This window comes from Chryseobacterium sp. BIGb0232 (assembly GCF_024810195.1).
Taxonomy (GTDB): Bacteria; Bacteroidota; Bacteroidia; order Flavobacteriales; family Weeksellaceae; genus Chryseobacterium; species Chryseobacterium pennae.
The window spans coordinates 1-57,671 of sequence record NZ_JANUEH010000018.1 but is presented as its reverse complement, the minus strand read 5'-3'; the positions used below and the strand labels follow the sequence as shown (position 1 = coordinate 57,671).

Annotated in this window: 53 protein-coding genes (1 of these 53 running past the window's edge); 33 read left to right on the top strand and 20 right to left on the bottom strand. The window is 35.1% G+C overall.

The window, feature by feature from the left end; all coding sequences use genetic code 11:
• From M2372_RS25260 to M2372_RS25215, 10 genes are all read left to right on the top strand, one after another.
• Positions 1-951, top strand: the 3' portion of a protein-coding gene (locus tag M2372_RS25260) for a phospho-sugar mutase (protein ID WP_115971424.1). It extends 765 nt beyond the left edge of the window; only the last 951 of its 1,716 coding nucleotides appear in the window; its start codon lies beyond the left edge, outside the window; the stop codon is at positions 949-951.
• A 15-nt stretch (positions 952-966) separates the two neighbouring features.
• Positions 967-1,863 carry a hypothetical protein gene (locus M2372_RS25255; protein WP_123319021.1) on the top strand — a complete coding sequence of 299 codons (897 nt, stop codon included), beginning with the start codon at positions 967-969 and terminating at the stop codon, positions 1,861-1,863.
• Positions 1,864-1,890: 27 nt separating this feature from the next.
• Positions 1,891-3,144: a pyridoxal phosphate-dependent aminotransferase gene (locus tag M2372_RS25250; RefSeq protein ID WP_123319022.1), complete on the top strand. Its 1,254-nt coding sequence runs from the start codon at positions 1,891-1,893 to the stop codon at positions 3,142-3,144.
• Positions 3,145-3,257: 113 nt separating this feature from the next.
• Positions 3,258-3,848, top strand: a complete 591-nt coding sequence (locus tag M2372_RS25245; protein WP_123319023.1) for a hypothetical protein — start codon at positions 3,258-3,260, stop codon at positions 3,846-3,848.
• Between the two features lie 126 nt (positions 3,849-3,974).
• Positions 3,975-4,964: a phosphatase PAP2 family protein gene (locus M2372_RS25240; protein WP_310473132.1), complete on the top strand. Its 990-nt coding sequence runs from the start codon at positions 3,975-3,977 to the stop codon at positions 4,962-4,964.
• 235 nt (positions 4,965-5,199) lie between these two features.
• A complete protein-coding gene (gene kdsB / locus M2372_RS25235) occupies positions 5,200-5,922 on the top strand; it encodes a 3-deoxy-manno-octulosonate cytidylyltransferase (RefSeq protein ID WP_123319025.1) in 723 nt (240 codons plus the stop codon).
• 114 nt (positions 5,923-6,036) lie between these two features.
• On the top strand, positions 6,037-6,435 hold the full coding sequence (locus M2372_RS25230; RefSeq protein WP_123319026.1) for a hypothetical protein: 399 nt from the start codon (positions 6,037-6,039) through the stop codon (positions 6,433-6,435).
• Entirely contained in the window at positions 6,432-7,097 is a 666-nt protein-coding gene (locus tag M2372_RS25225; protein WP_115971431.1) for a histidine kinase, read from the top strand. The genes M2372_RS25230 and M2372_RS25225 overlap by 4 nt, the downstream gene beginning before the upstream one ends.
• A 36-nt stretch (positions 7,098-7,133) precedes the next feature.
• On the top strand, positions 7,134-7,709 hold the full coding sequence (locus M2372_RS25220; protein ID WP_115971432.1) for a glutathione peroxidase: 576 nt from the start codon (positions 7,134-7,136) through the stop codon (positions 7,707-7,709).
• A 73-nt stretch (positions 7,710-7,782) separates the two neighbouring features.
• Positions 7,783-8,298 carry a VOC family protein gene (locus tag M2372_RS25215; RefSeq protein ID WP_310473131.1) on the top strand — a complete coding sequence of 172 codons (516 nt, stop codon included), beginning with the start codon at positions 7,783-7,785 and terminating at the stop codon, positions 8,296-8,298.
• 128 nt (positions 8,299-8,426) lie between these two features.
• Here M2372_RS25215 and M2372_RS25210 read toward each other — a convergent pair whose 3' ends face one another.
• Positions 8,427-9,086: an NAD(P)H-binding protein gene (locus M2372_RS25210; RefSeq protein WP_115971433.1), complete on the bottom strand. Its 660-nt coding sequence runs from the start codon at positions 9,084-9,086 to the stop codon at positions 8,427-8,429.
• Between the two features lie 176 nt (positions 9,087-9,262).
• On the opposite strand from M2372_RS25210, the gene M2372_RS25205 reads away from it, so the two are divergent.
• Positions 9,263-9,616, top strand: a complete 354-nt coding sequence (locus tag M2372_RS25205; protein ID WP_123319027.1) for an MmcQ/YjbR family DNA-binding protein — start codon at positions 9,263-9,265, stop codon at positions 9,614-9,616.
• A gap of 44 nt (positions 9,617-9,660) precedes the next feature.
• Here M2372_RS25205 and M2372_RS25200 read toward each other — a convergent pair whose 3' ends face one another.
• Complete coding sequence (locus M2372_RS25200; RefSeq protein WP_123319028.1) at positions 9,661-11,190, bottom strand: DUF2931 family protein; 1,530 nt, start codon at positions 11,188-11,190, stop codon at positions 9,661-9,663.
• 361 nt (positions 11,191-11,551) lie between these two features.
• On the opposite strand from M2372_RS25200, the gene M2372_RS25195 reads away from it, so the two are divergent.
• Positions 11,552-12,040 (top strand): YbaY family lipoprotein, encoded by a 489-nt coding sequence (locus M2372_RS25195; protein WP_228455674.1) that lies wholly within the window; start codon positions 11,552-11,554, stop codon positions 12,038-12,040.
• Positions 12,041-12,086: 46 nt separating this feature from the next.
• Here the strand turns inward: M2372_RS25195 and M2372_RS25190 are convergent, their stop codons facing one another.
• Positions 12,087-13,007, bottom strand: coding sequence for a bifunctional riboflavin kinase/FAD synthetase (locus M2372_RS25190; protein ID WP_115971437.1), 921 nt, complete (start codon positions 13,005-13,007; stop codon positions 12,087-12,089).
• A gap of 207 nt (positions 13,008-13,214) precedes the next feature.
• On the opposite strand from M2372_RS25190, the gene atpD reads away from it, so the two are divergent.
• The 4 genes from atpD (at position 13,215) to M2372_RS25170 (ending at position 16,954) form a co-directional block, all read left to right on the top strand.
• Complete coding sequence (gene atpD / locus M2372_RS25185; protein WP_115971438.1) at positions 13,215-14,723, top strand: F0F1 ATP synthase subunit beta; 1,509 nt, start codon at positions 13,215-13,217, stop codon at positions 14,721-14,723.
• Positions 14,724-14,810: 87 nt separating this feature from the next.
• Entirely contained in the window at positions 14,811-15,092 is a 282-nt protein-coding gene (locus tag M2372_RS25180; RefSeq protein WP_115971439.1) for a F0F1 ATP synthase subunit epsilon, read from the top strand.
• A gap of 85 nt (positions 15,093-15,177) precedes the next feature.
• Complete coding sequence (locus M2372_RS25175; RefSeq protein ID WP_115971440.1) at positions 15,178-15,996, top strand: hypothetical protein; 819 nt, start codon at positions 15,178-15,180, stop codon at positions 15,994-15,996.
• A gap of 355 nt (positions 15,997-16,351) precedes the next feature.
• Complete coding sequence (locus tag M2372_RS25170) at positions 16,352-16,954, top strand: WG repeat-containing protein (RefSeq protein WP_123319029.1); 603 nt, start codon at positions 16,352-16,354, stop codon at positions 16,952-16,954.
• A 103-nt stretch (positions 16,955-17,057) separates the two neighbouring features.
• Here the strand turns inward: M2372_RS25170 and M2372_RS25165 are convergent, their stop codons facing one another.
• Together M2372_RS25165 and M2372_RS25160 are read right to left on the bottom strand one after the other, a co-directional pair.
• Complete coding sequence (locus M2372_RS25165) at positions 17,058-19,253, bottom strand: radical SAM protein (protein ID WP_123319030.1); 2,196 nt, start codon at positions 19,251-19,253, stop codon at positions 17,058-17,060.
• A gap of 112 nt (positions 19,254-19,365) precedes the next feature.
• Entirely contained in the window at positions 19,366-19,857 is a 492-nt protein-coding gene (locus M2372_RS25160; protein WP_148060745.1) for a hypothetical protein, read from the bottom strand.
• Positions 19,858-20,459: 602 nt separating this feature from the next.
• On the opposite strand from M2372_RS25160, the gene M2372_RS25155 reads away from it, so the two are divergent.
• A complete protein-coding gene (locus M2372_RS25155) occupies positions 20,460-21,047 on the top strand; it encodes a Crp/Fnr family transcriptional regulator (protein WP_123319032.1) in 588 nt (195 codons plus the stop codon).
• Between the two features lie 54 nt (positions 21,048-21,101).
• Entirely contained in the window at positions 21,102-21,782 is a 681-nt protein-coding gene (locus M2372_RS25150) for an MBL fold metallo-hydrolase (RefSeq protein WP_123319033.1), read from the top strand.
• Between the two features lie 50 nt (positions 21,783-21,832).
• Here M2372_RS25150 and M2372_RS25145 read toward each other — a convergent pair whose 3' ends face one another.
• The 4 genes from M2372_RS25145 to M2372_RS25130 all read right to left on the bottom strand — a co-directional run bounded on the left by M2372_RS25145 (position 21,833) and on the right by M2372_RS25130 (position 25,875).
• Complete coding sequence (locus M2372_RS25145) at positions 21,833-22,573, bottom strand: hypothetical protein (protein ID WP_123319034.1); 741 nt, start codon at positions 22,571-22,573, stop codon at positions 21,833-21,835.
• A 71-nt stretch (positions 22,574-22,644) separates the two neighbouring features.
• On the bottom strand, positions 22,645-22,974 hold the full coding sequence (locus M2372_RS25140) for a DUF4870 domain-containing protein (RefSeq protein WP_123319035.1): 330 nt from the start codon (positions 22,972-22,974) through the stop codon (positions 22,645-22,647).
• Positions 22,975-23,094: 120 nt separating this feature from the next.
• Complete coding sequence (locus M2372_RS25135) at positions 23,095-23,832, bottom strand: LytTR family DNA-binding domain-containing protein (protein ID WP_123319036.1); 738 nt, start codon at positions 23,830-23,832, stop codon at positions 23,095-23,097.
• A gap of 3 nt (positions 23,833-23,835) precedes the next feature.
• Complete coding sequence (locus M2372_RS25130; RefSeq protein ID WP_123319037.1) at positions 23,836-25,875, bottom strand: sensor histidine kinase; 2,040 nt, start codon at positions 25,873-25,875, stop codon at positions 23,836-23,838.
• Positions 25,876-26,059: 184 nt separating this feature from the next.
• Between M2372_RS25130 and M2372_RS25125 the strand changes: the two genes are divergently transcribed.
• The 6 genes from M2372_RS25125 (at position 26,060) to M2372_RS25100 (ending at position 31,863) form a co-directional block, all read left to right on the top strand.
• Positions 26,060-26,521, top strand: a complete 462-nt coding sequence (locus M2372_RS25125; RefSeq protein ID WP_123319038.1) for a hypothetical protein — start codon at positions 26,060-26,062, stop codon at positions 26,519-26,521.
• A gap of 54 nt (positions 26,522-26,575) precedes the next feature.
• Positions 26,576-28,135, top strand: coding sequence for a hypothetical protein (locus M2372_RS25120; RefSeq protein ID WP_228455675.1), 1,560 nt, complete (start codon positions 26,576-26,578; stop codon positions 28,133-28,135).
• Positions 28,136-28,152: 17 nt separating this feature from the next.
• Positions 28,153-29,841 (top strand): tetratricopeptide repeat protein, encoded by a 1,689-nt coding sequence (locus M2372_RS25115; protein ID WP_123319040.1) that lies wholly within the window; start codon positions 28,153-28,155, stop codon positions 29,839-29,841.
• 149 nt (positions 29,842-29,990) lie between these two features.
• The gene (locus tag M2372_RS25110; protein WP_123319041.1) at positions 29,991-30,578 is read left to right on the top strand and encodes a Crp/Fnr family transcriptional regulator; all 588 of its coding nucleotides are present in this window, start codon (positions 29,991-29,993) and stop codon (positions 30,576-30,578) included.
• Between the two features lie 138 nt (positions 30,579-30,716).
• The gene (locus M2372_RS25105) at positions 30,717-31,367 is read left to right on the top strand and encodes an NADPH-dependent F420 reductase (RefSeq protein WP_123319042.1); all 651 of its coding nucleotides are present in this window, start codon (positions 30,717-30,719) and stop codon (positions 31,365-31,367) included.
• Between the two features lie 10 nt (positions 31,368-31,377).
• Positions 31,378-31,863 carry an SgcJ/EcaC family oxidoreductase gene (locus tag M2372_RS25100; RefSeq protein WP_185018761.1) on the top strand — a complete coding sequence of 162 codons (486 nt, stop codon included), beginning with the start codon at positions 31,378-31,380 and terminating at the stop codon, positions 31,861-31,863.
• An 84-nt stretch (positions 31,864-31,947) separates the two neighbouring features.
• On the opposite strand, the gene M2372_RS25095 is transcribed toward M2372_RS25100, so the two are convergent.
• The 3 genes from M2372_RS25095 to M2372_RS25085 all read right to left on the bottom strand — a co-directional run bounded on the left by M2372_RS25095 (position 31,948) and on the right by M2372_RS25085 (position 35,301).
• Positions 31,948-32,832 (bottom strand): DMT family transporter, encoded by an 885-nt coding sequence (locus tag M2372_RS25095; protein WP_228455676.1) that lies wholly within the window; start codon positions 32,830-32,832, stop codon positions 31,948-31,950.
• 76 nt (positions 32,833-32,908) lie between these two features.
• Positions 32,909-34,180 carry a pyridoxal phosphate-dependent aminotransferase family protein gene (locus tag M2372_RS25090; protein ID WP_185018773.1) on the bottom strand — a complete coding sequence of 424 codons (1,272 nt, stop codon included), beginning with the start codon at positions 34,178-34,180 and terminating at the stop codon, positions 32,909-32,911.
• An 83-nt stretch (positions 34,181-34,263) separates the two neighbouring features.
• The gene (locus M2372_RS25085; RefSeq protein WP_115971454.1) at positions 34,264-35,301 is read right to left on the bottom strand and encodes a PLP-dependent cysteine synthase family protein; all 1,038 of its coding nucleotides are present in this window, start codon (positions 35,299-35,301) and stop codon (positions 34,264-34,266) included.
• A gap of 222 nt (positions 35,302-35,523) precedes the next feature.
• Between M2372_RS25085 and M2372_RS25080 the strand changes: the two genes are divergently transcribed.
• The 9 genes from M2372_RS25080 to M2372_RS25040 all read left to right on the top strand — a co-directional run bounded on the left by M2372_RS25080 (position 35,524) and on the right by M2372_RS25040 (position 48,689).
• Positions 35,524-39,009, top strand: coding sequence for a DUF2723 domain-containing protein (locus M2372_RS25080; RefSeq protein WP_123319044.1), 3,486 nt, complete (start codon positions 35,524-35,526; stop codon positions 39,007-39,009).
• Positions 39,010-39,099: 90 nt separating this feature from the next.
• Entirely contained in the window at positions 39,100-40,587 is a 1,488-nt protein-coding gene (locus M2372_RS25075; RefSeq protein ID WP_123319045.1) for a hypothetical protein, read from the top strand.
• Positions 40,588-40,641: 54 nt separating this feature from the next.
• A complete protein-coding gene (locus M2372_RS25070) occupies positions 40,642-41,166 on the top strand; it encodes a DUF1697 domain-containing protein (RefSeq protein ID WP_123319046.1) in 525 nt (174 codons plus the stop codon).
• Between the two features lie 31 nt (positions 41,167-41,197).
• Positions 41,198-41,509, top strand: a complete 312-nt coding sequence (locus tag M2372_RS25065) for a hypothetical protein (protein WP_148060746.1) — start codon at positions 41,198-41,200, stop codon at positions 41,507-41,509.
• Positions 41,510-41,575: 66 nt separating this feature from the next.
• Positions 41,576-42,385, top strand: coding sequence for a 3-deoxy-8-phosphooctulonate synthase (kdsA, locus tag M2372_RS25060; RefSeq protein WP_123319048.1), 810 nt, complete (start codon positions 41,576-41,578; stop codon positions 42,383-42,385).
• Positions 42,386-42,428: 43 nt separating this feature from the next.
• Positions 42,429-44,666 carry a TonB-dependent siderophore receptor gene (locus tag M2372_RS25055; protein WP_115971459.1) on the top strand — a complete coding sequence of 746 codons (2,238 nt, stop codon included), beginning with the start codon at positions 42,429-42,431 and terminating at the stop codon, positions 44,664-44,666.
• Between the two features lie 154 nt (positions 44,667-44,820).
• Positions 44,821-45,201, top strand: a complete 381-nt coding sequence (locus M2372_RS25050; RefSeq protein WP_228455677.1) for an HYC_CC_PP family protein — start codon at positions 44,821-44,823, stop codon at positions 45,199-45,201.
• 118 nt (positions 45,202-45,319) lie between these two features.
• Complete coding sequence (locus tag M2372_RS25045) at positions 45,320-45,793, top strand: DUF3347 domain-containing protein (protein ID WP_115971460.1); 474 nt, start codon at positions 45,320-45,322, stop codon at positions 45,791-45,793.
• 103 nt (positions 45,794-45,896) lie between these two features.
• A complete protein-coding gene (locus M2372_RS25040; RefSeq protein ID WP_123319115.1) occupies positions 45,897-48,689 on the top strand; it encodes a multicopper oxidase domain-containing protein in 2,793 nt (930 codons plus the stop codon).
• A 483-nt stretch (positions 48,690-49,172) separates the two neighbouring features.
• On the opposite strand, the gene M2372_RS25035 is transcribed toward M2372_RS25040, so the two are convergent.
• The 8 genes from M2372_RS25035 to M2372_RS25000 form a co-directional block, all read right to left on the bottom strand.
• On the bottom strand, positions 49,173-51,206 hold the full coding sequence (locus tag M2372_RS25035) for a S9 family peptidase (RefSeq protein WP_123319049.1): 2,034 nt from the start codon (positions 51,204-51,206) through the stop codon (positions 49,173-49,175).
• Between the two features lie 95 nt (positions 51,207-51,301).
• A complete protein-coding gene (locus M2372_RS25030; RefSeq protein WP_123319050.1) occupies positions 51,302-52,420 on the bottom strand; it encodes an FAD-dependent monooxygenase in 1,119 nt (372 codons plus the stop codon).
• A gap of 330 nt (positions 52,421-52,750) precedes the next feature.
• Positions 52,751-53,251 (bottom strand): GNAT family N-acetyltransferase, encoded by a 501-nt coding sequence (locus M2372_RS25025; RefSeq protein WP_115971463.1) that lies wholly within the window; start codon positions 53,249-53,251, stop codon positions 52,751-52,753.
• Positions 53,252-53,260: 9 nt separating this feature from the next.
• Positions 53,261-53,854, bottom strand: coding sequence for a hypothetical protein (locus tag M2372_RS25020; RefSeq protein ID WP_123319116.1), 594 nt, complete (start codon positions 53,852-53,854; stop codon positions 53,261-53,263).
• A gap of 16 nt (positions 53,855-53,870) precedes the next feature.
• On the bottom strand, positions 53,871-54,662 hold the full coding sequence (locus M2372_RS25015) for a hypothetical protein (RefSeq protein ID WP_123319117.1): 792 nt from the start codon (positions 54,660-54,662) through the stop codon (positions 53,871-53,873).
• Positions 54,663-54,678: 16 nt separating this feature from the next.
• A complete protein-coding gene (locus tag M2372_RS25010; RefSeq protein ID WP_123319051.1) occupies positions 54,679-55,911 on the bottom strand; it encodes a hypothetical protein in 1,233 nt (410 codons plus the stop codon).
• A 61-nt stretch (positions 55,912-55,972) separates the two neighbouring features.
• Positions 55,973-56,398 carry a hypothetical protein gene (locus M2372_RS25005; protein WP_123319052.1) on the bottom strand — a complete coding sequence of 142 codons (426 nt, stop codon included), beginning with the start codon at positions 56,396-56,398 and terminating at the stop codon, positions 55,973-55,975.
• Between the two features lie 64 nt (positions 56,399-56,462).
• Positions 56,463-57,329 carry an RNA polymerase sigma factor RpoD/SigA gene (locus tag M2372_RS25000; protein WP_002979276.1) on the bottom strand — a complete coding sequence of 289 codons (867 nt, stop codon included), beginning with the start codon at positions 57,327-57,329 and terminating at the stop codon, positions 56,463-56,465.
• Positions 57,330-57,671: the final 342 nt, after the last annotated feature.

Genomic DNA, 57,671 nt, shown 5'->3' with positions numbered 1-57,671 from the left:
ATGATTCCAAGTGGAAACTTCCCAACCGTAGATTCTCCAAACCCAGAAGAGCCTGCAGCATTGGAAATGGCTATGGATCTAGCAAAGATTACCAATGCGGATATTGTGATCGGAACAGATCCGGATGGTGACAGATTAGGAATTGCGGTAAGAAACCTTGATGGTGAAATGCAGTTATTGAACGGTAACCAAACTAACACTATCCTTACATATTACATCCTGAACGAATGGAGAAAACAGGGAAGAATTACAGGAAAAGAATTCATCGGGTCCACCATTGTTACCTCAGATATTTTCTATGATATTGCACAGAAATTCGGTGTTGAGTGCAAAGTAGGTCTTACAGGATTCAAGTGGATCGGAAAAATGATCCGTGAAGCAGAAGGAACACAGAAATTTGTGTGTGGTGGAGAAGAAAGCTTCGGATTCATGACCGGAGATTTTGTTCGTGATAAAGACTCTTGTGGAAGTATCCTTCTGGCTTGCGAAATTGCAGCCTGGTGTAAAGCCAACGGGAAAACAATGTACCAATACATGATCGAAATCTATGAAGATTTGGGGATGTACTTTGAAGGATTAATCAATATTGTTAGAAAGGGAAGACAAGGTGCTGAAGAAATTCAGGATATGATGAAAAACTTCCGTGAAAACCCTCCAAAAGAATTGGCAGGTTCATTAGTGGAAGAAGTGAAAGACTTTAAAGAGCAGACAAGCCTTACCATTTCATCAGGAGAGAAAAAAGTAATGAACGACATTCCGCAGTCTAACGTATTGATTTATTATACACAAGACGGTACTAAAGTTTGTGTAAGACCTTCAGGAACAGAACCAAAAATTAAATTCTATGTTTCAGTAAAAGACTCTATCTCTTCTGAAGCAGATTTTAAAGATAAACTGAAATCATTGGAAGCTAAAATTCAGGCCGTTAAAACAGATTTAAAACTGGATTAATCTCTGAAAGCAGATATGATAAAAAAAATAATAACAGTTTGCATACTGTCTGCAGCTGTAGTTTCCTGTAAAAAGGAGACTGCAGTTCCGGACGGAAAACCTGCAAACGACTCAATCGCTAAAAACGAAACCAAAGAGGATCAGTACAAACCCATTGATACAGCCTGTTCTGCAAATAATAAAACGGAAGACTATATTAAAGCTTTGCAATGGTATCGTACTAAGATTGATAAAGAGATTGCAGGAAACAGTCCGGAGCAGAACAACAAAGTGTATGAAGATTATGTGAAAATCAGAGAGAAATACACCGAGTGTTTTAACGATTCTCAAACTGAAATCCTTGACAAATATATTGATTATCATACAGGACCGGATACTTATAATCTGCCGGATAATATAAAGAAAATGGCTGCTGAGCTGAATAAAGCAGGTCTTGAATTCCGCGAAATGGGAGAAGGTCTTACTGAAATTCACTCGCTGCCGGGATATTATGCATCTGTTTTCAAGAATAAAGTAACTCCTGATTACGATGCTTACATCTCACAGATGGCAAAAGATAATAAGGAAAACTATGCTGTAAACGGCGGACTTTTGATTACCTGGGAAGAATTAGGGGACCGATTGATCGAATGGGAAAATTTTATCAATAAATATCCCAAAAGCCCATTACTTAAGGCCGCAAAAGATAATTATTACAATTATTTGTTAGATTATCTTCTGGGAATGGACAGTGATCGGATTTATGACAGTGAGGAAGGAAAAATTTATGATGATAAAAGAGAAGCTTACAATAAACTCATCAAAAAATATCCGAATTCCAATACCGTAAAAAAAACTAAAGAACTAATAGCCGCTTATGATGCCCACACACCTGTGGATCAGATAGAAGACAAAATTAATCTGAGAAGATAATATTAGTAAATTTTAAATAAGAATAAAGTGAAAGTTTCAAAATTAGCAGCGAACCTGATCGGTTCTGAAATTGTAAAAATTGGTAACGAAGTAAATGATCTAAAAGCAAAAGGTGCAGAAATTGCCAATCTTACTATTGGTGACCTGAATTCTAATATCTATCCTATTCCGGCATTGCTGAAGGAAGAGGTTCAGAAAGCCTATCAGAATAACCTGACAAACTATCCACCTGCCAACGGACTTTTATCTTTAAGAAAAGAAGTTTCCAAAGACTTAAAAAACAGATGGAACCTGGATTATTCTCCAAATGATATTTTGATTACAGCAGGATCAAGACCTTTGATCTATGCAGTATATAAAACCATCGTAGATGAAGGAGATAAAATAGTATATCCTACACCATCATGGAACAATAATCACTACGCTTACCTTACTTCAGCGAATGCAGTAGAAGTAAAGACAAAGCCTGAAACCAATTTTCTTCCAACAGCAGATGATTTAAGACCTCATTTGGATGGAGCAGTTTTATTAGCACTTTGTTCACCATTGAACCCAACAGGAACAATGTTCACAAGAGAACAGCTTTCAGAAATCTGTGAGTTGGTAATTGCTGAAAACAAGAAGAGAGGAGCAGACGAAAAGCCGTTATACTTAATGTATGACCAGATCTATTCTAACCTTACTTTTGGTGCAGAACATGTAGATCCGGTTTCTCTTTTCCCTGAAATGAAAGAATATACCGTATATATTGATGGAATTTCAAAATGTCTGGCTGCTACAGGAGTACGTGTAGGATGGGGATTCGGTCCTGCGCATATCATTGATAAAATGAAAGCACTTCTTACGCACGTTGGAGCGTGGGCACCAAAACCGGAGCAGGAAGCAACAGCAAAATTCTATGAAAACCCTGAAAATGTAAACGTATTCGTAGAAGATTTTAAAGGAAAGCTTGAAGAAAGTTTAAAAGTTCTTCACAGCGGAGTTCAGGATCTGAAAGCAAAAGGTTTAGCAGTAGACAGTATTGAACCGATGGGAGCACTTTATCTTACCATCAAATTGGATTATATCGGAAAAACAAAACCGGATGGAGCTGTTATTGAGAACTCTTCAGACCTTGTATTTTACCTTATCAATGACGCAGGAGTGGCTTTAGTACCATTCTCAGCATTCGGGGAAGATAAATCTGAACCTTGGTTCCGTGCTTCTGTTGGAGGATTAGCTGTAGATGAGATCAAAGTAATGCTTCCAAAATTGGAAACAGCTTTGAATAATCTGAAATAATTTCAAACAAACATATACTTCGACTCCGTTCAGCAAGACATTGTTAAATATACAAATAGTATTAGCATTGTCACGCTGAGCGGAGTTGAAGCGTTTTTATAACCTAATAACTCATGAAACCTCCCAAAAAAGCCTTTATTGAAACAAAATATTTGTTTTATTCCAAACTGGCTATAATTCCAATAGTGATCATCAGTGTTTGGCTTTCCGGGAAAGGAGGTCATAGGTCCCTATTTCAAAACTCTATAGTATCAACCTCTATTCTTGCAGGTGTATTTTTCCTGTTCATTACTTTAGGATTGTATTATGGTCTGAAGCTAAAAGATAATGTAGGAAATATTTTAAACAGAGAAAGAATAAAAAAATATACTGATAAAGCACCGGAGATTGGCAGTTTTGACTTTGATCCTCCTGTAGTAGGAGACGGAATAGGAAGTGCTATACTTTCAGTGGTTGTGTGGATTATATTTTCCATTGTGCTTATATTTCTTTCTTATTTCTTAGGACTTTTCTTTTGGTCAGCTTTATTATTTCTGACCGCCATGCTATATTGGATTTTTTTCAGAGCATTGAGATTAGTTTTTAAAAACTCAGGCAAATGCAAAGGAGATATTATAAAAAGTCTTGGATTTGGGGCTTTCTATTCATTTTTATATGTTTCCTGGATTTATGGAATCATTTTCCTTGTCAATTATATAAATTAAGGTCCGGTTTTTATTCCATAAAAATTAAATAAACATTAAAAATTAAGCAAACGCTTTGTACAAAGTCAGCTAGGAATTATCTTTGAGCCCTTTATAAGCTAAGAATAAACAGGGTTGAAAACAACAATGATGAAAAAAATGAGATTTTTGCTATTGCCAATGTCTGTATTGGTTTATTCACAGGAGGTGGATACATTGCAGGTTAAAGAATTATCACAAGAGCTTGAATCTCCAAAAGTACAAACTTATACTTTAAAAGACGGTTCTGTGCGAACCTATCCAAAACCTAAACTGCTGGATTTTGTAACCAAACTTCCCCGAAACTTTATCGATACCAATAAAGATTTTGTAGCAAAAGATCATGCCTATTATTTAGGAGGCGCTGTTGTATCTACATTGATCCTTTTACCTTTTGACCAGAAATTAATTGATAATTCAAGAGAATTGGGAGAAAGATGGGGGATGGATAAAGATAACAATTATACAAAACTGGGGGGTGTTTTTAAAATTCCCAAAGACATTGGATCTACATTATATCTTATAGGAAATGGTTCTACATTAGTGTTTCTTGGAATCGGTTTTGGAGCCTACGGTTTGATTAAAAATGATTACAGAGCACAGGCAACCGCCAGTGGATTAATGGAAAGTTTAATCCTTTCCGGAGTTTTCACCCAAACCATTAAAAGAATTACCGGAAGAGAAAGCCCTTTTATCGCAGAAGAAAATGGAAATAAAGGTGGTGCATGGAATCCCTTTCCAAGTTTCTCAGCATTTGGTAAAAATACCTCAAACTATGATGCAATGCCATCGGGACACTTAACAACCTTTATGGCTGGGATTACGGTTATTGCAGACAACTATCCGGATGCACGATGGATAAAGCCTGTAGGATATACATTAGCTGGAGCCTTATGCTTTCAGATGATGCAGAGCAAAGTTCACTGGGCCTCAGATTATCCGTTAGCCTTATTAATGGGTTACTTTATTGGAAAAACAATATCAAAAAGCAGATATACAACTTCAGAAGGAACAATAGGAAAAACAAAATATAAATTTGACCTTATGGCCTCCCGCCAATGGGAATACAATATGGTAGGCGTAAAACTATCTTTTTAATATACTGACTCATTTAATAAAAATCTATACCCGATTCTCACATTTTCATAGAAGATGTGGGAATTTTGTTTTTTGAAGGATAAAAAAATCATAGAATTGAATAGAGAAATTGCACACAATCCCACATTTTATAGAGCAAAGTAGAATAGTTTTCACTATTTTTGGTCTGAATAAGCCCTGTCAATCGTCTTTTTGGAGATGAGGGCTTGAAATGACTTAATTAATATCGTACTGAATGAAAATAATCGCTGTCATCCCTGCGCGCTATGAAGCCAGCCGTTTTCCGGGAAAACTGATGCAGATACTGGGAGAAAAAACTGTTATTACCACGACCTATCAGAATGTAGTGGAAACAGGTTTGTTTGATGAGGTATTTGTAGCAACAGATTCTGAAATCATCTTGGAGGAAATTACTAAGAATGGAGGAAAAGCTGTAATGACAGGACAACACGAAACAGGAAGCGACCGTATTGCCGAAGCAGTACAGAACATAGATTGCGATATCGTGATTAATGTTCAGGGCGACGAGCCTTTCCTTAAGCTGGAACCTTTGAAACAGTTGATTGAAGTTTTTAAACAAGACGATCAACAGGAAATCTCTCTGGCTTCCCTAAAAATAAAGCTGTCAGAAAAAGAAGAAATAGAAAATCCGAATAATGTAAAAGTAATTACAGATAATAATGGTTTTGCCTTATATTTCAGCCGTTCTGCAATTCCTTTTCACAGAGAAGTTTCTTATGATGTAAGCTACTTTAAGCACATTGGAGTATATGCATTCAGAAAAGAAGCTTTATTACAGTTTTCAAAACTGGAAATGAAACCATTGGAAATATCCGAAAAGATTGAATGCATCCGCTACCTGGAATACGGAATGAAAATAAGAATGATAGAAACCAATTTCGTTGGAGTAGGCATTGATACGCCAGAAGACCTGGAAAAGGCGAGGAAGCTGATTTGATCTCAAAATTTGAAAATGAGATCATTTGAGAATGTAATAATACCATTTTACTTTCTCTGGCTTTTTGCTTTTTATCCCAATTCCCCTTATATTTGAATTGATAAATAAGTTATTTTGGTCAGGATCTTATTTTTAATCGCATTATTTTACGGTTCAGTTTTGAAATCTCAGGATCTGAATCATAAAAAATTCTATGCCCAGATTCATCATAGCTGTGTGGCAACTACCAATGGAGCCTATGATAGATATACTTTTCTGGTCCTGGAATTTAAAAATAATGTAATATATCCGGCGTATTTACAGATACCTTCCGGAGAGCAAAACAGCAAAGATCCTGTTACCTATAAATATGAAAATAAAATATTATATCTTACAAAAACGTTAGGTTTTAAAGAAGATCCGGGAATGATTTTTAAATATGTAAATGGAAATCTGGTTCCACAAAATAAAAAAAGCAAGCCAGGCTTGATTTTTAAACCTTCTTTAAAGAACTATTTTAATAAAATTAAATGAAAAAAATAATATACTTAATCCTTTTTACCGTTACAAGTTCATTGTATTATGGCCAGACAGCAAAGGAAATTATAGATAAAAATATTGAATTATCCGGAGGCCTAACCAATTGGAAGCTTTTAAACTCCGTATTGCTGCAAGGAAAAGTAGTATTGGGAATTAAGGATGAGTATCCTATAAAAATATACCAGCAGAGACCTAATCTTACCAAAACAATCATTGTAATTGGAGGAAAAGAAACTGCGATTGAAGGTTTTGACGGAAACAAAGGCTATGCAATGAACTATGCAGCCAATAAACTTCAGGTGTATCCGGAATATGTACCGGAAAATTTTGATAATGATTTTATTGACTGGGAAAATAAAGGCTTTGATGCCAAATACCTTGGAAAGGAAAAAGTAGGCGAGATCTATTGCCATAAAGTAGAGCTGACCAAGAATGTGAATAAGAATATGTATTATTTTGATACAACCACTTATATGCTTTTAAAGGAAATTAAAAAAGAAGAAACGGTAGTATATTCCGATTATAAAAAAGTAGGAAATCTTACGATGCCTTTCAGAATAGAATCTTCAAGTCCTAAAAAAGACGGTGATTATGTGATGCTTCTTAACAGAATAGATATCAATAAGGTCTTTCCGGCGAATATCTTTAAGTTTTAATTCATCAGCAGTTTCGGCTGCTTAAATTTATAAGAAATGAAAAATATTTTTTTAATGCTGCTTTCTTTCATGGCGTTTCTGCAAAGCTGCACCAATCAAAAAAGTGAAATTTCTCAAGCAAAAACCAAAGAACTTATGGGAAAAACAATATATGACTTTAAAGTAGAAAGTCTTGACGGTAAGGAAATCAACTTTGCTGATTTCAAAGGAAAAAAAATCCTGATCGTGAATACAGCTTCAGAGTGCGGATTTACTCCTCAGTATGCTGATCTTGAAAAACTATATGAAGAATATAAAGACAAATTGGTAATTGTAGGTTTCCCAGCCAATAACTTTGGTGGACAGGAACCAGGAAGCAATGCTGAAATCGGAACATTCTGCCAGAAAAACTATGGAGTAACATTCCCAATGGCCGCAAAAGTTTCTGTAAAAGGAGATGATACCGCACCTATCTTTAAATATTTAACAGAGCAGGAATTAAACGGAGTGAAAAATACAACTGTTCTTTGGAACTTCACCAAATTCCTGATTGATGAGAACGGAAAACTGATTGATACTTATGTAAGTACAACAAAGCCTACAAGTGATGCCATTACGAAGCATTTGAAATAAATAAAAAGTAAATTTATATACAGAAAGTGGATGTTATCATCCACTTTTTTTATTTTTGAATAAATAATAACTCATGAAAAAAATATTTTTTGCAGTTTGTATTGTAGCCGCTTTTTTATCAGGATTTGCCTTTAAAGCAGTTACGGAAAAAGAATCTGGTGATCTGAAAAGAGTAACAGGAATCGGTGGTATCTTTTTTAAATCTAAAGATCCAAAAAAAATAAGAGAATGGTATCAGCAACATTTGGGCCTTGAAGTTAATGAATACGGATCTGTTTTTGAATGGTATCAGGGTGCTGATAACTCTAAGAAAGGGTTTAGCCAATGGAGTCCTTTCAGTGAAAGAACAAAATATTTTCAACCTTCTGAAAAAGATTTTATGATTAATTACCGGGTACAGGATCTTGAAAAGTTGGTAGAACAGTTAAAAAAAGAAAATGTAACCATTCTGGATAAAATTGAGAGCTATGACTATGGAAAATTCGTCCATATAATGGATATTGAAGGCAATAAAATAGAGCTTTGGGAGCCTAATGATATTGAATATGAAAAGCTGGGACAAAATATGGGGAGTAAGACTACAAAATAAATTATATTTTTGTTCCGAATCTTTAAATAAAATACAAACTAAATCAAAGCATCTGTGCCAATCTGCGGGTAAATAAAAATTACCACAGATTGCACGGATTTACACAGATTTTTTAGCATACTATTTTATCATCTATCAATTACCTTATCTGCAAAACAAAAAATATTTCCAAGCTTGATACTGGAGTAGCCATTACTTTTTATCTTAGAAGAATTAATCATAGCTTTTGCTAAAATATCTGTAGGCAAAGGCTTTTGACTTTCCAATAACCCTAGTTTATTCGCAAATTTTATAATCCGGCTGCCCAAAACTTCTCCCGTTCTTTCAGAATCTTTTCGCTCAAGCATTCCGGGTTTAAAAATGGTGATCTTATTAAAATGTAATTGTTTTACAGCGTCTTCCAGTTCTCCTTTCATTTTAGAATAAAAAATCCTTGATTTCGGATCGGCGCCATAAGCAGAAACAAGTATATAATCTTCCACATCATTCTCTCTGGCAGCTTTCGCAAATTCATATTGGTAATCAAAATCTACTTTTTTCTGAGCTTCCTTGCTTCCTGCATTTTTCAGAGTAGTTCCCAGACATGAAAATGCAACATCTCCCTTCACCATCTCTTTCCATTCTTCAGGTTTTTCAAAATCCACAACATGAACTTTAAGTCTTTCATTCTCAATGTCAACAGGTTTTCGTACAAAAATATCGACTTCCTCAAAAGCCTTGTCGTTGAGTAACTGATTAACCAGATCTTTTCCTGTAGCGCCTGTAGCACCGATTACTAAAGCTTTCATAACAATAGGGATTTATGTAATGGTATTTTCTTTCTTAAATTTACTAAATTTGAATAAAAGATAAAAGATAAAAGATAAAAGATAAAAGATCTTATCATTAAATATCTTACTCATCAATCATCATTTATAAATTGTCATTAATCATATTACTCATTATTAATTACTCATAAAAAGCCATGGATGCCAACGAAATACTAGACTATTGTCTTTCCAAAAAAGCAGTTACAGAAAGTTTTCCATTTGACAACGAAACCCTTGTACTGAAGGTAGACACCAAGATGTTCCTGCTAATGGGTCTGGAAAGACAGCCATTATCCATCAATGTAAAGACAGATCCAGAGTGGAGTGCAGAGCTTCGGGAGCAATATTCCCAGATTGAAGGAGCTTACCATATGAATAAAACCCATTGGAACTCTGTTGCAGTAGATGGGTTAAAAAGAGATCTTATCTTAAAACTTATTGATCAGTCATATGATCTGGTTTTTAAATCGCTGACAAAGAAAAGTAGGGAGCTTATTAATAATTCGTAAAATTTTATTTTTGATCAGCATATCGTACCTGTAAGAATTAAATATCATCTTACATTTTTATTAATTCTATTGTATTCAATCATGTTGGTTTGTAAAAGCAATAGTTGATTTTTGCCATTCCTTAGCATTGCGGTTGCTGTTTTATCCTTTTGGCTAATATTAAATTCTATTGTAGCCTTGGTATTTTTTTGATGATTAAAAAAAGAATCAAACTGTTTAAAGGTTTTTTCTTCATTAAACTCAAAATCTACAGCGCATCGTTTACCATTTTTATCATACCATTTAATATATACATTTTTAGGAATACCACGTTCTTCATAGATGTTGTTTTGAAGGGTTTCATCAAAAAATACAAAACGCTCAGCATTGTAAAACCTAAAATCTGCATCAGAGATTTTTATTTCCGGAGATACTACAAAGGTTGGATACCAGTTGTAACGTGTTCGCAATTTGTCCCAATAACCATAAGGGATAGGTTTGTTTTTTGTATGCTGTTGTGTTTTAAAAGGTATAATAGTGGTATCTGTTAATACTTTTTTGTGCCATTCCTGATTAAATACATCTCCATATTTAAGTCCTTCTCCATCAATTACTGGTTTGGTGATATTTACTTTTTCTGCAGAGTAGCGGCCAATTTCTATTTGACGACGCCCGCTGCTGCCAGCCCATACCACTAATACTCCTCCCGGAGCAAAACCCATAATAACACTGTTATAGTTTTCCTGTGTTTTTCTTTTACCTATTTGCTCAGTATAAGGTGTATTGAAGAGCATTTGCAGTTTGTTATAATCAATAGGACTGTTCACCCGATAAAAACAATCTTCTGCAAATGAATACCAGGTAAGATCCAGTTCCTTGGGGAGTGACATTGTTTTCTTATCCGTATTGCCTCCGTCTTCACCCCATTTTGCACCGTAATTTACAGTATTCCCTTCATTAAAGGTAAATTCATATCTTTCATTATTGGAAAGTAAAAAAACACCTTTGTATAACTGCACGGGATAAGCATCTGGATTACTCATTGAACCACGCCATCCCTCTCCGGTTGCCTTTATATTACCTGTAGAAGCTACTGTTTCTTGTCTTTCATTATGTTGTACAATGTTATATACAATAGAGATAACAACAATATATATGATAATGACCGGAAGTAGCGTTTTGTATGATCTAATGGCCCAGGTTATTAGAATACTGCTGAAAACCGTCAAAAAAATACTCAGGATTAAAATGATGGGAAACATTTCTGAGATAAGATCACCCAAATCAGCATATAGCTTGTGTTCATATTCATCACCTAACGTACTCACAAATAATAAGACAGGCAAAAGCACACAGGAAGTAAGGTAAAATATAAAACCATAAGCCAGTTCAAAGATTATATTGGGCTGATCAAGTAGGTTTAACTTTCTGCGAATGCCATTAAAACAGAAATAGAATAGGGTAATTAAAATAAAATAGGGTGAGCAGAATAGTGCTGCATATACCAGATTTAAATCGGCATTCTGTGTACATAACATGCCCGCTAAACTCAATATGGTAACCAGAATAGCGGAGATAATAGATTTGAAAATCATTTTATTATAGAATATCTATTTTGTTTTAAAGTTAGTACATCCGTTAGTATTTGTTGGCTTTCTGCTAGTATTCCATTCAGTCAGATTATTTACAAAAGATGTGAGGTTTAGTTACAACCTGAAGTGATACTAAGTAAATATAAATAAAATAATAAACCAAAATAGTTTTTATTGATTTATTATTAATGTTTAATAGACTTTTAGTGTATTTTTCAATACTGTTTTAAACTTATTTTTAATTATTTGGCATAAAATATAAGCAATTACTCTTTGTGAAATTAAAATTTTAAAGATATAGGTACGAATTTTGTTGTCAAATAGCTGTGAAATATTAAATTGAAATTAATTAAAATAAGAATAAATGAAAAATCACTTTTTATTATTCATGGCAGCTGGTGCATTGATGCTATCAAGTTGTAATAAAGCAGAAAAGAAAACAGCTCCTGAAGCTTCAGTATCTGAAAAGGTTGCAGAAAATTCTTCTGATAATCTTAAGATAGAATTTACAGGTACAGAACAATTTACAATCAAAAATCCAAAACTTAAAGTAAGCTTATACGGAATAAGTGAAGGATTACAGGATACTCCTGCCACATTGATTGCAGAAAAGGAATTTGAAGGAAAAGCGATTCCTTTTACGATTGAATTACCAGTACCGGCAGATGCTCAAAGCAAAATCAATCCAAAACCTATGAAGGGTGCTAAATATTATATAGCGACTGAATGGGATTCTGATGGTAATGGAAAAGCGAATGAAAAAGGAGATATCTTCATTGATCACGATAAAGCATTTCCGAATGTAAAATTAAATAGTGACACCCAAAAAATCTATGTAAAGATTTTGAAATAAAAAACTAAAAAGGCTATTCATCACTGAATAGCCTTTTCTTTATATCTTAAAAATTAAATTCTTCTGTTAATCGCTTATCTTCGTCTAGTCGCTCAATAAGTTTTTCCAAACCTTCAAACTTGATTTCATCATGAAGAAAATCTCTAAATCTCACAGTGATCTTTTCATCATAAATATCATCGTCAAAATCAAGGATATACACTTCAACGGTTAACTTTTCTCCATTTACCGTAGGATTGGTTCCAATGCTCAGCATTCCTTTATATTGCTGACCTTTTATGTCTACTTCAACAATATAAGCTCCTTTTTTAGGTAAAAGTTTAATAGATTGCGTATCTATATTAGCCGTAGGATAACCTATAGTTCTTCCGATTTTCTTGCCATGAACTACAGTTCCGGAAACAGGGTAGAAGTATCCCAACATTTCATTGGCTTCTTTAATATTTCCCGTTAAAAGTGCATTACGAACCTTGGTAGAACTGATGTTATTTTCATGAATGTTAATGGCTTCCATCTGTTCCACTTCAAAATCCAGTTCTTTGGACAGCTTTTGAAGAAGCTCAAAATTTCCGCTTTTATTTTTTCCGAAAGAATGATCGTATCCTATAATAAGGTATTTCACATTAAGTTTATCAATCAGGATCTGGCGTACAAATTCTTCTCCGGTAAGGTTTCTGAATTCTTCGTCAAACTCCTTCAGAAACAAATTGTCAATGCTGTACTTTTCAATACGCTGTTGCTTTTCCTCTATTGTATTCAGGAGTTTTAAATCTTCATTGGGATTAAAAACAAACCTCGGATGTGGCCAGAACGTAAGGATGGCCGTTTCCAGATTGTTCTCTGTTCCTACTTTAATTAGTTCATCGATAATACTTTTATGTCCAAGATGCACCCCGTCAAACATACCTAAAGACAATGCTAGAGGCTTTTGAGAGGTATAATCTTTAAAATTCTTGAAAACTTTCAAAACGGGAAAAATTTGACTGCAAATATAGATATAATGTAACAATCTATCAATATAACAATGGACCAATATTTTTTTCTGGTAAATAGGTTTGTAAAACTAGTAAACAGTGCCTTTGGTAAATTTCTAAAAAGTATGATAAAAATCTTTTTTTTACCAATTGCGGGTTTATGAAGAATCACTATATTTGCACCAAGAAAAAATTTAGCAATGGCAAACCAAATTAAAGGTAAAATTTCTCAAATTATTGGTCCGGTAATCGACGTTGTCTTCAATGATGTGGAAGCAATTCCATCTATCTATGATGCGTTAGAAATTACAAAAGAAAACGGTGAAAAAGTAGTTTTAGAGGTAGAACAACATATTGGCGAAGATACAGTAAGATGTATTGCAATGGACGCTACTGATGGTCTTAAGAGAGGTCAAGATGTAATCGGATATGGAGATCCTATTACAATGCCAATCGGTGAGGCTGTAAACGGAAGACTATTCAACGTTGTTGGTGATGCTATCGACGGACTTCAAAATATATCTAAGGATGGTGGTCTTCCAATTCACAGACCAGCTCCAAAATTTGATCAATTATCAACTTCAGCAGAAGTTTTATTTACAGGTATTAAAGTAATCGACCTAGTTGAACCTTACGCAAAAGGGGGTAAAATTGGATTGTTCGGTGGTGCTGGTGTAGGTAAAACGGTATTGATTCAGGAGTTGATTAACAATATTGCAAAAGGACACGGAGGTCTTTCTGTATTCGCCGGAGTAGGTGAAAGAACGAGAGAAGGAAATGACCTTTTGAGAGAGATGCTTGAATCAGGAATTATCAAGTATGGTGATGATTTCATGCATTCTATGGAAAACGGAGGTTGGGATCTTTCAAAAGTAGACCTAGAGGCTATGAAAGAATCTAAAGCAGCATTCGTATTTGGACAGATGAACGAGCCGCCAGGTGCAAGAGCTAGAGTAGCACTTTCTGGTCTTACATTAGCTGAGTACTACAGAGATGGTGGTGAAAGCGGACAAGGTAGAGACGTACTTTTCTTCGTAGACAACATCTTCCGTTTTACACAGGCTGGTTCTGAGGTATCTGCACTTCTTGGTCGTATGCCATCAGCGGTAGGTTACCAACCAACTCTTGCTTCTGAGATGGGTGCGATGCAGGAAAGAATTACTTCAACTAAAAATGGTTCAATTACTTCAGTACAGGCGGTATACGTACCTGCGGATGACTTAACTGACCCGGCTCCTGCAACAACGTTTGCTCACTTGGATGCAACTACGGTACTTGACAGAAAGATTGCTTCATTAGGTATTTACCCAGCGGTAGATCCATTGGCTTCTACTTCAAGAATCCTTTCTCCAGAAGTAATTGGTCATGAACACTATAACTGTGCTCAAAGAGTAAAAGAAATCCTTCAGAGATACAAATCACTTCAGGATATCATCGCAATCCTTGGTATGGAAGAACTTTCTGAAGAAGATAAATCAGTTGTTTACCGTGCAAGAAAAGTTCAGAGATTCTTATCTCAGCCTTTCCACGTTGCAGAACAGTTTACAGGTATCCCAGGATCTTTAGTAGATATCAAAGATACTATCAAAGGATTTACTATGATTATGGATGGTGAATTAGATCACTTACCAGAAGCTGCTTTCAACTTGAAAGGAACGATCGAGGAAGCTATCGAAGCTGGACAAAAAATGTTAGCTGAAAACGCTTAATAATTAGACATAAAGATATCAGATACTAGACATGAGACTTTAAAGTGTCTGAAATCTGAAATCTGAAATCTTCAAATCTAAATTAAAATGAATATAAAAATTTTAACACCAGAATACGTAGTTTTTGAAGGAGAAGTAAACTCAGTATTATTGCCTGGAAAAAATGGTGAATTTCACATCATGAAAAACCACGCAGGAATTGTTTCTTCTTTAATTGGTGGGAAAGTAAAGCTTTTTACAAACTCTGTAGATGAAGCTTTCGCAAAAAACCTAACCAAAGAAAATGATAAAGACTCTATCTTTTCATATTCTATCAAAAGCGGTGTTGTGGAATTTAATCATAACAAAGGAATTATCCTTTGCGAATAATTAAATGAAAAGCTAAATATATTTTCAAAAAAGTGTAACTTTGGTTACACTTTTTTTATTTCATATCATGTAAAAGTCTGATTCTATGAAGAAAAGTATAATCATATTCTTTACAATTCTGGGAATTTTCCTCAATGCTCAGAATATTAAAACCAAAAGAGGAATTATCAATTTAGACGGAATCCCGGTGGCGAAAATATCCAATAAATCCAATGAGTATACCTTCATGGATTTAAAGGAAACACCATTGTATACAATAAAATTTATTGATAAAAGTATTGTTGACTCCGTCAGAGACAGCTATATACAGATTAATAGGGTATATAACAGGGATAAAACGATTGAAGTAGATTATTCATCACCTTCTGCATTTTCCGGAGAAGAAAAATCTGCGGTATATACTTCTGTGAAAGATTTTAAAATCATTGATAATAAAGGAATAAACGTAAAGACCCTGGATGAGCTGTTTTCAAATGTTCCTAAAAGGAAACTGGACAGTAAAACAAAAGATGCCTATACGATCAGAAAGAAGATTGATAAAATGAATCTTGAAGTCAATAAAGTAGGTGAGATCCTTAGCAATGGAGTTCCTGTCGGTTATTTTACGAATCTACCTGTAAGTTTTGGTTCAGATGATAAAATCATGGAGAAAAGCTTTCTGGATATTGAGATCTATGATGCAAAAAGTAAGCTCATAGGAAGATATATTACAACCACAAAGCAACTAAAAACAGCTGGTGGAAAGTCTTTTACCCTCTTCAAGGAAATGTCCGGAAGAGCATCAATCTTAAAATATCCAACCTATAAAGCACTTGCCGAACGTATGGCTATTATGGACCCGAATTTTATTAAAATTCAGGAAAAGGTAACTGTAGGACCAGTGACAAAAGATACACCTAATTAAATTGAATCTGCTTAAAAAATACATAAACAAAAACCTTGGAGCAACTTTCCGAGGTTTTCTTTTATAACCACTTAATTACATAGATTCTTCACTTATTTTATTCGTGCATTCGTGGCAAAAAATATACGCCACGAATGCACGAATTTTCTTTTTTGCTGTGTGTAAAATAGCGTATAATTATCTGATAAATCTGTGATATCTATATCTTTTCCAGATTCTTACGATATGACAAAGATGCGGATATTTAGATGGAGTTCAAAGTAAAAATAATTCAATAGCAACGGGCTTTAGCCAAAACATTACAACAAATCTCATATTGATTTATTTTTAGTATTTTAATCTAAAATAAATTCCAATGAAGAAGATATTATTTTTTGTTACCTTATTGCTGTTTTCAATGGCTCCAGCCCAGAAGAAATTTCAGATAATCTATCAGAATGAGGATTATTATACAGCTTATATTGCTGATAAAAATGGGAAAGTCATCAGGAAACTTGATGATTCATTTGGTTTGAATTATAGACCGGAAACTTTAGGTTATTTCTCTATTTTTTCAATAAAGGGAGAAGATGGTTGGACGGCCATTGACATCAACGGAAAGAAGTTATTTAAAGTTTTAAATACCGAAATAGGAACTATGAGTCCTGACGATATCATTCAAAAAAAAATAAGGATTGTTGATGAAAACAATAAAATTGGATTTGCAGATAAGAAAGGGAGAATAATTATTAAACCTCAATTTGAGGAAGTATCTTCCTTTTACCATGGAAAGGCTATTATTGGAGAAAAATGCAAAAAGAAATCTTTGAATGACCATCCACAAGAGCAAGGCTGTCAACATTATTTCATTGAATGTGAGAATAATGGATACATCAACACTAAAGGAGAAGTCATCGAATTGGGAAAATATACTTTTGAAGAAATAGCCAATAAGATCAAATGGAAATATGATTACTAAAAGACTCATTCAGAATTTAAAAATCTGCGCAATCTGTAAAATCTGCGAGAGAAAAATAAAAAAATCATTAATTAGAAAATCCCCGAGAAAAATCATTACAATTTTACAAACTCAAAATCACCCCATTTTCCTTCAATTGTTGCATAGGTTTTGAGAACCAGAACAATTCAAAATCTTCAAAATTTTCTTCAAACTGAGTCTTAAGTTGCTGAACTGTAGGTTTTTTCTGATTGTCTATAGAATGTTCTTCCAAAATATTCATCAGCCATTCTGCTTTGTCCTGTTCCATTTCAACCTTAACAATATTGGTTTTTAAGTGGAATGTAAGAAGTGTATATGTACCAGAATATTTCTTTTTATTTTTTATGCGATTCTCAGTGATTACATTTTTGGTTAAAAAGACAACTTTTGAATTTCCTTTAAATTTAAAATCTTCCTCTTCCAATAAACTGTCGTGAATATAATCGGGATGGATTGTTGTTCTTGGAATTTTAAAATCAAACCACTCTTGAAGAGGAAGTTCAAAATTAATTCCGTGCATATAATTGAATAAGGATTTTTTTAAACCCGAACTAAATTTACCATGATTGATTCCGGTCTTGTCCGTAAAATCAATATCATTATTAGCAAATAAAATTTCCTGTTTGATTGGAGTCACTCCAAACTCTTCAGGGTTTAATCCAACAGGTGAATGGGCAGTCATTGCAAACTGATGCCAGAATCCACTTTGAAGAATTCCCATTTCAAATAACTGGCGAATCATTTCCATAGAATCAATCGTTTCCTGAATGGTTTGTGTTGGGTAGCCATACATCAGATAAGCATGGATCATAACTCCGGCTTCTGTAAAATTTCTTGTCACTTTTGCAACCTGTTCCACAGAAATTCCTTTATCAATTAATTTTAGTAGACGGTCACTTGCCACCTCCAATCCACCAGAAACAGCAACACAACCTGAAAGCTTTAATAAATAGCATAAATCACGGGTGAAGCTTTTTTCAAAACGAATATTAGTCCACCAGGTAACTACAAGGTTTCTTCGTAAAATTTCAAGAGCAACCTCTCTCATCAAAGCCGGTGGTGCGGCTTCATCAACAAAATGGAATCCGGTTTCCCCTGTTGTTTTAATAAGTTCCTCCATTCTGTCAACCAGAATTTTAGCAGAAATAGGTTCGTAGATCTTAATATAATCTAAAGAGATATCACAGAAAGTACATTTTCCCCAATAGCATCCGTGAGCCATGGTTAATTTATTCCATCTTCCGTCACTCCACAAACTGTGCATGGGATTGGCAATTTCAATGACTGAAATATATTGATCAAGCCTTAGATCCGTATAGTCTGGAGTTCCAATATCTGCTTGTTTGTAGTCGTGTCTTTTGGTGTTATTCTTATAAACGACTTCCTGATTTTCAAGTAAAAATGTTCTTTTGTATTGGTGTTCTTCGTTTTGCTGAGGATGGCAGACATTTTCACATAGAAGTTCAAGAGGAAGTTCTCCATCATCTAATGTTATAAAATCAAAAAACTCAAATACCCTTTGATCTTTGATTTCTCTTAATTCAGTGTTGGGAAAGCCTCCTCCCATTGCAATTTTAATGTGTGGAAAATTTTTCTTTATAAACTGTGCACTTCTGAATGCAGAATATAAATTTCCTGGAAATGGAATAGAAAAGCACACCAATTTAGGTTGAACAGTTTCTATTTTTTCTCGAAGAATGGTTAAGGTGAAATCATCGATAAATGTTTCTTTATCAGCTAATTTTGAATATAATTCATCAAAAGAATTGGCACTTTTTCCTAATCGTTCGGCATATCTGCTGAAACCGAAATCAGCATCAACATTTTCAACAATATAGTCTGAAATATCCTCCAGATATAGGGTAGCCAAATGTTTTGCTTTATCCTGTAATCCCATGTTTCCGAAAGCAAATTCCATATCATCCAACTGGTTGAAACGGGAAGCTTCAGGAAGAAAGTTCATGCTGCAGATCTGTCTTGCCAGTGTAGGAGTTTTCCCTTGTAAAAAAGGAATAACCTGATCGATGGTTTTTAAATATTCTTCTCTTAATGCATAAATTCTCTGGGAATTTTCAGAAATATTCTGAAGATCAATTTCTTTATTGAAAACTTTTTGTAATCCACCATTTGAAAATAACTCCAAAATAACATCTATTCCTAAATCAATCTGATAACTGGAAATATTTTTAGTATTTAAAAATCCTTTAATATAGGCAGTAGCTGGATAAGGAGTGTTAAGTTGGGTAAAAGGCGGAGTAATAAGAAGTAAGTCTTTCAACAGAAATTTTTTGCAAAGTTATAAGTTTTAAATGCAAAAGAGCAAAAGTTTTGATTAATTATTCACCTAAAAGCATAAAATACTTTTCTCTAATTTCTGTGCCTATTTATGATTACATTTTCCAGTGATAATAAGTCCATTCAATCCCAAATAATCCGGAATGTGTTTCAATATTGAGATCATTTCCTTTCCCAAATTTGTTATAGATCTTTCGGTCTACATCAATTGCCATTGGTTTTACATATTCTTTTAAATAATAAGAGCGAGAATATTGAAGACCATTTTCAGATCTTATGACCTTATTTTTTCTACCCAAAATTTCATATTTCTTATTTTGAATAGTAATGAATTCTTTACCGGGAATGTTTGGATATATATCTGTATATTCGGCTGTTGAGAGATCTTTCCAAAATGCAGGACTATTCATTTTTTCTTTTGAAACCACTTTTAATTCATGTTTAGTTACTTCATAAGTGCCATCCGAATCTGATTTGTTTTCAGTAGAAATAGCTTTGTTAATGATTAAAAATTTTTTTGTTGACGGTTTTGAAAAATCAAAAGATATATTAACTGCTAAAAAGAATGGGATACAATAATAACTCATAGTCTGTAAGATACTCTGATTATTGGCTGAAATATTTTTTGATTTAATAAAAAGAGATCCTATTACCGGTAAAATAAATAAAAGAAAATTAGTGATTAAAGTAAAATTATAAAATTCAAGAATTTTCCAGAGTATAAGAAAATATAGAATAGGTGTAGTGAGGAACAGAAGCTTATAAGAGGTTAATTGATCAATATTTCTCCTATCTGTATCATTCATGAAAAATCTTAGCCAGGGAATACAAAAAATAACAATACATAGAATCCTGAAGTGTATTGACAATGGGTCTGAAAACAACAAAACGATGCACAAAAGTATTCTTGTAATCAAAGAAAAAACGACCTTCAAAATAAATTTCATATTGTATTTGCCATCAATTTGTTGAGTAAATATAAAAAATTTCTTGAAAAATAGCCTCTGTATTATTAAAAAGGAATGTTTTAATTATAAGTTTATTATAAAGAGCTGAAACATGAGAAAAAAGTAGAGCTGAAAGATATTAATTTTTTTACATGTATAATAATTGTTAGTTTTGGGTGCTGGATTTGGTGTATAATCCAATAGACGGTTAATAAGAAAATAAAAGGAAAAAAGATAGCAAAATGACTGATGTATTTGAAAATTACCTATCCTCAACAGGATCACTATTAGCAGAGGAAATCAGCTTTTCTGCGAAGTTCTTCAAGCCGATCCACTTAAAAAAGGGTGATTTTTTTATTCATGAAGATGAAACCTGCCGCCATATTGGATTTATCGCTAGTGGTGCTGTAAAAGCATATGCTACCGACAAGGATGGAAAAGAAAATATAACCTGTTTCAAGTTTGAAAATGAATTTGTCACTTCATTTCAGGAGTTTGTGACACAGGAAAAATCCAGAAGGAGCATCAGGGCTATTGAAGATAGTATAATCTATAGAATAAACTATCCGGACTATCAGCATCTGCTTGGTCAGGTGACTGCCTGGAACGGAGTTATAAAATCGGTGATGGAGCAGGAGTATAACCAAAAGGAACGTTATCTGCTGAATTACAATAATAGGTCAGCTTTGGATAAATATAGTCAAGTTCTGTCTGATGAACCGATACTTGCCCGGCGCATAACGACGCAGGATCTGGCATCATACCTTGGCATTACACAACGATCGCTTACGCGGGCGAAAGGACAAATACATAAGTCCAATATATTATAGACAAATGTCCTTATACAAGTATGGATCGGTGATGTAGATTTGCATAAAAAGACTATGCTACGTCAGATTGCTCCCGAAGTGTTCCAGATTTCACTGATGCCACGAAACAGTATCAACTGCTATATTATTGAAGGTATATTGGTAGACTCCGGAATCAGGAGTTCGTATACGAGTGTAAAGAAAGCTCTCCAGAAAATTCCTGTTTATCAACATGTACTTACCCATGCTCATGCAGACCACCAAGGTTGTAGCGATCAGATATGTACTGAGTTTGCGATCCCCTTACTCTGCCATCCGGACGAAGTTTTGAGGACTGAAACGGGGATGGTAACCAACGACTATCCAAATCCGGAACATTGGATAGCAAAGCTTCAACAAAAGTATTGGGCAGGTCAGGGAAATAAAGTAGAACGCACAATCGTTGAAAATGATAGGATCGGAAATTTTCGGGTAATAGAAACGCCCGGACATTCGCCAGGTCATATTTCTTTATTCCGTGAGCAAGATGGTGTACTGATAATCGGAGATGTGGCGACCAATATGAACCTGCTTACTACAGCGACAGGTCTGCGGCTTCCGCCAAATATATTCACCTCGGATCAGCAGCGCAATATCCAATCACTCCAGAAGTTGGCAAAACTGAATCCATCCATTATCTGCTTCGGTCATGGACCTGTCATGCGAAATACAGATCAGAAGTTTGAGAAGTTTGTGGCTAAATATAATTTACAATAGATTCACCAGGGCTTTCTCCCTTTCTTCTCTTATAAAACGGATGCAAAAAATTATTTAAACACAGCATCGGGTGTATTTTTATTGATGAAATGAAGAAAAGCCCCTTCATCAAAATAGCCATTTTTATCTATAATTTCAGGATGCAGGAATTCTGCTTCATTAGAACCATCCAAACTTATATTTTCAATAAATCTTCCTTCTTTTCCCTCAATTACATTGTGAAGACTTATTAAATATTTTGAACGGATACTGCCTTCTGCAAAGGTATAATGTCCATTTTCTGCAATAAGTGAACTGGTTATATTTCCATTACTAAAAGTTTCATTATCATTACCCGATGCTCCAAACAAAAGATTACAGGAAAGGTTTCCTGAACAATAAAGTGAACCGTTGACAATGATATTTTTTGCCTGTATATTTCCAATAACAATAAGTATAACATAATCCTCAACAAAAAGATTTTCGGAAAGGGTAATGTCTTGTTCAAATAATATGATTTTATAGCCTTCTCCGTCTTCTGTTATTAAATCAAGAGAGGCTGAATGCATATGCTCTGCAATGATAATTTTTGGCAGAGCATCATTATTTTCCTCTAAAGATGCTGCTTTTATCTTTTCTGCGGTTTCCTCATCCAGCATTTCAAGAAATTCTGAAAGATCTTCCTCATCTGAAGAATGGTCTCCAAAAAAAGTAAAATCTAGATTTGATGAAACTGTAGAATAAAAATTCTCAGATTGATTTTTGAGCCGGGTATATAATTGATCTTTTGTGAGTTGTTGTAATTCTTTCATAAACTTTAACTATACTGCACCTACTTATTCTAAAGAAAATAGATAGATGCAATATAAGGAGATCAATTTTGTTATTCCAGAAAGCCAAATTTATTCTCAAACAATTTTCCTATCACAGGAATAGGTTTTCTCTGTTCATTAGCTGCATTAATAATCCCGAACACCCATAAGATTAATAAAATCAATCCAATATAATTTAAAAATGACAAAACAGGAAGAATTGAAACTGTAATTGAAAGAATAATATTGACAACCACAGTTAGAAGAAAGAACCCCAAACCTTGTTCCAAATGATAATGGGCCAGGTCATTTTTAGTGGATAAATCTTTGCTTTTAACGTAAGCGATAATCCAGCCGATAATCGTTACATAGCTTAAAATAGAAATTGTTTTACTGTTCATATTAAAATATTTTCGGCCAAAAATAAGAAGGAGGTTTTCACCTGTCAAGAGCTGATTGGTTTATTGCTGCTTTGAATTGGTATTCTGTAGGTCCTGGCAAAAAATGGTTTCCAGTCAATTTTATTCTTCTCTCATGAGTTTAAAAAAAGCCTCTTTCTTTGCCCGCGATATCGGAATGCTGGCACCATTTTCCATTTCTATCATACCTTCCCGGGAATAGCTTACAATATATTGGGTATTAATAAGATGAGATTGATGTACCCGAAAAAAATCAGGGGGAAGCAGAATACTTTCGTAATTTTTAAGAGGTTTGGAAATCATAATTTTCTTTCCATCATTCAGGTAAAAAGTAGTGTAGGAACCTGATGTTTCACAATGCATGATCTGGCTGATTTTCACCACATGCATTGCCTCCTGAGTAGGAAGAATGATTCTTTGTGGGGTTTTGTACATATTATGACTGAGTTCGCTTATTTGCTGTTCTTCAAGGAATCGCTCCTTTAGTCCTGAAATTCTGTCGATAGCTATTTTGAGTTCTTCAGTATCAATAGGTTTTAGTAAATAGTCCAAAGCACTGAACTTAAACGCCCGGATAGCATATTCTTGATAAGCAGTTGTAAAAATCAAATGAAATTTCCGGTGAGAAATTTTTTGCAATACATCAAAACCGGTCCCATTTTTCAGCATAATATCCATGAAGACAAGATCCGGCTGAAGCCTGTCAATCAGTTTTGCTGCTTCATCAGCGCTTTCAGCATAACCAATAATCTGTATTTTATCCGGAGCTATCATCTCCAGCATAATAGACAATGCTTCCCGTAGGTGATATTCGTCTTCTATGATGATTGTTTTGTACATACTTTATAATATTGGAATAGATAATGTGACCATACAACCTTGCTGACCATCTTTGTCAATTGTAAGTTCTCTGACTTCAAGTTTTGCCTGTGAATTATCTTTAAGCATAAGAAGCAGTCTCTCATCCGTAATTTTAGTTGAAAGAGAGCGATGGGAATCATCTGTTTTCTGCCTTCTGGAAGCGGTAAGCCCAATTCCATTGTCTTTAATAGTACAGATAAGAAGATTTTCTACTGGCCTTTCTTCAAAAGTAATGAATAATATTCCTTTTTGAAATACCTCCAAAGGTTTAAGACCATGCTCAATCGCATTTTCAACAAATGGCTGTATTAAAAGAGGCGGAATAGGAAGCTGCTGATCTACAGAATCATCGCATTGTATCTGGAAATCAAAACTTTGATTCAGGCGAAGCTGCTGGAGTTCGATATAATTTTTCAAAGTGAGTATTTCTTCTTCAAGAGTGACTGTTTCCATTCTGGATTGTTCCAATACACGACGGCTTAGCTTGGCAAATTTTCCAAGATACAACACTGCAAGATCTGTATCTTTTCTGAGGATCATTCCCTGGATATTTCCTAATGCATTGAATATGAAATGAGGATCCATCTGAGACTGTAGCAATCGTCTTTCGAGAGATAACTTCTCTGCTAAGTTTTCGAGTGTTTCCTTTTCAAGAAGCTCCATTTTAAGTTCATTATTAGTCTGTTGCTGTTGAAGAAAATCTTCTCTTTTCTGATGATAGCGTTGCCGGAAGTAGTAAGATCGGTACATAAAGACCAATCCAATCAGTAAAACGGCGGAAATTCCATATCCTAATAATTGATTTTTTTTCTGAAGTTTATTTTCCTGTTCCAACTGTTTAATGCGAGCTATTTTCTTTTCAGATTCATATTTGGCATCAGTATTTTGAAGGATTTGTTGAGTAGATTCATCATACTTTAGTTTATTATATTTGATGAAAGATGCATCATATTCAAAGTAGGCTTTATAGTCTTTTTCTTCAGCAGCAATATTTTTCAGGCATTCATAAAACGCTGCCAAAAGATAATTGTCTTTGTAGGGAAGACTCTGCTGATAGGCGATTCCTTCCTTGAACAGGTTTTCTGCAGTTCTGTATTCTCCTTTTGATACATAATACTGCCCACGCAGTCCCATAGAACTTCGGTAAACTCCTTTTATTCCATATTGTTTACCAATCAGCATAGCTTTTTCCAATGCTGAAAGAAATGAATTTTCATCAATCGGTTTCGGTCCGTTCATATATAAAGCTGCCAGGTTAATATAAGCAATTCCGATATTGCTTTTACTGTCTATTTTCGCCTCATTTTTTTCAATAAAATCAATAGTTTGCTTAAAAAAAGAAACTGCTTCCTGCCAACGGTTATTTTCTCCTGCCGCAATAAGGTCAGAAAGATAACTTCCTACTGCAAGCCGGGCATGGAGAATACTTTCCGGATTTCCGGATTTTTCTGCAAATGAAAGCCCTTCATCAGCATATTTTTTTACTTTATCAGGAGAATCTGGTGAGAAAAGATAGGAGATGTCAGCTCCGAGTTTGGCTGATTGGTCGTAGCTCTGCATTGTATTAAACAAGGCATAGGCTTCCAGGAAGAAAGTAAGTGCCTGTGTTTTATCATCAGTATACGATTTAAGGTAGCCCATAGCAGTATTGGAAAAAGCTTTTGCACGATTGCTTTTTATGGAGCTGGCAATATCATAAGATCTTTCCGCATATTTCGTGAATTCTTTGAGATGGAGAAGACGTTTATGGCTTAGGGCGAGATAAGCACTGCAAATAGCTTGATCCTCTCTATTTCCTGTTTTTTGAGCTGTTTGAAGAGCTGCCATCTGAATGGTAAGACTTGCCAACGAATCAGTAAATCTTTTGGAATATCCTTCACTGGCTTCATGTTCTATAGCTGATACTTTCTGAGCTTTTATAGTGCCTATGGAAATCCAGCAAAATAGAAAGCAAAATAAGATGTTGGTTATATTGTTTTTTTTCTTCACGATGTAGTTGATACGTTGGGCTAAATTATACATTGTGGAAGGATTGACAAAATAGCAGCCAATTTAAAATACTGATTTTAAGAGGAAATTTAGAACAAACTAAGCATGTTGCAGCCAATTTTTTACCGAATACCAATTCAGAATGTACAAATACCAATTCATGCTGGTGAAAGCATGTTTGAATATTTAATCTTGCATAGAATATAATGTAATAACCATGAAAACTATATATAAATTTTTGATTTTTATTCTTTTATTTCTCCCTGTTAAGTTTCTGTTTTCTCAGCAGCCGGATGAAAAACGAATAAGCATTGAAGTATCCGTGAAGGATGGAAAAAACCAGATTGCTTCTGTTATTAAGTCCTATACAATATCTTATAATAGAACTTTAATAACCCCTGAGAATAATAAATCAGGCGAGACCAAAGCATTTTATATATCATTGGATTTTGAAAAACAGGATATTCCACTTTTAAAGGCATTTGTACAAAACAAAAGCGGCTTGGATGGGCAGATTACAATAACTGATACCTTCGGAAAATTACCAGCCCGGAAAATTGAATTTAAATCAGCGGTCATGGACCTGATGACAGACCAGACAACAGGGGATTATCATGGTATGTTTATGAATCTAAGCTGTAATGTCCTTATTATTGATGGATTGAAAATAGAACATTAAGACTCACAAATAATGAAAAAAATACAATATATGTAATGCATTAAAATTTCTGAAATGAGGTATGTACAGTTTAAAGATATCAAGTATAAATTTCCTAAAGACAGTTGGCTGTATTGGCGTAATGAAAAACATGATGGTGAATTTGATGAAAATTGGGTGATTTATGTTGAAGATACTTTTGAAGTAGAGAATTTAAACCTGGATGATCCTTTTACTATTTTTAATGCCATAGAAAATTTAACTGACATCAATCAGGAAGCCTGTATGGCTGTGCTTATTGATGGAAATTTTAAAGCAGAAAATATCTATAATAACGAATCAGACGGTTCTATTTGCCTGTGTGTATTGGGAAATCTTGACGCAGATAATATGATTATTGGCGGACAGGAATTATATATTACAGGAAATCTGAATATAAAAGAATGTTTCTGGGGTAATTATAACCATGGAGATCTTATTGTAAAAGGAGAAACAAAAACCAGAGTCTTTGTAGCAACGGAAGGTTATCACTATGATTATAAAAAAGAACGGGTAACAGCTGAATTTTTTCTTTGTGATGAAGAGGAAGAAGATGGAATTTTCGACCGCACATTTCCAGAAGCTGTTTTTTCTGAAGAAATACTATATACAGAAGATGAAGTAGAGGAAGACGATCTTTTTACCTGGAATGCCTGGCTTTCCCGTTCTGAGGCTATCAAAATGTTGGAAAAAAACGATTCTATTATAAAGAAAGATATTCATGTTATTTCAAAAGAAGAACAAAAGAACACTGAACTTTCTTCTATTCCAAAGTGTTTTGAAAATACAGTGTTTAATGGCTTTTCATCTTTTATTTTACAGCTAGATAACTTTCATAAGCTGATGAATATTGTAAAGTTACATAAAGAAGAATATCAGTATTATACTTTCGAAGATTACGAAGTACAGCTTCACCCTGATACAGAGGAAGGGCAGGCTCATGCCATGTTTACCCATTCATCAGGTTTTGTATTTTTTATCTGTGTTGTAGAGAATGAAAATAAAGGAGAAGTACTTTCTGCAGTGTATCGTGAAAACGGAGAATCTTCTTTTATAAATGTTTTTCAACAAGGAACAACTTTGCATTATATCACTTCATTGAATATTCTCTGGAATGATCTTCTTACAAGAGCTGAACGCGGTGCTTACTTCTATAATAAATTTCTGGAAACCGTTAAACCTATAGAAATTATCAGTTTTCTAAACCTGCCAATAGTACAGGAAAAATATAACGATTATAAAGATGCGGATAAAAATAATTTCTGGTATGGCGGATATTGTTTCCTGATGCGCAGGCATGGCGAAAGAGGATTGGCAGGAAGTATTGATATAGGAAAGGAGAGGGAAGCAGAGACTTTTGATATGAGAACCTACTGCTTCAGGCCAGATGAACTTGATAGACCTCAAAAATGTAATCTTTTTTATGCTTCAAGCCAGGAAGGACTTGCCAATGACAGTTATTCAGGTAACGGAGAAGTATTTAAAGTATTTCTTTACGATTGGGAACTGTTTAGAGAATCAACAGAATGGTATCCTAAAGTAGGAAAGGCATTTACAGCAATAAATGAAGAATATCTGGAAGAAAAGAATATATAAATCTAAAGACAAATACTGTGAATACATTACATCAAGAAGCCATTGAAGCATTCCGCCAACAAAACTATGCTGTAGCGGCAAAAAACTGGATCAAAGGACATGCTCTTCCGGATGACAGGGAGGAGCTTAAAGAAATTTATCTTTGGGCAAATTCTTTAAATGAAACTTCCCCGGACTCCGATCTTTGTTCGATATTGGGATTAATTGCTCTGGATCATCATGATATTTTTACCAATGATCGTGAAAAAGCTCTTCTTCAATGTATAGTATGGAGTAAACAGGGAATCAGTATCAGTCCTAATCATCCATGGTGTCATCGTCATGCTGGATCTGCCTTCTATTGGATGAACCAATGGGAAGAAGCGGTTCCTTATTATGAAAAAGCAATATCATTAGTTCCATCACCAACTTTACAGGTTAGATTATTTACTATTAAAAATAAGGAGAACCCTAATCCTGATTTTCTGTTATTGGATGTGAATCCTGAGACTACCGAAGCAATGGAAGCCTATAATGCCGGTGTTGAAATTAATAGAATGCTCAATCAATATCCTCAGATGTCTGAGTTTGAAAAGGAGAGGCTTACCCAATTGAAAAGAGATTGTTATGCCATAGCTTACCGTCTTTATCATAAAACGCTGGTGGAAAGAAACGGAGATCCATACAATGAAGATCCTCACACCTTTGCGATGTGCTGTAATAATCTGGCGATAGAGCTTACCAACCAGGAAAAATATGACGAAGCCATTACTGTGACAACAGAAGGGATGAGATTCAGTTATTTCATATACATTCTTCAAAACAGATTTAATGCCCACTTAGAAGCAGGAAACGTCGAAGAAGCTGTGGCAGATGGAGAAAAGCTGATGGAGGATTTTATAGATGGAATGGATTCCATAACCTATTTTACTATCACAGATCAGGTTTGCAGTAGCTATATGGAACTGAAGGATTACGAGTCTGCAACGGAATGGCTTAATGCCGGCATGGAAAGCTACTATTCTTTAGATGCTACAGATTCCTTATTAACCCATCCGGAAATTGTAAGATGCTTTACCAATTTTTATATTTATAAAGCTAAAATTGAAGAACAGACAGGTATAAAACCAAATGTAAATACTGCATCTCAGGAGGCTGACAGCATTTTGGAAGAAATGCCGGATAATCCAAGTATATTAATCAGCCGTTCCAATATTTTTTTAGAGGAAGAAAATTATGGAAAAGCACTGGAATGTCTTCAGTATGCTATCCATTTTGCGTCAGAACAAAATAAGAAAAGATCTTTACAGGTGGCTTTATATAATATGGGATACATTCAGGTTGCAAAACTACAGGATGAAACAGCAGCATTTGAAAGTTTTGAACAGAGTATTGCATTAGGAAATGAAGACTTCTGGTGTTATTACTGGGCTGTTCATTGCGGATATCACTTACAGGAAAATGAAAAAACGGTAGAGTATGCTTTACTGGCTCTTCAGGTTTTACCACAACAGGAAGGAGTAACTAAGGATATTATTGCAGAAGTTTATGAACATATAGGAACAGCACAATTGGACCTTGGCCAATATGCTGATGCAGCAGAAAATCTGAAACTGTCTTTACAGTACAACCATTCACCCATAGCAGAAGATAATCTCAAAACAGCCGAAGCAGAAAATAAACGGAATAGTTCCGGAGGTTTTTTCAAAAAGATGTTTGGAAAGTGAGAAATAATTTGAAATAAAAGTAGAAAAGATGTTAGGGGTTCAGTCCATGTTTATAAGTATTCAGTTTTTTTTGATATATTGTTTTATTAAATTTTCATAGTATTCATTGAAAATTTAAAACTCAAACCAAAACATACTGTATTCACATAATGTCAAAAGAAACAGCTTCGCTTATAACCTATTTTAAAAACTTCATTCCTCTTTCAAAAGAAGAAGTTAAAGTATTGGATCAACGTATCACAGAAAGGAGGATCAGACGGAAGCAGTTTATTCTGCAGGAAAATGAAGTATGCCAGTATTATACATTTGTAGTTTCCGGATGTTTCAAAATGTATAGTATAGATAATAATGGGGAAGAGCATAATCTTCAATTTGCGTCAGAAAATGAATGGATTGTAGATATAGATAGCTTTCATCATAAAATCCCCAGTAAATTATATATTGTTGCTTTAGAAAATGCCATTGTACTGCAGATTGAAAAAAATGATCTTTGGTATCTTTATACCTATTATCCGAAATTTGACAGAAACTTCAGAGTAATTATTGAAAATAAATTTATTGAGCTTCAGAACAGAGTATTGCAGAATATAAGCGCAACAGGAGAAGAGAAGTATGAGTTTTTCCTCAAACAATATCCTCAATTGGCCAATCGCATTTCCAATGTAGAGATTGCTTCTTATCTGGGAATAACTCCACAATTCCTTAGTAAAATAAGACAAAAAAGAATAAAGAATTAATTTCTTTTCTTTCTTATAATTAAACTAGTTTAAGAATTTATCTTACCAAATATCAAGATGATTTCTTAAACTAGTTTGCTGTTTTTTAATACCTCTTCCATGTAATTTTGACTTAAACAAATACTAAAATTAAAAGAAATGGAAACATTAAAAAAAGTAGCTGTAATTGGCTTAGGAAATATCGGAAAAGCAATTGCTAATGATCTGATAAAAAACAATCATGAAGTAATTGTTGCTTCAAGAAATAGTGATGAGGTAAATAGTTTTGTTGAACAGTCCGGAGGAATTGCCCAAAGCATGAGCATTAAAGATGCAGTAAATGCCGCGGACCTTATTATTCCTGCAATATGGTTTGGCGCTTTTAAGGATTTTTTTAATGATTATGGGGATATTTTGAAAAATAAAATCATTATTGATGTATCTAACCCTATTGCTCCGGATGGTAATGGCGGATTCAAAAAAATAATTGGAGAAAGAGAGTCAGCTGGAGAGCTAAATAGAGCTATTCTTCCCAAAGGTGCGAAACTGGTGAAAGCCTTTGGAACTCTGGGTGCACAAAGTCTTGTAGGAGCTTCAAACGGAACCCCTGAAAAATCTGTATTATTTTATGCGTCAGATGATATGGAAGTGAATAATGAGGTAGAAGATGTTATTAAGAAGGCAGGATTTGATCCTTTAAGAGTAGGAGGAATTGATCAGTCGATCCGTATAGAAGTTTTTGGAGATCTACATGAATTCGGAGCATTGGGAAAAACAGTTAGCCTTACAGAAGCAAAATCAAAACTTTAAAATAAAACTGATGAAAAATATTCTAATTTTGATTCAGGCCTTTGTGATACTAGTATCCTGTTCGGGAAAGCAGGAAAAAAATAATACACCTAACGAGAATAAGACGATGGAAACAATGATAAAAAAAGATATAGAAACAGTACTATATGCATATCAGAATGCGCTTAATGAGTCATCCACTCCCCATATTCTTCCTTTGTATACAGAGAATGGAATTTTTATGCCACAGGGAGGGCCTACAGCAAAAGGTCAGAAACAGCTCGAAGAAGCATATGATTTTGTATTCAAAACCCTTACACTGGATGTGAAGTTTGAGATTGAAGAGATTACAATGATTAATGAAAACTATGCTATTGCCCATACAGTCTCAAGAGGCACTCAAATACTGCATGCAGATCATAAAACAACACCGGAGGAAAACCGGGAATTGTTTATATTGCAGAAAGAAGATGCAAAATGGAAGATAGCCAGATATATGTTTAATAAGCAGCAGTAACTGACCTTTTTATTATAAAATAGTAAATGCCGGACTCAACAGTCCGGCATTTATACTATATAAAAATATTTAAAATCTGGATTTTCAGATATGGCTTACTTTCTTCGTATCTGAAATAACATTTAAGATAACACCCAAAAGGATCAGCGTAATTCCTATCAATAAGTTGGTGGTAAACCTTTCATTAAACATAAATACACTTACCATTACAGCGACTACCGGCTCCAGTGCTCCTAAAATAGCAACCGGGGTAGAACCAATGCTCTTAATGGCATATACCAGACATAAACTGGAAATAACTGTAGTAAGGAAAGCAAAAATAAGAAAGTTAATAAAGATAGTCATTGAAGGAATAGCAAATGATTCATGTCCTATAACAGACTTGCTCATAAAAAACAAAGACGTAAAAAGCATGGAGTAGAAGGTAAGCTTAAACCCGGAAACTTTCAGTTGGGATTTGTTGACAATTACCATATAAAGCGCATAAAACAATGAACTGAGCATAACAATTCCCAATCCTGCAAAATTAATCTCAAAACCTGTTCCTTTCATGCATAAAATAATCACTCCCGCAAAAGCAAGAAACAATGAAACGATAGACAGCTTGGTGAGTTTCTCTTTATAAAAGAAAAACATAATCAGCGCTACAATCACCGGATAGATGAACAGAACCGTAGAGGCAATTCCCGGGGTCAGAAAATCATATCCTATAAACAGAAATTCGGAGGAAAGGGCATAGCATATTCCCAGAATAGCTAATATCAAAGCTTCCTTTTTATTGATTCTGAAATTTTGTTTGGAATAAATGAGATATCCTCCCACCATTAAAGCTGAAAAGAAAAATCTGTAAAACAGAGTAATGTCCATTGGAAAATGAACCTGCTTGATCGGCAGGATAAAAATCGGAATCAATCCATATGAAACCGCCGACAAAACACCCAATAAATAACCCCTAAGTTTTATTTGCATTGTATTAGTTATAGTTTTTAAAACAAAAAACCACTGAATCAAGTAGATCAGTGGTTTTTTATATTTTGTTAAAGAATTAGATCGGTTTAAAACTTAATCCCTGTTCCTGCAGTAATAGTTGTTCCTGCTCTTTATAGTAACCACTTACTAGTTTATCGTGAATCCCTTCAAACGCGGCCAGAGTTTCATTAATTTCTGAATCCGTATGAGAAGCGGTAGGAATCAGTCTTAAAAGAATCATTCCCTTAGGAATTACCGGATAGACCACAACTGATGTAAAGATCCCGTAATTCTCTCTAAGATCTTTTACCAATAGAGTAGCTTCAACAGGAGTTCCCTGCATCATTACCGGAGTAACACAAGTATTGGTATCACCAATGTTGAATCCTCTTTCTTTTAATCCGCTCTGCAGTTTTTCTACATTTTCCCAAAGTTTAGCTTTGATCTCAGGTCTTGATCTCAACAGCTCTAATCTTTTCAATCCTCCGATTACCATTGGCATCGTAAGTGATTTTGCGAAGATTTGTGATCTCAGGTTAAATTTCAGGTATCTGATAATGTCTTTGTCTCCCGCAAGGAATGCTCCGAAACCAGCCATTGATTTTGCAAAAGTAGAGAAATATACGTCAATCTGATCGTTACAATCCTGCTCTTCACCAACTCCGGCACCTGTTTTACCTAGTGTTCCGAAACCGTGTGCATCATCTACTAAAAGTCTGAACTGGTATTTTGATTTAAGTTCGCAGATCTCTTTAATTTTTCCCTGCTGACCTCTCATTCCGAAAACTCCTTCCGTAATCACAAGGATTCCTCCTCCTGTTTCTTCTGCTACTTTGGTAGCTCTCTGAAGGTTTTTCTCAAGACTCGCCATATCGTTGTGCTTGTAAGTAAATCTTTTACCAGCATGAAGTCTTACTCCATCCACGATGCAGGCATGAGAATCCATATCATAAACAATAACGTCATTTCTGCTTACCAAAGCATCAATGGTAGAAACCATTCCCTGGTAACCGAAATTCAATAAATATGCTGATTCTTTTTGTACGAAGTCTGCCAATTCTCTTTCCAACTGAAGGTGCTGATCTGTTTCTCCAGACATCGCCCTTGCTCCCATTGGATAGAACATTCCGTATTCTGCAGCCGCCTTGGCATCTGCTTCAATTACCTCAGGATGATTACATAACCCTAAATAATCATTGGCACTCCAGAAAATTACTTCTCTACCCTGAAATTGCATTCTTGGGCCGATAGGTCCCTCTAATCTTGGGAAAATGAAATATCCTTCTCCATAATCTGCAAATTGTCCAAGAGGTCCTGGATTTTCTTTTATTCTTTCAAAAATATCCAACATTGTATCGTAATTTTTAAGTAAAAAAGCCTTTCTTGTAGAACACGCAAAAGGCTTTATTTGTATCGTGATTTTATTTGTTCCTATTTAATAAACTCGGTCTTGAAGACTTCGTCGTAATTGTGGACACAGTTGTTAACAAATCCCTGTTCGGCCATCCACTTATCACTGTATACTTTAGTGATGTATCTTGAACCGTGGTCAGGATAGATTAAAACAACCATATCATTTTCGGTTAATTCGTGGGAATTTGCATATTGCATCAGTCCCTGAGTCACAGCTCCTGTAGTATAACCTCCCATGATAGCTTCCTTCAAAGCGATTTCACGGGTTCTGTACGCGGCCATTTCATCATTTACCCTTACAAACTCATCTACCTTATCGAAAAGAAGAGCAGAAGGAATCAAATTTTTCCCCATTCCCTCAATCTGATAAGGGTGTACATCTTCCTTGTGAATCTCACCTGTCTCGTGATAGCTTTTTAATATAGAACCATCTGCATCCACCCCAATAATTTTAATATCCGGGTTTTTCTCCTTCAAAAACTTTGCTGAACCAGATAAAGTACCTCCTGTTCCGGTACAGGCAAAAAGGTGAGTGATCTTACCTTCTGTCTGTTCCCAGATTTCAGGACCTGTGGTCTGGTAATGGGCATCAATATTCAGTTCATTAAAGTACTGATTGATGTAAATAGAATTGGGAGTTTCCAAAGCAATTCTTTTCGCTACTTCATAATAAGATCTTGGATCATCCGCAGGTACATTGGCAGGACATATATATACAGTAGCTCCTAATGCTTTTAGATAAGCAATTTTCTCAGGTTTTGTTTTGTCGCTTACAGCGAGAATACATTTATATCCCTTGATGATACATACCATTGCAATAGAAAACCCAGTGTTTCCTGATGTAGTTTCTACAACTACGGAATCTTCTTTCAATAAGCCTCTTTCCTCTGCGTTCTCAATAATATGAAGTGCGATTCGGTCTTTGGTGGAATGTCCAGGATTATATGATTCTAACTTGGCATAAACGGTTGCTGGAATATCTTTTGTAACAGTATTTAGCTTCACCATAGGAGTGTGTCCTATTAGGCCAAGAATATTATCGTAAACATTACTCATTATTTGTTATTTTCAATAAAAATCTGACTGCAAAAATACAAAAAAATAAATAATTACTAAACTTTTGTTTGATTTCTAGGGCATCGTTACGTAAAAAATTATTTTCCTGTTTACAGTATTAGCACGAGTTTAATCGCAAATTTTGCGCCAAGTTTTTAAATTTTGTTAAAAACAATATAAAATAATATAAAAGCCTTATTTTCGCATAATTGATTTAATACTATGAAAAATTGGACTTTTAGGCAATGGAACACCGTTTTAGGATGGGTGATTTTCGTCATTGCGTTTTTCACGTACTTGTCCACAATAGAACCCAATTTCAGTTTTTGGGATTGTGGCGAGTACATTTCTTCTGCAGTAAAACTTGAAGTAACGCACGCTCCCGGAGCAGCTTTATTCCAGATAGTGGGTGCCGTGGCAGCCATTTTTGCATTAGGGAAAGGCGAAAATTATTCCATCGTAATCAACGCGATGTCTGCATTGTTCAGTGCGCTGACTATTTTATTTTTGTTCTGGACGATCACTCATTTTGTGAGAAGGCTTCTCAACAAAGATTTTGAAGAAATTACAAAACATCAGGAAATCTCTATTTTATTTGCCGGAGCGGTAGGAGCACTTTGCTTCACCTTCTCAGATACCTTCTGGTTCTCGGCAGTAGAAGGTGAGGTTTACTCAATGGCTTCTATGTTTATTGCGCTTTTGGTCTGGTTGATTACGAAATGGGAAAATGAGTATCAGGCAGCAGACAGTGAGAGATGGATTATTCTAATTTTCTTCGTTTTAGGACTTTCCGTTGGGGTGCATATGATGTGTATGCTGGCAACTCCTATGGTATGTCTTGTATATTATGCAAGAAATTATAAGTTTACCTGGAAGAATTTTATCTGGGCAAACCTTATTACATTGGGAATTCTGATCGTCGTTTTCAAAATTATTTTCCCTTTGATTATGACGATGTTCGGAAGACTTGAGATCTTCTTTGTGAATGGTCTTGGACTTCCTTTCCACTCAGGAACTATTGCAGCATTTATCATCATGGTAGCAATCTGCTATTTCCTGATTAAGTATGCGAGAAAAGCAAAAAAGAATATTTATCAAACAGCTGCTTTATCTGTAGTTTTTATGATGATTGGTTTCTCTTGCTGGATGGTAATCCCAATCAGAGCGAATGCTAATCCGCCAATGAACCTTAATGACCCGGATACTGCAATTGGTATGCTGGATTATTATAACAGAGAGCAATATGGGGATTGGCCAACAATTTACGGACAAAACTATACTGCTTTCCTTGATGCCAACGGAATCCAAAAGAACGAAGACGGAAGCTTTAAAACAAAAAAGACCGGAGAAATCTACGAAAAAGATGAAAAAACGGGAACCTACAGAAAGACAGGAGACCGATTCAACTATATTTTCAGTCAGTCTCAGATAAGCTTAATGCCAAGAATGTTTAATGAGGATAAAGATGTAATGGCCAACTACATTTCAATGTACGGAGCTCCTGATTTTACATTCAATTATGCGAATGAAGATGTGGCAGACAACCCTCAGGCTAAACAGATCTTTGATGAGCTGAGAGCGAAATATGATGATAAATCTATTACTGCTGCAGATTATTTAAAGGTAAAACCTTATAACCTTATCAATGTTCAGAAGCCATCACTGCTTCAGAATATGGATTACTTTATTTCCTTCCAGAACGGATATTATTTTGTAAGATACCTGATGTGGAACTTCGTGGGAAGACAGAATGACCTTGAAGGAAACATGGAAATCACAAAAGGAAACTGGATTTCCGGAATTCCGTTTATTGATAATGTAAACGTAGGAAATCAGGATAAAATGCCTGCAAAATTCAAGAATGAAAGTACAGTAGCATTTTTCTTCCTTCCGTTAATCCTAGGGCTAGTCGGGTTCTTTTTCCAACTAAACAGAGATTTCGGAAGATTCTATGCTTTATTATCCTTATTTATTATTACAAGTGTCGGAATTGTCTTCTATACAGGAGTAAAACCTTTTGAACCGAGAGAAAGAGATTATGCAATGGTAGGTTCATTCTATGCCTTTGCCATCTGGATCGGACTGGGAGCAGGAGCTATTTTGTGGTTCGTACAGTCTAAGATCAAATCTAATGGTGCTAATATTGCCCTGGGAGTTGTTATGTTAGGAATTCCTTTTATGATGGGCTTCCAGAATTATAATGTTCACAACAGAAGTAACAGATATACCGCATACGACTATGCTTACTCAGTGTTAAAATCATTACCAAAGAACGGTATTCTATTCGTGTATGGTGATAATGATACGTATCCGGTTTGGGCAATCCAGGAAACGGAAAGATTCAGAGACGATGTAAAAGTGGTTAACTTTACGCTTGCTTCAACGCCTTGGAATCTTGACCAGGTAAAAAGAAGAACGTATAACGCAATGGGAATTCCAAGTGAATTGACTCACGAGGATTACAGAGACGGAGTAAACGACCAGATCTATATGATGAAGAAGGAAGATTGGGAAGGAGTTTTCTCTATGCTGAAAGAGCAAGGTGTTCCGGATACAGAATTCCAGGACTTCAGAAAATATCTTACACAGGATTCTTTAACACTGAAAGAAGCGATTAAGTTTATTAAATTCAAATCTCCTGAAAAAGATCAGTTACTGAAAATGTATTTCGGAGAAGAGAAATATGAAAAATATAATATTCTTCCGGTTAATAAATTTATCCTTCCTGTAAATAAAGAGAATGCTTTAAAAGCAGGAATTATCAATAAGGAAGATCTTTCGAAGGTAGCGAATCAGATTATGATTACTTACAAAGGAAATACATTATATAAAAACAACCTGATTCTAATGGATTTATTGGCGAACTTCGACTGGAAACGCCCAATTAACTTCTCTTCAGGAGGGATCTATGACAGTGAAAATATTTTCTATCTTAATGATTATCTTCAGTTTGACGGGTTCAGCTACAGATTGATTCCTATTCAAACTTTACCATCAGCAGACGGAGATATGGGAAGAGTGGATGCCGAGAATCTTTATAATGTAGTGAAAAGCTTCAGATGGGGTAACTTTAAAGATCTGAGTGCTCACTTTGATGAAACAGCAACTTCTAATATAATCAGCTACAGAATGTCAGCAAGCAGAGCCGCTTCAGCATTGGCATTAAAGGGACAGAAAGCAAAAGCATTAGAAATTCTGGATCTTGCAGCAAAAGAAATTCCTGCTGAAAAATACAATGATCCACGTTCATTAAGCTCAATTGTAACCGGATATATCATTGCAGGACAAGAGCAGAAAGGATTGCAGCTGGCAGAAGTACTTAAAAAAGGAATCTTTGATGAGTATGACTATTATCTAAGTCTTTCCAAGTCTGATCAAAGCTACTTAAGAAGACAGATGAGAACAAAACCAATGGAATATTCTCTTGTTGTAGCAGCGGTTACAGATGCTTATATGAAGATTGGACAGAAAGAAAAAGCGTATGCTTATCTGGTAAAATCCATTGAGCCGATCGACAAAAAATTCAATGCTTTTGTAAAAGAACTTCAGCAGATGGGCAAAGAAAAAGCAATGAAAGAATCTGAAGATGTTCAAAAGATCACGCCATTCTATCAGTATTTATTTGATGTCATGGAGCCTTTTGATTCCACTTATTCCAAGGAAAAAGAAGATCAGATCACTTCAGCGATAATTAAAGCAACACAATAAAACATTTTTAAAAACGGAACTTCGGTTCCGTTTTTTTGTTATTGGGAATCCTGAATTTTAAGATTATATTTGTGAAACTAAAAATGCATAATGGCAGAAACACAAAAAAGCAGATTCCCAATATATGCCGTAATCGTTACGGTGGTTTTTAAACTTCTTTTCTTATTGACGCATTACATTCAGGAAGATGCTTTCATCACCTGGAGAGTAGCCCAGAATTTACTGGACTATGGTGTAATCGGTTTCAATGGAGATACTAAAATCTCTGCTTCTACGACGCACCTGTACGTTTTTGTGTCCTATATTTTCAACCTGATTTTTGGGAAGGAATATTTTATTGAACCCCTTTTGATCTTTAATTCCATCCTGTTTACAATAGGAACATTATTCTTATCCCATCTGGTTCTTAAAAACCCTTGGCATAAGGCTGTTTTCATTTTTTTAATCGGAATTCTACCACCAGCCATTAAGATCTCAATCCTTGGAATGGAGTACGGAATTCTTTTCTTTCTGGAAATGTCCCTCCTGTATTATGGTTTCAACAAAGGAAAAAAATGGGTATTGACCCTTCTTCCGATCCTGATTATGTTTACAAGAGTAGATACAGTCATATTCCTTGGAATTGTGTTTCTAGTTGACCTGTTTTGGAACAGAAAAATAAGATGGAACTATATTTTTGGTGGAATTTTAGGCGTTTTATCAACAGTTGCTTTCAACTGGTTTTACTTTGGAGAAGTTGTCAATAATACCATTACTGCAAAAAAATTACTTTACGAACAACAGCTGACCTTCGGAGAGCATCTTGATTATTTCCTGGTAAGTTTTGGTAATTTCTGGGGAATGCTGAAAGTTCCGGGTGCTTTTAATCCCATCACGGTTATTGTCCTTATTTTTGAACTGCTTTGTTTTATTTACCTGATCAGACAAAGAGAAAAGAGAAATTATTTCCTGTGGATGATCTTTATTTTCGGATGGGTAAAACAGATTGTTTTTATCTCTCAGAAAAGCTTGTTTGATTGGTATTACTGGGTGCCACAGCTTTTACTTTTTGTTCCGGTTTTTATTTTTGTATTGGAGCAGAAAGAGAGAAGAAACTTATGGTTATCATTGCTTGTTGTATTTTATATTGTTCCGATGCTGGCTTTCCAGACGGTTCATTGCATTGCAACAGGAAATGGAGAATGGAACTATCGCAGAACTATTGGAGTATTTTTAAATAAATATGAGAAAGATAAAAATCAATGGATTTTATTGGAGCCTGCAGGTTATGTGCCTTATTTTTCAGGATTAAAAACCATTGATGAAGTAGGTCTGGTAGATAAACAGATTCAGGAAGAAATCAAAAAAGATAAAACAAATTATTGGATCAATACGGTAAAAAACAGGAAACCGAAATACCTGCTTTCCTACCAGAATTTATATGAAGGACAGAATGCAGACTATTACCAGACCCATTATAAATTGTTGAAAGAATTCAGAGTAAAAGATCACCTGAAAAGCGATAACAAAATATTGGAAAAGATCTATAATCTGAAACCTTCCGGAACAGACTATAACTTATATATCAGAGTCGATTAAAAATCGAAGAGTATTTATAAATAGCATCCCTCTAAAATTCTAAAACCTGAAAAAATGAAATATTGTGCTTTTCTCCGCGGTGTCAATGTAAAAGGAACTAACATGAAAATGGCAGAGGTTTGCCAGGTCTTTAAAGATGCCGGAATGAAGGATGTTATTTCCATATTGGCCTCAGGAAATATTGTATTTTCCTCTGATAAAAGTGCTGATGAATTAAAAATAATTCTTGAAAAAGCAATGTCAGAGTATTTTTCCTACGAAGCATTTCTGTTTATAAAATCTCATCAAGAAACAGAATCTTTCTGGAAGGGGATTCCTTTTGAAAAAAATGAAGATCTTCATATTTATAGTTTTGTCGGAATGCCTGGTGTGGAAAATATTTTGATGGAAGAATTTAAAAAAGCTGCTCAGGCAGAAAACGAAAAGGCTGAAATCGTTAATGATATATTTTACTGGCAGGTTCCGAAAGGGAATACTTTAGATTCTACCTTTGGAAAAATCTTAGGAAAGAAAAGTCTGAAAGATCAAATGACTAGCAGAAATGTCAATACGTTTGAGAAAATTTTAAAGAAATTTTAAAGTGCTGGGTGGACTTATTTACCTGGTCATTATGTTTGCAGTTGCGAACTTCTATTATTATGTATTTCCGAATCCATTAAAAAGGCTTAAGCTTTTCGGTCTGTTGCTGATTATTGTTTCCCTGCTTTCTGTAGTGGTTGCGTTGAGTTATTCAGGAGAAATACTTGAGGTTTTTGTGACAATTTCAGGTTATTATACATTGATTTTTTTAGCTCATTTATTGACGAGAAATGGTTTTGGAATCGAAAAATATCCTCTTTACATTCTTATATTTTTATCCATTTCATTTATCATTACAATTTTTTACGTGGCATTGATGCAGGAAATTTTTAATTACTCTTAAACCTTAAATAATTTCCAAGTCTGAAACTTTCTCAGTATTTTTACTGAACTTTTTAATTACAACAAAATGATTCAGTATTTAGATAATATTCAGCACAAAGATTCAAAGAACTTTTTCCTTATTGCCGGACCTTGTATTATTGAAGGAGAAGATATGGCATTGAGAATTGCTGAAAAAGTAATCAACATTACAGACAAGTATAATATTCCTTATATTTTTAAAGGAAGTTTCAAAAAAGCGAACAGAAGCCGTGTAGACTCTTTTACAACCATTGGAGAAGAAAAATCCCTTGAAATTCTTAGAAAAGTAGGAGAAACTTTCAATATTCCTACTACTACGGATATTCATGAAAATGAGCATGCAGCATTAGCAGCTCAATATGTGGATGTTCTTCAGATCCCTGCATTTTTGGTACGTCAGACAGACTTATTGGTTGCAGCAGCAAAAACAGGAAAATGTGTGTCTTTAAAAAAGGGACAGTTCCTTTCACCGGAATCCATGAAGTTTGCAGTTCAGAAAATTACAGATTCCGATAATCAGAAAGTAGCGATCATTGAAAGAGGAAATTCCTTCGGATATACAGACCTGATTGTAGACTACAGAGGAATTCCTACCATGAGAGAATATGCGCCTGTAATTCTGGATGTTACACATTCATTGCAGCAGCCTAACCAAAGCTCAGGAGTAACAGGAGGTAGACCGGATCTTATTGAAACGGTTGCAAAAGCAGGAATTGCAGTAGGAGCCGACGGAATTTTCATCGAAACCCACCCAACTCCGGAAACTGCACTATCTGATGGAGCCAACATGTTAAGACTGGATTTATTAGAAGATTTATTACAAAAATTAACAAGAATTAGAGAATCGATTTTGTAATTGTTAAAAAAACATTAATTTTAGAAATTCTAAAATATTTCTTTTGAAAAAACTAGTTTTACCGCTAAGCCTTATGGTCCCAATGCTGATTTTCTCTCAACAGAGAAAAAGAGATACAGCGACCAAAGTAACCGATATAGAGGAAGTTGTCTTCCAGAAAAAAACAACAGGAAGAACCAATGACCTTACCAATGTGAAAATTTCAGCAAAAGAAGCGAAAGCAGTCGCTTCTATCAGTGGTGGAATTGAAGGACTGATCAAAACGCTGCCTTCCGTAAATTCCAATACTGAGCTGTCTTCCCAATATATGGTGCGTGGTGGAAACTATGACGAAAACCTTATCTATATCAATGATATTGAGATCTACAGACCTTTTCTGATCAGAAACTCTCAGCAGGAAGGGATGAGTATCATCAATCCGGATATGGTTTCTTCAGTGAACTTCTCAGCAGGAGGATTTGAAGCTAAATATGGTGATAAAATGTCTTCTGCTTTAAATATCTATTACCGTGAACCTGAGAAATTTGAGGTTTCCGGAGAAGCAAGTTTAATCGGAGGAAGATTAACAACCGGTTTGGCTTCAAAGAATAAGAAGTTTACCGCATTATTTTCAGGAAGATACAGAAATACCAATCTTGTTCTGAATACCCTAAAGGAAGATACAGACTTTAATCCTACGTATTGGGATTTCCAGTCTTATCTGAATTATCATGTTAATGACAAGCTTTCCATGTCATTCATTGGATATTATTCCAAGAATGATTATGAAATGATTCCCAAGGCGAAAAGTGTTACTTTCGGAAGCCTTCAGCAGCCTATCACTGTAAATATAGGATATGCGGGTAAAGAAAATGACCAGTACAAGAATATGATGGGAACTTTTTCCATGAACTATAAGCCGGCAGACAGATGGAAGCTTACATTGGATGCCTTTTCTTACCAGAACAGGGAAAGAGAATATTATACCATCCGTTCAGAATATGATCTTCAGACATTTGATCCGGTAACGAAGGAACCGATTTCCAGCTATGATGTTGGAGGTCAGACGGAACATGCCAGAAATGATTTATTTGTAAGAACTTACGGAACGCAGTTCAGAGCTAAGTTTTCTCCCAATGTAAATACAGATATCGAGGTTGGATTCAAATACGAAAAAGAAAACCTTAAAGATCTTACCAATGAATGGAAACTGGTAGATTCTGCCGGATACAGCCTTCCAAGACCGGAAGTTATTGATCCGAGAACAGGAACTACAACAGGAGATCTTAGAATGTTCTATCATATTGCCGGAAAAAACAATATTGAGCCTACAAGACTATCTGCTTACGCTCAGTATTCCCAAAAATTTTACTGGGGAGCAAGCAAGGTATTTTTGAATGCCGGAGTAAGAGTTTCCAACTGGAGTTTCAATAAAGAGACGATCTTCTCACCAAGAGTCCAGTTTGCAATAAAACCGGATTGGGATACTGATATGTTATTTAAACTTTCCGGAGGGATCTATTATCAGTCTCCATTTTATAAGGAAATTAAAGATTTAGACGGAAATTTCAACCCAAATATTAAGTCGCAAAGATCTATCCAGGCAATTCTTTCCAATGACTACGAATTCTATATGTATGACAGACCGTTTAAATTAACAACGGAGCTTTATTACAAGAAGATGGATAACCTGATTCCTTATTATATGGATAATGTGAGAATCCGTTATTCAGGACAGAATAATGCCAAAGGATATGCGTATGGAATTGATACCAGATTATTCGGTGAATTTGTTCCGGGTGTAGATTCTTGGTTATCTGCCAGTTACGCAAGAGTTTATGAAAATATTGATGGGAGAGGAGATATCCCAAGACCTACAGATCAGAGATTCAGGGTAGCGATGTTCTATCAGGATTACATGCCACAGTTCCCATCGATGAGGGTAAACCTTACCTTAGTATATGCAATGGGATTACCAACGGGATCTCCTGTTATGTTTAATGATAACGGACAGCCGGATTTCAATTCTGCATACAGTTATCAGAAAACATTACCAGCTTATAAAAGGGTAGATATTGGATTGACAAAAGTATTCATTGATCCAAAGGATAAAAATAAAAAGTCAGGTTTCTGGGGTAATTTCCAGGAATTATCTTTAGGAGTTCAGGTTTTCAACGCATTTAATATCAATAATACCGTTGCTAACCAATGGATCACAGATTATAATACAAACAATATGTATCCGGTTCCGGTACGTCTTACAGGGCGTTTCTTCAATGTGAAGCTAGAATTTAAACTATAATATATGCTCAATCTGCATGATAAAGTGAGAGCAGTTAAAAATAGAAAAATCCTCTGAAAAATAATTCAGAGGATTTTTATTTGCCAGAATTTTATAACAAGATTACAGAATTTTATAACAACGGTTTCACGGATATTTCTAACTTTGTCTCATAATGAAAAAGATTCTTGCCATACTATTCTCTATTTTCTACTTCGGATTCTCTTCCGGAGCAGCATTTAGTATTCATTATTGTATGAAGGAATTTGTTTCTGTAAGTCAGAAGGTTGATGATATTTGTGGTAAATGCGGCGTAAAAGATAAAAAAGGATGCTGCAAGACAGAGATCAAAGTGGTAAAAGTAGATGACTCACAAAAGTCTGATCTGCTTAATATTGACTTTTTAGGTCAGATTGCAGAAATTCCTGTAACCCATCATTTCGTCTTTGTAGATAAATCTTTCTCTGCTACTAAGTTTACACAAATCCAAATCAATGGACCACCGGAATACAAACCGGTACCTATCTATATCAATCATTGTAATTTTAGAATTTAGAATCCGTCCGTCCGTTTCCGGTGTTATGATAACATCCTTACAGAACGACATGTCCTGACGCATTTCCTGTGCGTTATCCTTATTCTTTATTAAAAAATTAATTCTAAAATTTAAAACAATGAAAAAGTATATCATTACAGCAGCCCTATCTTTATTTTCAGTTATTTCACTTTCAGCACAATCTAAAAAAGATGCTCAGGTTTCAAAGCTTTATCAGAACTATATCGCGATCAAATCTGCTTTAGCTTCAGATGATGCTGATAAAACTTCAAAAGCTGCTACAGAATTCATTAAAACTGCTTCTGCCATCGATTATAAATTGGTTTCAGAAGGTAATCTTAATATTCTTAGAAAAGATGCTTCTGTCATTTCAGAAGCTAGAAATGTTGCTGCTCAACGAGAGACTTTTCTTAACCTTTCAGACAATATGATTGCCCTGACCAAAGAATTTAAGCTTTCTGAAAAACCGGTGTATGTACAATATTGCCCAATGGCTGACGGAAGCTGGTTGAGTGATGAAAAGCAGATCATGAATCCATACTATGGGAAATCTATGCTTTCATGCGGAAGTGTAAAGTCAGAAATTAAATAAGTATTGTATTAATCTTTAAAACAATAAGTTGTAGAGTTTAGTTTATTTTAAACTTTAAGCTCTGCAACTTCTAAAAGTTCGGAATATTATGAAAAAACTAATAATGTTTCTGGTGCTTTTGTTCTCTGTTTTTACGTTCGCACAAACCACAAAAACCTATTATACCTGTCCTATGCATCCTGAAGTAGTCTCTTCAAAACCTGGAGACTGCCCGAAATGTAAAATGACATTGGTAAAGAAAACAGTTGTAATACAGCCGAAAGTTGTGGCAAAGCCAGCAGTAAAACCTGTACCCAAAGTAGAAACAAAAACAAAGCCTGTAGAAGCAAAAGTAAATAAAGCAAAAGTTGATGTTAAAAAGGCTGAAGAAGCTAAGAAAGTAAATACAGTAGGGAAAGCAGAACCGGCCCGGGTGGCTAAACCTGTTTTAAAATCAGGCAAGCAACCCCAAGTTTCATCTTCATCAGAACCTAAAACGCAGGCTCAAACCACTTATACTTGCCCAATGCATCCTGAAGTAATTTCAGACAAACCGGGAAAGTGTCCTAAATGTGGAATGGAGCTGGTGGAAAAACAAAACCATCAACATGCTGTAGTTGAAGATCCAAAAGAAGAAAAGTCTGTTTTAAAAAGAAATTCTGAGAACGGAAAACTTACTTTTGGCGGAAAAACGGTTCGTTATGACCTGTATGTAAAAGACACCATCGTTAATTTTACAGGAAAAAACAGAAGAGCCCTTGCGATCAATGGTAAACTTCAGGCTCCAACCCTGTATTTTACAGAAGGAGATACTGCAGAAATTTACCTGCACAATATGCTTAAGGAAAATACAGGACTTCACTGGCATGGGGTGATTCTTCCCAATGAACATGATGGGGTTCCTTATCTTACCACAAAACCTGTAAAACCTGGAGAAACACATTTATATAAGTTTAAAATCTCTCAAAACGGAACCTATTGGTATCATTCACATGAAGCATTACAGGAGCAGATCGGAATGAATGGAATTTTGGTCTTTAAAAAAAGAGAAGGCGAACCCAAAACAGAATATAATGCAGAAATCCCTGTATTATTAGGAGATTGGAGTGATGATGATCCAATGCAGATTGCCCGCAGGCTTCATATGGCCAATACAGACTGGTATGCTGTGAAGAAAAATGCAGTGCAGAGTTATTGGGAAGCCATTAAGTCCGGAAACTTCGGTACAAAGGCCCTAAATGAATGGAAAAGAATGGAAGCGATGGATGTAAGTGATGTCTATTACGATAAATTCTTAATCAATGGAGTTCCAAGCTCGGATTATTCTAACCTGAAAGCAGGAGATAAAGTAAGATTAAGAGTTGCCAATGGCGGTTCATCCACTTATTTCTGGCTGAATTATGGTGGTGGCAAAATAAAAGTGGTAGGAAATGACGGAAATGATGTGGTTCCCATAGAAGTAGACCGGTTGATTGTCGGAGTTTCTGAAACCTACGATATTGAAGTAACCATCCCTGAAAATAAAAGCTTTGAGTTCCGTGCCACATCAGAAGACAGGATTGGACACGCTTCACTCTGGCTGGGCTCCGGTGAAAAGGTAGAAGCACCTAATTTACCAAGACTGATGCTCTTTGAAGGAATGAAAATGATGAACGGAATGATGGAAATGAGCGGAAATATGAAGCCGATGACTATGACGATGGGAAATCAGATGATGGATATGAATGAAGTAATGTACCCTGAAATTCCGGAAAGTCAGAGAAAAACGACTGCGAAACATATCAATGAGATGATGGGAGTAAAAACAAAAGAAGAAACTAAGAAAGAAGATCATTCTCAGCATGCAGGAATGGATATGAAGGAAGAAAAAACTATCAAAAGATTGTCTTATAATATTTTAAAATCTCCTGAAAAAACAATCCTTCCTACAGACAGTATCCGTGAAATGAAGTTTACCCTGGAAGGAAATATGAACCATTATCTATGGACCCTGGACAACAAAACGGTGACAGAAACGGATAAAATTCTGATCAAAAAGGGAGAGATTGTAAGAATTAAATTGTATAATAATTCTATGATGCGTCACCCGATGCATCTTCACGGACATGATTTCAGATTGATTAATTCAAAAGGAGAGTACTCACCGCTAAAAAATGTAGTAGATATCATGCCGATGGAAACTGTTACTCTTGAATTTGCAGCGAATCAGGATGGTGACTGGTTCTTCCACTGTCATATTTTATACCATATGATGGCCGGAATGGGAAGAATCTTCAGTTATGAAAATTCAAAACCCAATCCACAGCTTCCCAACAGAAAATTAGCCTGGAAGAATTTTCTGCAAGACAATAAAATGGTAAGCTCTATGGCGATGCTGGATGTGGCAAGCAATAAAATCCATGCAGAAACCATGACCATGTTTGGACCAAGATGGGCCAACCTGAATGAATTTCATACGAATTGGAACTTTGACCATTTTGAAGGAAGTGCAAAAGTAGGACGCTTCTTAGGGAAATTCCAGTGGGCATTACCTTATGCAGGGTTCAGAGTCCAGAAAAACCATGAGATTATGGAACGCCGGATGGCAGAAGATATGGGAATGGATTTTCATGGTAAGAAAACCTGGTTCGGGCAGCAGAAAGCTTCAAAAAGCAGATATGCCTTTATGATCGGGATGCAGTATGTATTACCCATGTTGATTACAGCTGATGCCAGTGTAGACCACAACGGAAAAGTATTGCTGGAACTGAGTAGAGAAGATATTCCGCTTTCAAGAAGGTTCAGAGGAAATTTCAGTGTCAATTCCGATGGAGAATTTTCAACAGGAATAAGATATATCGTTCAGAAATATCTATCTATTTCCGGAAATTATGATAATGAAATGGGCTGGGGTGCTGGTGTTACCTTAACCTATTAAATAAAAGACCGTCTCATTGAGGCGGTTTTTTCGTTATAAGGGATGAATGATCTCTCGCAGATGCTTTCGAATAAGAAAATCGTTGATTTTCAAAAATTTAAGTGTATTTCTTATACAAAATGTTTTAAGCTTAAAGTTACTTAAGTGTTTAAATCTTTGAATTTTGTTGTAATCATAGTCCTTTCCTTTAGTAAAAGTTAAAAATTTTATTTCTCACAGAGTAAAGATGATTGAGAGGAAATAATCATGAAATTATAAAGCAGGCGAATAAGGTCTGCGATACTTTTTTATATCCGCGGATCTTGCTGACTTTGCACATTTTATGATCATGTTTAATAGGATACAATCATCTGTGAAAATCTGTGAAATCCATGGTTCAAGATAAAGCCTCTATCTTTTATAAACAGATTTGACTGTTTCAGTAATATTATAAAGCAAAAGCCACCTCATTGAAAGGTGGCTTTGTATATTGAATTTTATTATTTATTTGTTAGGTTTTACTTCCTGATTCTTCACTGCTGGAGTGTAGGTCACTTTTGCAATGTCAACTGTCATTTCTTTTAGACGTTTTGCTACGTTTTCAGGCATATCTTTCTGATATCTTCCGCCAATAACTTCAGAAAGGAACTTTTCAGTCTCAGCATACATCGCCATGCTATTCACTGGTTTTCTGAATCCATGTCCTTCATCATCAGCTAAAATATAATTTACTTTTTTACCTTTATCTCGAAGGGCAATCACAATCTGATCTGCCTCAGCCTGCTTTACTCTCGGATCATTAGCTCCCTGAATAATCAGTAAAGGTTTATTGATTTTATTGACACTGAATAACGGGCTGGCTTCATGCATTAGCTTTTTACCTTCTTCAGTTTTTGGATCACCTACCATACCATAAAGAGAGGCCCGTGCAGATTCCCAGTAAGCAGGCACAGAATCCAATAGAGTGAAAAGGTTGCTTGGCCCAACAATATCCACTCCTGCAGCATATACATCCGGAGTGAATGCTAATCCGGCTAAAGTAGCATAACCGCCATAGCTGCCTCCCATAATAACTACCTTGTTTTTATCAGCAATTCCGTTGTTAATCAGGTGTTTTACGCCCCATGTTATATCGTCTTGCATCAATTTTCCCCATTGCAGATCACCTGCATTCTGAAACTTTTTGCCATATCCGCCACTAGCTCTGAAGTTAGGCTGCAGTACGGCATAGCCTCTGTTCGCAAGAAACTGTACTATTGAATTATATCCCCAATAATCTCTAGGTCCTTTTGGTCCTCCATGTACCAGAACTACTACAGGTGCATTTTTACCCGAAGATCCCGCTGGTAAAGTCAAATAAGCTGGAATTTCAAGTCCGTCACTGCTTTTGTAGCGGATTGGAGTCATGGAAGCCAGATATTTTTCAACTTTCTTCAATTCCGGCCTTGGGGTGTACTGGAAAATTAATTCTTTTGTTTTGGTATCGAAGAAATAAGACTCAGAAACTGAGTTGTCACCCCAAACCGAGATTAAAAATTTAGAATAATCTTTTGTAGAGCTTGAAAAATTAACTTCCTTACCAGGAAATTTACTCTGTAGGAATTTATAATTAGCTTCCCACGCTTTATCTTTCCAGTAGTATTCAGTCTTATCACCGGTGTAAGAGGTGAAAATAATTTTTCTTGTATTTCTGTCTGCAGATAAGCCGCCGAAATCTACTTTTCCTTTAGGATCACTTTCTATTTTCGTGATCTGCTTGGTTTTTGGATCCATCAGGAATAATGCAGATTGATCCAGATCTCCCTTATTGGTTACCAGATAGAACTTTGAATTATCTTCGTTCCAGTTGGGAATATAGGCTTCTTCAGTGACTAGTGTTTCATAGATGGGAGTCAGTTTATCCCCATCTTTATACAGAAACTGAGTGGTTCCCTTATCATCGGTTTTGTTTAAAATTCTAAGCTTTTCATCCCAGTCGAAATCGTATCCCGTAATACGGTCTTTATTTTCGAAGACCTTTTTCAGTTCGCCGGTAGAAATTTTTAGTGAGTACAGGTCATGCCATGCTTTATCACGGTTATTTAATCCGATCATTAGAAGATCAGGATCTTTTCTGCTGACCATGTATATTTGAGCAGCCACTTCATTAAGTGGTGTCAGATTTCTGGATTCAGGAACGTCATTGGTTGCTTTCGCCATTGGATCTACGGCAAAAATATTGAGATTCTCATCTCCATTTTTATCTTTTACATACAAAATATATTTTCCGTCTTCCGACCAGAAATATCCATTTAATGGTCGCTTGCTATCAGTTAATGGTCTTGCTTTTTCAAAAGATTCATCGAACTTTTTGACCCAAATGTTCATGATGCCACCATGTTCTTTCAGGAATGAGATCCATTTCCCATCCGGGCTTAGCTGCCCCCCGGAAATTTCAGGATTTCCAAAAAAAAGTTTTCGGTCCAATAATTGAGCTTCCTGTGCCCGAAGGCTTTGAAACCCTATCATTAGGAGCAATACATAAAAGATTTTTTTCATATTTTTTTTAATTTGATATTGGTTAATTTACTCAATAATTTCTAAAGAAATATGAATTTTTGATTCTTTTTTAGTTGAAAATGTGACAATTAAGTTTATATATCCAATTCAATGATTTTTTTTGCCATCTTTTGGTTGATATTTTCAGGAATTAAACTCATCATGAAATTTCGCAACGAGTTTCCATATTCCCATTGAGAAATTTTTCCGATGCTACGGCTTGTATTCACAATATAATCTACTTTTTTTCTTCTGATTTTCTGAAATTCTTCAAAAATAGCATTGAAATCCCTGCTTTTCTCCAGTAGTCTGCCGATGACATAAGCATCCTCAATGGCCTGACAGGCACCTTGTCCCATATTGGGAGTGGTAGCATGTGCTGCATCTCCAATCAGACAGAGGTTTTCGGCATACCATAGGGGAATAGGAGTGAGGTCTGAAATTTCGTTACAGATGATGTTTTTCTCTGGTGTCGCTTCTATCAGTTTCAACACCAAATGATCAAAGTCTCTAAAAATGTCTGCAATCCCTGAGTATCTGCTGAAACTTTTTTCATTGATGCAGGCATACCAGTAAACCTTTTTCTCGGATATTTTTATAAAACCGAAACGTTTTCCTTTTCCCCACATTTCAAAAGCTTCATGATGATGTTCTTCAGGCAGCTCAAAATCTACAAGACCACGCCAGCATTTCTGGCCGGCATTTCTTATGGTTCCTGTTTTAAAGATCTGATTCCGGACAGGAGATTTGATACCATCAGCACCAAAAACAGTCGTGCTTTCAATCTGATTTCCATTTTCAAAATCTAAAATATAGTTTTCCTTCTTTTCAATTTTCCCTAAAGAATGGTTAAGCTGAATGGAATCTGTATTCAGGTTTTCTGCAAGAATCCGCTGTAATTCTGCACGATGAATTGCCACATTGCAGGAGTTGTATTGTTGTTCGAGCTCAAGAATCTCCGTTTTTGAAAAAGGTTTCAGCGATTCGTTGGATAAAATAATTCTATGAATTTTGTTTCCTGCATTTTCAATTTTTTCCTTTAAACCTAGTTTGTCAAAGACCTGCATGGCATTAACGGCCATCATGATTCCAGCTCCTACAGGCTTTATTTCCGGTGCAGATTCGTAGATGGTAAAATCGTATCCATTTTGTTTAAGGACATTTCCTAAAGTAAGTCCGCCAATTCCGGCTCCGATGATTGAAATAGTATTCATTGTTTAATTTGTGAAATGTAGTGTAATGTTGTTGGAAATAAGCAATAGCGCAAAGTTTTTTAAATTAGATGCTGCTTTAAGGCGCAAGAAAATCAACGATTTTCAGTAAGAGGTTTCAATTATTTTTTGTTACAAAATTCTATGTATCTAAGATTTTATTTAAACCACATAAAAACATAAAATTTATAGTTAAATAAAATTATTCGTGCATTCGTGGCAATAATTAAGGAGCATTCAATTTTATTGCAGATAAAATCCTGGCGCCTTAAAAAGATTTCCATATATCCAGGCTGTTTAGCGTCTTCGCGTATTTCCAACTCCTATTAAAACTTATAATGTCAGTATATAACTTTCAGATACTTTTTGGAAACCGTATTTACCAAAAAAATGATGGGCACCGTGATTATCAACACCGCTTTCCAGCAGAATGAAGCTGATATTCCAGTTTTTAGATTCTTCAATAGCTTTTTCCAGTAGTTTACTTCCCAAAGACTGTCCTCTTACCGACTGGTCCAAAAGCATATCTTCCAGAATCGCATACTTTTTAAAAGGACTGTTGATTACATTGAAAACCATCATTCCAACAATTTGTTTGTTCTCGTCTTCTGCAATTAAAATATTCAGTTTAGTGCTTCCATCAGAGTTGAAATCGGTAAGAAGCTGTTCTGTTAAAATAACATCAAGATCCGGATTCCAATGATGAGAATCTATTGCTCGTCCAGACATCATTTCGCCATGGGAAATGTATGAGTCTGTTTTATGGGTGATAAAAAAGTCTACCAATTCTTTAACACGGGTTTTATCGGTAAGCCATTGTGTAGTATAGTTCATAAGATGTCTTTATTTTAATTTTTTTAATTCTTCAAGCAACTTATTCTGTCTGTTGATCAACTGATTCAGACTGTCCGTTTTTAAAGGATGTGCATTTTGATATTTTTCAATTTCAGTAAGTGTTTTTCTGAGCTTAAAAGCGGTATATAAGTTGTTCAGTTCAGTATTGTTTTTATTAACCTGAGCAATAAGGAGATTTACATCTCTGATTTTTATGTTGTATTGATCTGCACTAGCTTTAATTTCTTTTTCAACTTGTTGTTTGGTCAGAGAGTCTGTAATTGATTTTGCACGGTTCCTGGCTTGCAGGTAAAAAGATTCAGATGTACTGATTATTTTATCATATACTTCCAGAGTTTTCCCGGTTTCCTGCTGAGTTTTTATTATTTTATCATCAAGTAATTTAAGACTTTTATCATTCCTAATCAGTTCAGAATAAGTATTATCAATAAGATTGTCACCACGGTAACTTTCAAATGAGCCTGAAACTGAAGATTCTGCGTTATCAATAGCATTTTCTATAACCGGTTTATTTTGTGGTTTATTTTCTTTACAGGAAAGTAAAGATAAAACGAATGTAGAAGCAAAAAGTATTTTTTTCATTGTGATTATTTTATAATTATATTTTGGTGATGGGAACCAGAAGATCAGCATTGCTAATGGTATATTGTAAGTCTGGATAAGCAAAATCCAGTTCCCTGTTTTCCCGGCCTCTCAGTTTAAAGAATTCTGATTCCTGATCAGTATTTGCCAATGTAAGAGGTTCTCCGGTAGAAAGATAAGGTTTTCCATCTCTGAACCGGATATGTGTTTTTGAAGTCCGGAATGTAATGCCTAACCACTTATTGTGATTTATAATTGAATTTGGTGGTACATTCAGGATGATTTTATGCTGGAATCGTTTATTGGTTTCAATAGCAAATAAAACAACAGAATGATGATGCAATATAATTTCAGATTCCTCTTCTGTTATTTTGTCTTTAATAACAAGTTTTCTCAGATGAGACTCTTTAAGTTCATCCGGTCGTTCATAAGAGGTAAAAAGTGCAATAAAAGAATTCTCTTCCAGATCTAAAGCCTGGTCAGAATGAAAACCCATTTTAGAATATGAAGAATCATACACTTCAATGAGAGCATTATTGAAACTCTGTACAGGGATTTCAATATGATTGGCCAACAGCGTATCATTAATTTCCGCAACAAGCCGATGGTGAAGCGGTGAGAAAGTAACAGCTGGAGTAGTAAATCGGGTAGTGGTTCTTACAACCGGAATATTTTCATCCTGTACATCTACCAGATGATTTCCAAGCCTGCCTTTTCCTGTAGTTTCAAAATCTGCAGAATGAATAAGCTCATTAAACAGATTTTGATCTGTTGGAAGTGTAATTGTATGAAATTCAGCGAAGTCCATTTTTTTTGTTTGCAGATTAAAAAATAGGTTTTTCATAATCACCGGAGTTCATGCTGAAATGAATTTTGCCATATTCCACCATCTTTTCAGATACATTTTCCTCATAATAAGAATTACGCAGCTCCTCCTGAAGTTCCGGAGTCATTTTTTCAAGCTTAATAAATTGACCATTGTCTTTTATATAAGTCTGATCATCTGTATGCATCGCTTCAAGATTAGAACATCGAACCACATAGCCCATTCTGATAGGAATTTGGTCAACTCCCAAAACAGATGGCTTGATTTCATGAGTATACAATCTGTTGGTAGAAAGCGGGATCAAAAATGCAGAGTTAGGATATAGGGGTACAGTGAATTCTTTCTCCAGAGAATCATCCTCAACTGTTTTCTTTAGCTTAAAATGCAGTCGGGTTAATGCACTTGTCTGTTTATAACACCAATCGAATGGGTCTGTAACAGAAGGCTTTAATGGATCTGTATTGGAATCATCATAGAACGTACAAAATACTATAAGTCCTTCCTTCGGCATATCTTTCGTTTTATCCGAATGGGCTTTGATCTTAGCTTTTACTTCCTTTTCAGAATCTGCTGTTTTCTTTTTGTTCTCATAGATCTGTACCAAAGCGTGATTCAGATTGGTTTCGTGTTCGAACGTTTCCAGAATGCACTGGTTTAAAATACTGATAATTTTTGTATCGGTAGTGCGGAAATTATCTGTGGGGCCTGTTAAATTACTTGAGCATCTTAAAAGATTGTAATGAAAAGCTTCTTTGCCTCCTTCAGTAGTCTCTTTAGCAACTTTACTCAGATAGATTCCTTTTCTTAAAGCTTTACTTTCTTTATTGGATTCTGTAAGTTCCTGAAAATTGTGTTCAGATTTAATCATATCAAAATTACGGTCACCAACAAACAGCTTTCTGTAATAAACACCGGCATTGCTGATTATAACGGGGACTTCTCCCAAGGTTACTAATTTATATTTTTCAGGACTCATATTTTCATATTGAGTTGAAAAATCTTCTATAATATGAATGAAAGGAGTTATTTCTTTAAGCGTACTGAAATCTCCACATGCATAGATCTTTTTATTACTAAAATCAATGGCTGTATCGGAGAAAGTATTGATAACCAGTCCGCAGAAATTGTTGATAAGGTATTGAAGTTCAGAGTTGATATTCTCATTATTTTGTAGAATAACAAGTACGTTTTTATCTTTAGTGATCTTATTTTCAAATGGTAGAGTAGTCATGTAATCTTTTTATTATATGGATATTAGTTGAGGTTTCTTTGGAGATTGTTACAAATACTTATCAGCAGTATGAATCAATATTCTTATTTTTTAGATTTAAAAGAATCTGCATACTTCCGATGTCATCATTTACTTTTACTTCCAACAGATCGTTGGATATGGATCTGGAATTAATTTTAAATTTTTGAGTGCCCGGCAATATAATCTCTGGATTACTATTCAAATGTAAAATAGGTCTGTTGAAGGGAATTACAAAAATTTCATCCTCTAAAAAAATAATGTCGGCACCTCTGTAGGTAAGGTTAACATCAATTGTTGTTTGGTTTTCAAAACTGATCTCAACATTTTTTACAAGCTGATGTTTTCTTTTTTTCATATAACGGAAGAAGAGATTCCGCTTCTGTTTTAAATACAGAGAAATACCAATACTGATGAGAATAAAAAGTAAAACGGCTCCGGCAAGAAGTAAAGAAAAATCTGTATCCATAATACAAAAATAAAAAAACGGAGCCTGAAAACAGACTCCGCTTATAAAATTGTTTGCGCTAAAATTATTTACCTAAGTAAGATTTAAGGATCTTACTTCTGGTATTATGTTTTAGTCTCTTAATTGCTTTTTCTTTGATCTGACGAACTCTCTCTCTTGTAAGATCGAAAGTCTCACCAATTTCCTCTAAAGTCATTGGGTGTTTTCCATTCAGTCCGAAGTATAGTCTAACCAAATCAGCCTCCCTTGGAGTTAAAGTGTTTAATGCTCTTTCAATCTCAATTTGAAGAGATTCAAGCATTAAGTCTTTATCAGGACTTGGAGATTCTCCTGAACGTAATACATCATAAAGATTAGAATCTTCACCTTCTACCAAAGGTGCATCCATAGACAGGTGTCTACCGGAGTTTTTCATAGATTCTTTGATATCTTCCTCACTCATGTCAAGAACTTCAGCCAATTCTTCCGGAGAAGGTGGTCTTTCATTTTCCTGCTCAAGGTGAGCGTATGCTTTATTAATTTTATTGATGGAACCAATTTTGTTCAACGGAAGTCTTACAATTCTTGATTGCTCAGCCAACGCCTGTAAAATTGATTGACGGATCCACCATACTGCATAAGAGATAAATTTGAAACCTCTAGTTTCATCGTACCTTTTTGCCGCCTTCATTAATCCTAAGTTACCCTCATTAATTAAATCGGGTAAGGAAAGACCTTGGTTTTGGTATTGCTTAGATACAGAAACTACGAAACGAAGGTTGGCCTTGATTAATTTTTCCAATGCAGCTCTGTCGCCAGCACGTATTCTTTGTGCCAATTCTACTTCCTCGTCCGCAGTAATCAGTTCCACTTTACCAATTTCCTGCAAATACTTGTCTAATGAAGCAGTTTCCCTGTTGGTAACCTGCTTAGTGATTTTTAATTGTCTCATTTATTTTATCCTCAAAAAAGAGTTACTATATATTATACGTTTGGAAATACAAAAAGGTTACACTAGTTTTACTTTTTTATTAATATTTTAATTTGAATGCTAATAGATGAGCGTGGAACAGAGATTCAGAAGTTGAAAAATAGAAAGAAAAGAAGATAATCCAGGATAAAAAGAATGAAAATTATCCTTTAATACAATTCTATAATGGAATGTCTTCTATTATTTCCATCCTCTGGAGCTCATCTTATAGGGGTTTTATAATTCTGCACCTTTTTTCAGGTAATAAAAACGCTGCATTGTTTGTGCTATTTTTTTAATCCCTGGAAAAGGGTAATTTTTTGT

Bases quoted from the DNA above. Each gene is read 5' to 3' on its own strand.
- M2372_RS25210 (WP_115971433.1), bottom strand. From the start codon at position 9,086: ATGAAAGCTTTAGTAATCGGTGCTACAGGCGCTACAGGAAAAGATCTG.
- M2372_RS25205 (WP_123319027.1), top strand. From the start codon at position 9,263: ATGGATGCCAACGAAATACTAGACTATTGTCTTTCCAAAAAAGCAGTT.
- M2372_RS25045 (WP_115971460.1), top strand. From the start codon at position 45,320: ATGAAAAAGTATATCATTACAGCAGCCCTATCTTTATTTTCAGTTATT.
- M2372_RS25160 (WP_148060745.1), bottom strand. From the start codon at position 19,857: ATGAGTTATTATTGTATCCCATTCTTTTTAGCAGTTAATATATCTTTT.
- M2372_RS25170 (WP_123319029.1), top strand. From the start codon at position 16,352: ATGAAGAAGATATTATTTTTTGTTACCTTATTGCTGTTTTCAATGGCT.
- M2372_RS25125 (WP_123319038.1), top strand. From the start codon at position 26,060: ATGAAAACTATATATAAATTTTTGATTTTTATTCTTTTATTTCTCCCT.
- M2372_RS25195 (WP_228455674.1), top strand. From the start codon at position 11,552: ATGAAAAATCACTTTTTATTATTCATGGCAGCTGGTGCATTGATGCTA.
- M2372_RS25120 (WP_228455675.1), top strand. From the start codon at position 26,576: ATGAGGTATGTACAGTTTAAAGATATCAAGTATAAATTTCCTAAAGAC.
- M2372_RS25225 (WP_115971431.1), top strand. From the start codon at position 6,432: ATGAAAAAAATAATATACTTAATCCTTTTTACCGTTACAAGTTCATTG.
- M2372_RS25085 (WP_115971454.1), bottom strand. From the start codon at position 35,301: ATGAGTAATGTTTACGATAATATTCTTGGCCTAATAGGACACACTCCT.
- M2372_RS25130 (WP_123319037.1), bottom strand. From the start codon at position 25,875: ATGTATAATTTAGCCCAACGTATCAACTACATCGTGAAGAAAAAAAAC.
- M2372_RS25105 (WP_123319042.1), top strand. From the start codon at position 30,717: ATGGAAACATTAAAAAAAGTAGCTGTAATTGGCTTAGGAAATATCGGA.
- M2372_RS25070 (WP_123319046.1), top strand. From the start codon at position 40,642: ATGAAATATTGTGCTTTTCTCCGCGGTGTCAATGTAAAAGGAACTAAC.
- M2372_RS25240 (WP_310473132.1), top strand. From the start codon at position 3,975: ATGATGAAAAAAATGAGATTTTTGCTATTGCCAATGTCTGTATTGGTT.
- M2372_RS25020 (WP_123319116.1), bottom strand. From the start codon at position 53,854: ATGAAAAAAATACTTTTTGCTTCTACATTCGTTTTATCTTTACTTTCC.
- M2372_RS25175 (WP_115971440.1), top strand. From the start codon at position 15,178: ATGAAGAAAAGTATAATCATATTCTTTACAATTCTGGGAATTTTCCTC.
- M2372_RS25040 (WP_123319115.1), top strand. From the start codon at position 45,897: ATGTTTCTGGTGCTTTTGTTCTCTGTTTTTACGTTCGCACAAACCACA.
- atpD (WP_115971438.1), top strand. From the start codon at position 13,215: ATGGCAAACCAAATTAAAGGTAAAATTTCTCAAATTATTGGTCCGGTA.
- M2372_RS25030 (WP_123319050.1), bottom strand. From the start codon at position 52,420: ATGAATACTATTTCAATCATCGGAGCCGGAATTGGCGGACTTACTTTA.
- M2372_RS25155 (WP_123319032.1), top strand. From the start codon at position 20,460: ATGACTGATGTATTTGAAAATTACCTATCCTCAACAGGATCACTATTA.
- M2372_RS25000 (WP_002979276.1), bottom strand. From the start codon at position 57,329: ATGAGACAATTAAAAATCACTAAGCAGGTTACCAACAGGGAAACTGCT.
- kdsA (WP_123319048.1), top strand. From the start codon at position 41,576: ATGATTCAGTATTTAGATAATATTCAGCACAAAGATTCAAAGAACTTT.
- M2372_RS25255 (WP_123319021.1), top strand. From the start codon at position 967: ATGATAAAAAAAATAATAACAGTTTGCATACTGTCTGCAGCTGTAGTT.
- M2372_RS25010 (WP_123319051.1), bottom strand. From the start codon at position 55,911: ATGACTACTCTACCATTTGAAAATAAGATCACTAAAGATAAAAACGTA.
- M2372_RS25095 (WP_228455676.1), bottom strand. From the start codon at position 32,832: ATGCAAATAAAACTTAGGGGTTATTTATTGGGTGTTTTGTCGGCGGTT.
- M2372_RS25200 (WP_123319028.1), bottom strand. From the start codon at position 11,190: ATGATTTTCAAATCTATTATCTCCGCTATTCTGGTTACCATATTGAGT.
- M2372_RS25215 (WP_310473131.1), top strand. From the start codon at position 7,783: ATGAAAAAAATATTTTTTGCAGTTTGTATTGTAGCCGCTTTTTTATCA.
- M2372_RS25065 (WP_148060746.1), top strand. From the start codon at position 41,198: ATGTTTGCAGTTGCGAACTTCTATTATTATGTATTTCCGAATCCATTA.
- kdsB (WP_123319025.1), top strand. From the start codon at position 5,200: ATGAAAATAATCGCTGTCATCCCTGCGCGCTATGAAGCCAGCCGTTTT.
- M2372_RS25100 (WP_185018761.1), top strand. From the start codon at position 31,378: ATGAAAAATATTCTAATTTTGATTCAGGCCTTTGTGATACTAGTATCC.
- M2372_RS25180 (WP_115971439.1), top strand. From the start codon at position 14,811: ATGAATATAAAAATTTTAACACCAGAATACGTAGTTTTTGAAGGAGAA.
- M2372_RS25135 (WP_123319036.1), bottom strand. From the start codon at position 23,832: ATGTACAAAACAATCATCATAGAAGACGAATATCACCTACGGGAAGCA.
- M2372_RS25075 (WP_123319045.1), top strand. From the start codon at position 39,100: ATGGCAGAAACACAAAAAAGCAGATTCCCAATATATGCCGTAATCGTT.
- M2372_RS25050 (WP_228455677.1), top strand. From the start codon at position 44,821: ATGAAAAAGATTCTTGCCATACTATTCTCTATTTTCTACTTCGGATTC.
- M2372_RS25025 (WP_115971463.1), bottom strand. From the start codon at position 53,251: ATGAACTATACTACACAATGGCTTACCGATAAAACCCGTGTTAAAGAA.
- M2372_RS25145 (WP_123319034.1), bottom strand. From the start codon at position 22,573: ATGAAAGAATTACAACAACTCACAAAAGATCAATTATATACCCGGCTC.
- M2372_RS25245 (WP_123319023.1), top strand. From the start codon at position 3,258: ATGAAACCTCCCAAAAAAGCCTTTATTGAAACAAAATATTTGTTTTAT.
- M2372_RS25015 (WP_123319117.1), bottom strand. From the start codon at position 54,662: ATGGACTTCGCTGAATTTCATACAATTACACTTCCAACAGATCAAAAT.
- M2372_RS25035 (WP_123319049.1), bottom strand. From the start codon at position 51,206: ATGAAAAAAATCTTTTATGTATTGCTCCTAATGATAGGGTTTCAAAGC.
- M2372_RS25220 (WP_115971432.1), top strand. From the start codon at position 7,134: ATGAAAAATATTTTTTTAATGCTGCTTTCTTTCATGGCGTTTCTGCAA.
- M2372_RS25005 (WP_123319052.1), bottom strand. From the start codon at position 56,398: ATGGATACAGATTTTTCTTTACTTCTTGCCGGAGCCGTTTTACTTTTT.
- M2372_RS25110 (WP_123319041.1), top strand. From the start codon at position 29,991: ATGTCAAAAGAAACAGCTTCGCTTATAACCTATTTTAAAAACTTCATT.
- M2372_RS25150 (WP_123319033.1), top strand. From the start codon at position 21,102: ATGCTACGTCAGATTGCTCCCGAAGTGTTCCAGATTTCACTGATGCCA.
- M2372_RS25140 (WP_123319035.1), bottom strand. From the start codon at position 22,974: ATGAACAGTAAAACAATTTCTATTTTAAGCTATGTAACGATTATCGGC.
- M2372_RS25080 (WP_123319044.1), top strand. From the start codon at position 35,524: ATGAAAAATTGGACTTTTAGGCAATGGAACACCGTTTTAGGATGGGTG.